The organism is Chitinophagales bacterium (assembly GCA_013816805.1).
Taxonomy (GTDB): domain Bacteria; phylum Bacteroidota; class Bacteroidia; order Chitinophagales; family UBA10324; genus MGR-bin340.
Map to the genome: position 1 here is coordinate 1 of JACDDS010000013.1, position 57,671 is coordinate 57,671.

41 protein-coding genes are annotated in these 57,671 nt (G+C 39.4%); 25 read left to right on the forward strand and 16 right to left on the reverse strand.

The features are described from left to right. The 3 genes from H0W62_11505 to H0W62_11515 form a co-directional block, all read left to right on the forward strand. Window positions 1-5,420: Ig-like domain-containing protein (locus H0W62_11505; GenBank protein MBA3649155.1), on the forward strand; the 5,420-nt coding region annotated here is incomplete at its 5' end. 193 nt (window positions 5,421-5,613) lie between these two features. After that, entirely contained in the window at window positions 5,614-9,666 is a 4,053-nt protein-coding gene (locus H0W62_11510) for a T9SS type A sorting domain-containing protein (protein ID MBA3649156.1), read from the forward strand. A 55-nt stretch (window positions 9,667-9,721) separates the two neighbouring features. Further along, on the forward strand, window positions 9,722-10,204 hold the full coding sequence (locus H0W62_11515) for a hypothetical protein (GenBank protein ID MBA3649157.1): 483 nt from the start codon (window positions 9,722-9,724) through the stop codon (window positions 10,202-10,204). Between the two features lie 16 nt (window positions 10,205-10,220). On the opposite strand, the gene H0W62_11520 is transcribed toward H0W62_11515, so the two are convergent. The 6 genes from H0W62_11520 to H0W62_11545 all read right to left on the reverse strand — a co-directional run bounded on the left by H0W62_11520 (window position 10,221) and on the right by H0W62_11545 (window position 13,947). After that, entirely contained in the window at window positions 10,221-11,180 is a 960-nt protein-coding gene (locus H0W62_11520; GenBank protein MBA3649158.1) for an acyl-CoA desaturase, read from the reverse strand. Between the two features lie 354 nt (window positions 11,181-11,534). Beyond that, window positions 11,535-11,765, reverse strand: a complete 231-nt coding sequence (locus H0W62_11525) for a hypothetical protein (GenBank protein MBA3649159.1) — start codon at window positions 11,763-11,765, stop codon at window positions 11,535-11,537. Between the two features lie 101 nt (window positions 11,766-11,866). Continuing rightward, complete coding sequence (locus H0W62_11530) at window positions 11,867-12,304, reverse strand: GNAT family N-acetyltransferase (protein MBA3649160.1); 438 nt, start codon at window positions 12,302-12,304, stop codon at window positions 11,867-11,869. A gap of 73 nt (window positions 12,305-12,377) precedes the next feature. Further along, window positions 12,378-12,920, reverse strand: coding sequence for a GNAT family N-acetyltransferase (locus H0W62_11535; protein MBA3649161.1), 543 nt, complete (start codon window positions 12,918-12,920; stop codon window positions 12,378-12,380). An 89-nt stretch (window positions 12,921-13,009) separates the two neighbouring features. Then, window positions 13,010-13,345 (reverse strand): hypothetical protein, encoded by a 336-nt coding sequence (locus H0W62_11540; GenBank protein ID MBA3649162.1) that lies wholly within the window; start codon window positions 13,343-13,345, stop codon window positions 13,010-13,012. Between the two features lie 44 nt (window positions 13,346-13,389). Next, window positions 13,390-13,947, reverse strand: a complete 558-nt coding sequence (locus H0W62_11545) for a methyltransferase (GenBank protein MBA3649163.1) — start codon at window positions 13,945-13,947, stop codon at window positions 13,390-13,392. Window positions 13,948-14,228: 281 nt separating this feature from the next. Here H0W62_11545 and H0W62_11550 point away from each other — a divergent pair, with 281 nt between their 5' ends. The 4 genes from H0W62_11550 to H0W62_11565 all read left to right on the forward strand — a co-directional run bounded on the left by H0W62_11550 (window position 14,229) and on the right by H0W62_11565 (window position 18,914). Further along, a complete protein-coding gene (locus H0W62_11550) occupies window positions 14,229-14,588 on the forward strand; it encodes a hypothetical protein (protein MBA3649164.1) in 360 nt (119 codons plus the stop codon). Between the two features lie 80 nt (window positions 14,589-14,668). Beyond that, complete coding sequence (locus H0W62_11555; GenBank protein ID MBA3649165.1) at window positions 14,669-15,937, forward strand: NAD(P)/FAD-dependent oxidoreductase; 1,269 nt, start codon at window positions 14,669-14,671, stop codon at window positions 15,935-15,937. A gap of 174 nt (window positions 15,938-16,111) precedes the next feature. Continuing rightward, on the forward strand, window positions 16,112-18,613 hold the full coding sequence (locus tag H0W62_11560; protein MBA3649166.1) for a T9SS type A sorting domain-containing protein: 2,502 nt from the start codon (window positions 16,112-16,114) through the stop codon (window positions 18,611-18,613). Between the two features lie 37 nt (window positions 18,614-18,650). Next, complete coding sequence (locus H0W62_11565; GenBank protein MBA3649167.1) at window positions 18,651-18,914, forward strand: hypothetical protein; 264 nt, start codon at window positions 18,651-18,653, stop codon at window positions 18,912-18,914. Between the two features lie 190 nt (window positions 18,915-19,104). Here H0W62_11565 and H0W62_11570 read toward each other — a convergent pair whose 3' ends face one another. Then, window positions 19,105-21,291, reverse strand: a complete 2,187-nt coding sequence (locus H0W62_11570) for a fibronectin type III domain-containing protein (protein MBA3649168.1) — start codon at window positions 21,289-21,291, stop codon at window positions 19,105-19,107. A gap of 120 nt (window positions 21,292-21,411) precedes the next feature. Here H0W62_11570 and H0W62_11575 point away from each other — a divergent pair, with 120 nt between their 5' ends. From H0W62_11575 to H0W62_11590, 4 genes are all read left to right on the forward strand, one after another. Further along, window positions 21,412-24,459 carry a hypothetical protein gene (locus tag H0W62_11575; protein MBA3649169.1) on the forward strand — a complete coding sequence of 1,016 codons (3,048 nt, stop codon included), beginning with the start codon at window positions 21,412-21,414 and terminating at the stop codon, window positions 24,457-24,459. 82 nt (window positions 24,460-24,541) lie between these two features. Next, window positions 24,542-25,603, forward strand: coding sequence for a sodium:proton exchanger (locus H0W62_11580; GenBank protein ID MBA3649170.1), 1,062 nt, complete (start codon window positions 24,542-24,544; stop codon window positions 25,601-25,603). 147 nt (window positions 25,604-25,750) lie between these two features. Continuing rightward, window positions 25,751-26,437, forward strand: a complete 687-nt coding sequence (locus H0W62_11585; GenBank protein ID MBA3649171.1) for a response regulator transcription factor — start codon at window positions 25,751-25,753, stop codon at window positions 26,435-26,437. Between the two features lie 207 nt (window positions 26,438-26,644). After that, the gene (locus H0W62_11590) at window positions 26,645-27,739 is read left to right on the forward strand and encodes a T9SS type A sorting domain-containing protein (protein MBA3649172.1); all 1,095 of its coding nucleotides are present in this window, start codon (window positions 26,645-26,647) and stop codon (window positions 27,737-27,739) included. Between the two features lie 54 nt (window positions 27,740-27,793). Here the strand turns inward: H0W62_11590 and H0W62_11595 are convergent, their stop codons facing one another. Continuing rightward, complete coding sequence (locus H0W62_11595) at window positions 27,794-28,375, reverse strand: hypothetical protein (protein ID MBA3649173.1); 582 nt, start codon at window positions 28,373-28,375, stop codon at window positions 27,794-27,796. A 39-nt stretch (window positions 28,376-28,414) separates the two neighbouring features. Here H0W62_11595 and H0W62_11600 point away from each other — a divergent pair, with 39 nt between their 5' ends. After that, a complete protein-coding gene (locus H0W62_11600) occupies window positions 28,415-29,590 on the forward strand; it encodes a class I SAM-dependent rRNA methyltransferase (GenBank protein MBA3649174.1) in 1,176 nt (391 codons plus the stop codon). A gap of 224 nt (window positions 29,591-29,814) precedes the next feature. On the opposite strand, the gene H0W62_11605 is transcribed toward H0W62_11600, so the two are convergent. The 3 genes from H0W62_11605 to H0W62_11615 all read right to left on the reverse strand — a co-directional run bounded on the left by H0W62_11605 (window position 29,815) and on the right by H0W62_11615 (window position 34,847). Continuing rightward, entirely contained in the window at window positions 29,815-30,798 is a 984-nt protein-coding gene (locus H0W62_11605; GenBank protein MBA3649175.1) for a polyprenyl synthetase family protein, read from the reverse strand. A 75-nt stretch (window positions 30,799-30,873) separates the two neighbouring features. Continuing rightward, window positions 30,874-33,018: a ribonuclease R gene (gene rnr / locus H0W62_11610; GenBank protein ID MBA3649176.1), complete on the reverse strand. Its 2,145-nt coding sequence runs from the start codon at window positions 33,016-33,018 to the stop codon at window positions 30,874-30,876. Window positions 33,019-33,050: 32 nt separating this feature from the next. After that, window positions 33,051-34,847 carry an ABC transporter ATP-binding protein gene (locus H0W62_11615; protein MBA3649177.1) on the reverse strand — a complete coding sequence of 599 codons (1,797 nt, stop codon included), beginning with the start codon at window positions 34,845-34,847 and terminating at the stop codon, window positions 33,051-33,053. A gap of 220 nt (window positions 34,848-35,067) precedes the next feature. Here H0W62_11615 and H0W62_11620 point away from each other — a divergent pair, with 220 nt between their 5' ends. Next, window positions 35,068-36,012, forward strand: coding sequence for a hypothetical protein (locus H0W62_11620; GenBank protein ID MBA3649178.1), 945 nt, complete (start codon window positions 35,068-35,070; stop codon window positions 36,010-36,012). A gap of 87 nt (window positions 36,013-36,099) precedes the next feature. Here H0W62_11620 and H0W62_11625 read toward each other — a convergent pair whose 3' ends face one another. From H0W62_11625 to H0W62_11635, 3 genes are all read right to left on the reverse strand, one after another. Continuing rightward, on the reverse strand, window positions 36,100-39,480 hold the full coding sequence (locus H0W62_11625; GenBank protein MBA3649179.1) for a hypothetical protein: 3,381 nt from the start codon (window positions 39,478-39,480) through the stop codon (window positions 36,100-36,102). A gap of 258 nt (window positions 39,481-39,738) precedes the next feature. Beyond that, entirely contained in the window at window positions 39,739-40,440 is a 702-nt protein-coding gene (locus H0W62_11630; GenBank protein MBA3649180.1) for a response regulator transcription factor, read from the reverse strand. Then, the gene (locus H0W62_11635; protein MBA3649181.1) at window positions 40,409-42,016 is read right to left on the reverse strand and encodes a HAMP domain-containing histidine kinase; all 1,608 of its coding nucleotides are present in this window, start codon (window positions 42,014-42,016) and stop codon (window positions 40,409-40,411) included. Before H0W62_11635 ends, H0W62_11630 begins: the two co-directional genes overlap by 32 nt. A 162-nt stretch (window positions 42,017-42,178) precedes the next feature. Here H0W62_11635 and H0W62_11640 point away from each other — a divergent pair, with 162 nt between their 5' ends. The 3 genes from H0W62_11640 to H0W62_11650 are packed head-to-tail and all read left to right on the forward strand — an operon-like array spanning window position 42,179 to window position 43,484. Beyond that, complete coding sequence (locus tag H0W62_11640) at window positions 42,179-42,958, forward strand: phosphatase PAP2 family protein (GenBank protein MBA3649182.1); 780 nt, start codon at window positions 42,179-42,181, stop codon at window positions 42,956-42,958. Between the two features lie 4 nt (window positions 42,959-42,962). Beyond that, entirely contained in the window at window positions 42,963-43,109 is a 147-nt protein-coding gene (locus H0W62_11645; protein MBA3649183.1) for a hypothetical protein, read from the forward strand. 39 nt (window positions 43,110-43,148) lie between these two features. Next, window positions 43,149-43,484 (forward strand): MmcQ/YjbR family DNA-binding protein, encoded by a 336-nt coding sequence (locus H0W62_11650; protein ID MBA3649184.1) that lies wholly within the window; start codon window positions 43,149-43,151, stop codon window positions 43,482-43,484. A 148-nt stretch (window positions 43,485-43,632) separates the two neighbouring features. Here H0W62_11650 and H0W62_11655 read toward each other — a convergent pair whose 3' ends face one another. After that, entirely contained in the window at window positions 43,633-44,448 is an 816-nt protein-coding gene (locus H0W62_11655; protein ID MBA3649185.1) for a protease, read from the reverse strand. 234 nt (window positions 44,449-44,682) lie between these two features. On the opposite strand from H0W62_11655, the gene H0W62_11660 reads away from it, so the two are divergent. The 8 genes from H0W62_11660 (at window position 44,683) to H0W62_11695 (ending at window position 52,512) form a co-directional block, all read left to right on the forward strand. After that, window positions 44,683-47,286 carry a S8 family peptidase gene (locus H0W62_11660; protein MBA3649186.1) on the forward strand — a complete coding sequence of 868 codons (2,604 nt, stop codon included), beginning with the start codon at window positions 44,683-44,685 and terminating at the stop codon, window positions 47,284-47,286. Window positions 47,287-47,647: 361 nt separating this feature from the next. Further along, window positions 47,648-47,914 (forward strand): hypothetical protein, encoded by a 267-nt coding sequence (locus H0W62_11665; GenBank protein ID MBA3649187.1) that lies wholly within the window; start codon window positions 47,648-47,650, stop codon window positions 47,912-47,914. A gap of 92 nt (window positions 47,915-48,006) precedes the next feature. After that, entirely contained in the window at window positions 48,007-48,702 is a 696-nt protein-coding gene (locus H0W62_11670) for a CADD family putative folate metabolism protein (protein MBA3649188.1), read from the forward strand. 380 nt (window positions 48,703-49,082) lie between these two features. Then, window positions 49,083-49,583 carry a VOC family protein gene (locus H0W62_11675; GenBank protein ID MBA3649189.1) on the forward strand — a complete coding sequence of 167 codons (501 nt, stop codon included), beginning with the start codon at window positions 49,083-49,085 and terminating at the stop codon, window positions 49,581-49,583. Between the two features lie 89 nt (window positions 49,584-49,672). After that, window positions 49,673-49,933 carry a hypothetical protein gene (locus H0W62_11680; GenBank protein MBA3649190.1) on the forward strand — a complete coding sequence of 87 codons (261 nt, stop codon included), beginning with the start codon at window positions 49,673-49,675 and terminating at the stop codon, window positions 49,931-49,933. Window positions 49,934-50,328: 395 nt separating this feature from the next. Then, the gene (locus H0W62_11685; protein MBA3649191.1) at window positions 50,329-50,748 is read left to right on the forward strand and encodes an SRPBCC family protein; all 420 of its coding nucleotides are present in this window, start codon (window positions 50,329-50,331) and stop codon (window positions 50,746-50,748) included. 4 nt (window positions 50,749-50,752) lie between these two features. Next, window positions 50,753-51,205: a MarR family transcriptional regulator gene (locus tag H0W62_11690; protein ID MBA3649192.1), complete on the forward strand. Its 453-nt coding sequence runs from the start codon at window positions 50,753-50,755 to the stop codon at window positions 51,203-51,205. A gap of 326 nt (window positions 51,206-51,531) precedes the next feature. Continuing rightward, window positions 51,532-52,512, forward strand: a complete 981-nt coding sequence (locus H0W62_11695) for an alpha/beta hydrolase (GenBank protein MBA3649193.1) — start codon at window positions 51,532-51,534, stop codon at window positions 52,510-52,512. Window positions 52,513-52,573: 61 nt separating this feature from the next. On the opposite strand, the gene clpB is transcribed toward H0W62_11695, so the two are convergent. Next, window positions 52,574-55,192, reverse strand: a complete 2,619-nt coding sequence (gene clpB / locus H0W62_11700; protein MBA3649194.1) for an ATP-dependent chaperone ClpB — start codon at window positions 55,190-55,192, stop codon at window positions 52,574-52,576. Between the two features lie 269 nt (window positions 55,193-55,461). Between clpB and H0W62_11705 the strand changes: the two genes are divergently transcribed. After that, entirely contained in the window at window positions 55,462-57,663 is a 2,202-nt protein-coding gene (locus H0W62_11705) for a helix-turn-helix domain-containing protein (GenBank protein MBA3649195.1), read from the forward strand. Window positions 57,664-57,671 lie beyond the last annotated feature (8 nt).

The window sequence follows — 57,671 nt, forward strand, 5'->3', positions numbered from 1 at the left end:
TTAACCCGAGTGCCAATGCAGGTACGATCAGTGGTGCCTCTTCAGTATGTGTGGGAACAACGACTACCTTAACCAGTAACGGGGACGGCGGCGGGACATGGACCAGTGACAACACTGCCGTGGCTACTGTAGATGCAAACGGTGTAGTAATCGGAGTGGCTGCAGGAAACGCTACAATAACCTATAGTGTAACCAATACGTGCGGAACAGCTTCTGCAACAAAATCAGTAACCGTTAATCCGAATGCAAATGCAGGTACCATCAGCGGTCCCGGATCAGTCTGTACCGGATCAACAACCACCTTAACCAGTAGCGGTGATGCCGGCGGAACATGGACCAGTAACAATACTTCTGCAGCTACTGTGGATGCAAACGGTGTGGTAACCGGAGTAACTGCCGGAACTGCTACCATTACCTATAGCGTAACCAATACCTGCGGAACGGCTACAGCGACCAAGTCTGTAAATGTTAAACCGAATGCTAATGCAGGGACTGTGAATGGAATTACTCCACTTTGCCCCGGCCAGATAACCCAATATAGTAGTAATGGTGATGCCGGTGGAAGCTGGACCAGCAGCAACAGCAATGTGGCTACCGTAGAAGCAAATGGAATGGTAACAGGGGTAGGATCAGGCAGTGCAATTATTACCTACAGCGTAACCAATTCCTGCGGAACGGTCACTGCAACACAATCCGTAACGGTTAACCCAAGTGCTTATGCAGGAACCATAAGCGGAAAATCATCAATATGTGAAGGTGATACTATTACGCTGTCATCTACTGGCGATGCAGGTGGGACATGGAGCAGCGACAATACCAGTGTGGCTAAAGTAAAGGCAAACACCGGAGTGGTAACAGGAGTAAATCCAGGCAGTGCTACCATTTCATATAATGTAACCAATTCCTGCGGAACGGCCACTGCTACTGAGGCAGTAACCGTTTCCCCAAATGCCAATGCAGGTACCATCAGCGGTGCTTCTTCTGTTTGCCTTGGAACAACGATCGCCTTAATCAGCAGCGGTGATGCAGGCGGAACATGGACCAGTAGCAATACCTCTACAGCTACTGTGGATGCAAACGGTGTAGTAACCGGGGTAACTGCCGGAACTGCCACCATTACCTATAGCGTTACCAATACATGCGGAACAGCTTCTGCAACGAAATCAGTAACCGTTAATCCGAGTGCCAATGCAGGCACGATCAGCGGTGCAGGATCAGTTTGCCCTGGAACAACGACTACCTTAACCAGCAGCGGTGATGCCGGCGGAACCTGGAGCAGCGATAATATAGCTGTTGCAACGGTAGATGCGAACGGCATAGTGACCGGTATAAGTGGTGGTAACGCTACCATTAGCTATAGTGTAAGTAGCAGCTGTGGAACAGCGAGCGCTACCGAATCAGTAACGGTATTCCCCAATGCCAATGCAGGCACCATCAGTGGCGCCGGATCAGTATGTGCCGGAACAACAACCGCGTTAAGCAGCAGCGGTGATGCAGGCGGAACCTGGACAAGTAGTAATACAAATACAGCTACGGTGGATGCAAATGGAGTTGTGACTGGTGTAAATGCAGGCAATGCAACCATCACTTATAGCGTGACCAATTCCTGCGGAACGGCAACTGCGACCAAGTCGGTAACCGTTAAACCAAATGCCAATGCAGGTACTATCAGCGGGGCTTCTTCAGTTTGTACCGGAACTACTACCACACTTACCAGCAATGGAGATGGCGGAGGAACCTGGAGCAGTGACAACACAGCCGTGGCTACGGTAGATGCAAACGGCGTGGTAACCGGTGTGAGTTCAGGTAGCACAACGATTACCTATAGCGTCACCAATATGTGCGGAACGGCAAGTGCAACAAAGCCGGTCAATGTTGGCGCAACTGTGAACTATTATGCTGATTCCGATGTGGATGGCTTTGGAGATCCAAATGTTTCTCAGAATTCCTGTACGCAACCTGCAGGATATGTTACAGACAATACAGACTGTAACGATAACGATGCATCTGTGCACGCTCCCCAAATCTTCTATGTAGATAATGACCTGGATGGATTTGGATCTACCACTTCTGCACTTATCTGTTCTAATACACCAACAGCTGGTTATTCTGCGAATAACAGCGATTGTAATGATAATGATGCTTCCATTCATGCACCTCAATCCTACTATACGGACTCTGACTTAGATGGATTTGGATCAACCACAGTAGCTTTTGCCTGTGCTTCCACTCCACCATCAGGTTATTCCACTAATAATACGGATTGCAACGATAATGACGCTTCCGTCAGTTCGTCTCTGTCTTATTACCTCGATAGTGACCTGGATGGTTTTGGTGCCGGATCTGTAGTGATGCTTTGCGCTTCAACTGCACCGACAGGTTATTCTAAAAAGAATACAGATTGTAATGATAATGATGCCAGCGTCCATACGCAACAATCATTCTATGTAGATAATGACCTGGATACCTATGGTTCAACAACAAGTGCTTTGGTGTGTGCATCTGCGCCTCCATCCGGTTATTCCTCTAACAATACTGATTGTAACGATAATGATGGATCGGTAAATGCTCCCCAGCAGTATTATGTAGATACTGACCATGACGGTTATGGATCTACTACTACAGCAATGGTTTGTGCTTCTACTCCTCCAACCGGTTATTCATCAGATAATACAGACTGTAACGATGCCAATGCCAGTACACATCCAAATGCTCCTGAGCAATGTAATGGTATCGATGACAACTGTAATGGACAAGTCGATGAGAATGTGACTACCATTACTTTTTATCAGGATTTAGATAATGATGGATATGGAAATATAAATGTGACTTCTATCTCCTGTTTACAACCTGCTGGTTACGTACTGGATAACACTGATTGTAATGATAATGACGCAACCGTTCATAGCCCACAGACTTATTATGCAGATAATGATCAGGACGGATACGGTGCAGGGTTTGCTTCATCGTTGTGCTTTTCCACAGCACCTTCGGGCTATTCCACAAACAATACCGATTGCGACGATAATAATGCAACAGTTAATGCAACGCAATCTTACTACGTAGACATGGATCTGGATGGATTTGGATCTACTACTTCAGCGTTTCAATGTGCATCATCCCCGCCAGTTGGCTATTCCAATGATAATACTGACTGTAATGATAATGACGCTTCGGTACATACCGCACAGCCCTACTATACGGATACAGATCAGGATACTTATGGAGCAGGTTCGGTAGTTTCGCTATGCTCCTCAACGGCACCGACAGGTTATTCAACTAATAATACAGATTGTAATGACAATGATGTGTCCGTACATACACAGCAATCTTATTTCGTGGATGCAGATCTGGATGGTTTTGGTTCAACGAATACCTCACTTGTCTGTGCTTCTGCTCCTCCTTCCGGCTACTCCAATGATAATACGGATTGTGATGATGCGGATGCTTCCAGGCATTCAGGTTTCCCATTCTATGCTGACACGGACGGTGATGGTTACGGAACTGGATCTCCGCTAACTGTTTGTGCAGCAAACGGCACTACACCTCCTAATGGTTATTCAAATAACAATACGGATTGTAATCCGGGCGACAATACGAAATGGCAGAGCGCTTCCTTGTTCATTGATGCCGATGGTGATGGATATGATGCTGGCAGCTCCACAGTTTGTTACGGAGCAACCGTTCCAGCAGGATATTCCGCTACCACTTCGGGAACTGACTGTAACGATGCAGACAATACCAAATGGCAAAGTGCATCCCTGTATATTGATGCAGATGCTGACGGTTATGATGGAGGAAGCTCTACAGTCTGTTACGGAGCAACCATTCCTTCGGGATATTCTGCCACCACTGCGGGATCAGACTGTAATGACAATAATGCAACAGTGCATACCTCGCAGCCGTACTATGTAGATAACGACCACGATAGTTATGGTGCCGGCCCTCTTGTAATGCTCTGTGCTTCTTCGGCACCTTCAGGATATTCCGCTCTCAATACGGATTGTGATGATTCGCGCTCTGATGCTTATCCCGGAGCACCTGAACAGTGCAACGGTCTGGATGACAATTGTAACGGACAGGTTGATGATGGAGTAACAGTAATCACTTTTTATGTTGATGCCGATCAGGATGGCTTTGGCTCTTCAACAGATCCAGGCATTTCATCATGCAGCAATCCTGGAGGGTATTCCACCAATAATACAGATTGTAATGATGCAGATGCAAATGAATATCCCGGACAAACCTGGTACACAGATGCCGATAATGACGGGTACGGGTCTGGTTCCACAACCGTTCAGTGTTCACGTCCTGTAAATGGACACATAGCCGGCGAGCTAATAAGTACTTCCGGTGACTGTAACGATGGAGTTTCGGCAGTGAACCCCGGCGCAACGGAGGTCTGCAATGGTATTGACGATAATTGCAACAGCCAGGTGGACGAGGGATGCTCTTCGTTTATTTACTACAGGGATGCAGACAATGATACTTACGGTGATCCTGGTAATTCAATCACCAGTAATAATTCTACGCCGCCTTCCGGATATGTAGCAAATAGCGGAGATTGCAATGATTCTAATGCCGCTATAAACCCCGGAGCTACGGATGTATGCAATGGAATTGATGATAACTGCAACGGCCAGGTTGATGAAAATGCAATTGTTGCTACCGTGAACCCGACCAGTGTTACCTTCTGCAATGGTCAAAGCGCAGTGCTTACTGCAAACAGTGGTGCAGGACTTACGTATCAATGGTACAAAGGTCAGAATCCATTGGGCGGACAAACCAATGCTACCCTTACGATCACAAAGCATGGTAATTATTATGTGACAGAATCTAATGGTATCTGCACAGCTACATCAGCAACTGTAGTGGCAGTTAGAAACCCGGTGCATGCCGCGCAGATAACTGTGATCGGAAGTCTTGATATCTGCTCTTCCGGAAAAGTAACATTACGCGCCAGCGGTGGAACTTCTTTGACCTATCAATGGCTGAAAGGCTCAGTACCCATTTCAGGTGCAACCAAGCGTAACCTCACCGTTACTGCAACCGGTACCTATTCGGTAGTGGTTACTAATGAATACGGATGTCCGAACACTTCGGCACCAGTTACCGTAACTTCATGCAGAGAGCAGGATAGCCCAGTACCGCTCACTTCAAGTTCATTAAGCATCTACCCAAATCCAACGGATGGACACTTTATCATTGATCTTGAACTGAATGATAAACTGGATGGAGAGGTATTAGTGGAAATATTTAATGCGCTCGGTCAAATCATTTATGCTGATAAAGTGGGTATGACGGATGGCTCCTTAAAACAGGAGGTGAAACTGGATGGTGCAAACCCTGCAGGAATGTATTTTGTAAGAGTAATAGCAGATGACAAATTGTACAACGGACAGATCATCTATCAGAAATAGATTTTAGACGGGTAATGAAAAAGCTCCCGGTTCACGGGAGCTTTTTCATTTATCCTCACCTTTGTTCCATCTTACTCCTGAGTTACTTTTTTTGCCAGTATGTGCCCTTATTGAAACTGAATAAAGAAAAAAATTTTTTATTTCGAATATATATTTACATATTTATTATCCATTCCAAAAATAATCCACCGCCATGAGCACCTTTTACAATTTTATGCTAAGCCACTGTTTAAAAAAGGCAAAGCGCACCGTTCTCATCGGAATTTCTTTTATTTCGACTCTGTCTATCGTTAACGCTCAGCCCTGTTTGTACGGAACGCCTCAGGTTACCTGTAACCTCGCAGCACCAACAAAAGAAGGCAGCAGCATCACCTGCAATATTGTAACCTCGGGTAATATTTTCAGGGTGAACGGAATGGTGGCTGGCGCTACTTATAGAGTTTCCAATTGCGGAAGCGGCTTTGACACCCAGATATCAATATTTCCAAAAGGCGGAGGCACTTCCCAGGCGTATAATGATGACAATGGCATCGCTTGTTCGGGTACTGCAGCGTCAATGGATTTCGTGCCGGTAATCACCGGAACGTACGACCTAAAGCTTACTAAATGGAATTGCCTTACGGATGGAATACCCGGAGCTCTTACGGTAACTCTGGAGCCACCTGCAAATCCCTGTAACGATGTGGTTAAAATACCGGACTGTGGCATTTCCACAGGTCTAACGATCTTAAGCGGAAATGGCATTTACGATATACCCGTTACCACTTGCGGATTCAGCACGCCGGGTAAAGAAAATATTTTTTCATTTACTGCGGCCACTACGGGAAATTATTCCTTAGATGTTAATTCCATTGAATCGGATGGAGGATATATTGATTTCATGTACAAAGATGCCGCCATCGGTTGTAATGAAAGTGGCTGGTATTGCATCGGAGACCTCAACACTCCTGGAAATGTGGGTACTATCTCTATGACCGGGGGGACAAAATATTATATTTTACTGGATCCTGAATTTACTGCAGGAGCTACCTGCTCATTCACGATCAGCTGCTCCGCTTCAAAATTTGACCCATGCTCTGATATAGGTTTCATTTCTTCCTGCAATGAAATGGTTACAGCAACCATACCGGAAGGAACAGGTATCTATAATACCACGTCTGCCTCTTGCTCAGCTGCGACACCGGGAAAGGAGCAAATATTCTCCTTTAGTCCTGCTGTATCCGGCAATTATTCGATTAATACATCTGGTGTTTCAGGCGGATATTTCGATTTTTTATATAAGGAGGCAACGGTATGCTCTGACAGCAACTGGATCTGCATTGGAGCAACAGATACTGCAGGAAGATTCGGTCCTCTGACTATGATTGCAAATACAATTTATTACATCCTTCTTGACCCTGAGTTTACCTCTGGCGGATCGTGCACATTCAGCATTCCCTGTTTGGGTCAGACGGTAATCAATGATAATGTCTGCAATCCTATTATGCTGCAGGAAGGAAATAACGGGCCTTATTCAAACGAAGGAGCCTCCGTAGAATTAAACGAACCAGCTCCTCCGGACAGTGGCTGTAATGTTCTTACCGGGTGGTGCGATTCCGTTTTGGAGCATACCATATGGTTCACCTTTACAGCGCCTTCATCGGGAAGGATAAGTCTTTCATCTGCTGGATTCGACACCCAACTGGCTATCTGGCAAGCCGGCGATTGCAGTGATTTCTCCTCATTTTCATTAATCGCTGCAAATGATAATGACAGCCTATCAGGAAATTCGCTTCTTAATCCGGTGAATTGCCTGGTGCCCGGGCGTGAATACTATGTTCAATTGGATGGCAAAAATGGGGATACCGGTGATGCGATTATTGGGCTTCAGTATCTGAATTCACCTGATGCAGGCTTTTCCGGACTTTTACCGGCATATTGCAGCATTGATTCTCCTTCCTTATTAGTGCCTGTAACTCCCGGAGGTATATTCAGTGGGCCAGGTATTGAAAATAATTTATTCAAACCAGCTCTTGCAAGTGCCGGAATCGATACTATCACGTACTCACTTAATTCCTGCTATAGTTCTTTTCAAACAACGCTCCTTAACGTTGCAGGAATTTGGTATAAAGACAATGATAATGATGGATATGGAAATCCGTCTATTTTCACTGAGTCATGCAACCGGCCTTTGAATTTTGTTTCCAATGATTCAGATTGCAATGATAATAACGGTGCAGTACACCCCGGAGCTATTGATAGCTGTACGAATAACATAGACGATAACTGTGATGGTGTTACCGATAACGGATCCCAATTCACTTTTTATTCTGATGCCGATCAGGACGGCTATGGAAACAGTAGTGATACCATTCATTCCTGTGTGCCTTCACCTGGTTATGTAAATGTGGCCGGCGACTGCGATGATGGTAATCCAGAAATAAATCCAGCTGCTCTGGAAGCGTGTAATGGTATTGACGATAACTGCAATGGCGAAACCGACGAGGGGATAACTCTTGTATTTTATGCAGATTCGGATGGGGACGGGTATGGAAAGGGTACCTCATCAATACAGGGATGTATTGCACCCGAAGGATATGTGAGCGACAGCACGGATTGCAATGACAATGATTCAACAGCACATGCATTACAATTTTTTTATGCTGACCGTGATCATGATGGATTTGGAGGTGGCATAGGTCTCTCTGCATGTAAAGGAACTGCACCTACGGGTTTTACCACAGTGAATGGTGATTGCAACGACCGTTACAAAACGATTAATCCAAATGCTTTAGAACTCTGTAATGGAATTGATGATAACTGCAATGGAATTATAGACGACAGCAGTCAGAAAACATATTATATAGATAAAGACAGCGATCAGTTCGGAGATCCCGATTCATCGATTCTTAGCTGCACGCCACAATCAGGTTATGCTGAGGTGGCAGGTGATTGTAATGATGGTGATGCTGGCATTAATCCTGATGCCGCTGAAACCTGCAATGGCATTGATGATAACTGCAATGGAACTATTGATGACAACAGTCAAAAGGTTTATTACCAGGATATGGATAGCGATAGCTACGGAAATTCTGATTCATCATTTTTTGGCTGCACACCTCCGGCGGGTTATACTGAAGCATCAGGTGATTGCAATGACAACAACCCTGAAATGAACCCCGGAGTATCTGAAACATGCAATGGTTTGGACGATAACTGTAACGGAATTACCGATGACAATGCGCTAAGTGCAACCATCACAGCACTTGGGCCTACCGATTTTTGCGCCCAGGGCTCGGTTGTCTTAAAGGCATCCCCTGCTGACTCCAGCTATACTTATTTATGGATCAGGGACAGTGTTATTCTTTCTTCGCATACCCGCGATTCTACCACAGCTAAACGTTCCGGAATGTATTCCGTAATTATCTCTGACAGTAACTGTACCGATACGTCCGGCATTATTACAGTAAATGAGATTCCAAAACCGGTGGTGTCCATTATGCCCTCCGGAACCCTTACGATCTGCCCAGGTATACCGGTTACATTAAGTGCTCTGACAGATGAAGCAGTAGCGTATCAGTGGAAAAAAGGAGGTACCGATATTGCCGGAGCTATTGATAGTGTTTATATCGTTCCTGAAGATAGTACCGGTAAATTTAAAGTGAGTATAACCACTTCAGAAGGATGCCACAATTCCAGCGACTTCACGATTATCAGTCGGCTTGAAGGTCCTAAAAAAGCCGAGATTACTGTATTAAACGGTGGAAACCTCGATCTTTGCAGTGGTAATGTTCGCCTTCAATCTAATGGAAGCAGCAGCCTTGTGTATCAATGGTATAAGAACGATATTTTGCTTGCAGGCGCAACGGGGAGGAGTCTTTATCCTAAAAAACCGGGAGATTATAAAGTGCAGGTGACTTTAAAATCCGACAGCTGCAGCAGGTTTTCAGCGCCGGTTACGGTTACTTCTTCGTGCAGGCTTTCTGATGGTATAGATGATAATATTTTAGGCTTAAGTATATTTCCCAACCCTGCTGATAATAAATTCACTATCAATCTACGCGAGCAAGGTGCTACTGACAGACCTGCAATCATGCAGATGATTAACACGCTTGGGCAGGTGATTTACACCAGGACAGAAATGATTGTAAAAGGTAAATTAATCACTGAAATAAACTTAGAACCTACATTATCTTCCAATACTTACCTTGTTAAGATAATCACGGCTGAAAAGGTGTATACAGAGCAATTAATAATTCAGCATTAATAAGGTTCAAACAATGTTTTGTAAATTCATATCAATTTATAAATCAGCTTAATCAATGAAACAGTTTCTAATTTTTGTTCTTGTAGCATGGAGCGGCAGCGTTGCAGCACAATCCGGCGCGGTAATAAGCAAAGTTCGTTTTTGCGGTACCGAGTATGCAGTTCCTGCAGGCTGCACTGCCCAATCAGAATATGAGGTACGGTGCAGTTCTTATGCCATTCAATGGATACCTACCTTGGAAAAAGCTTCTGTTTCTTTATCTGAAAAGCTGATTGCGAATACGGAGCAGCAGCAGGATCCATCCAAACGTTCCCTATACGAAAAAAAGCAGGTGAAAGTGCTTCTGGCAAATCAACCTGCTACTGCATGTTACCGGATAAATTATATGGGTCGGGATGGTAAGATGACCCATAAGCTAATAGCTTATGGCATTGTTTCCGGGCAATCAGTATGTGTGATACTTAGTTCTGAAAATGAATTAGATACTAATTCTGACATTCCCTCCTTCGCGGGAAAAATTATTCAATTTGTAACTTAAACACCGGATCGCCGAATCAAGGTCTTGCACCCAGCTGTTTCAATACCCGGTAATGTGATTGTATCGCCCCGATAAAAGTAGGATGATAATTATACGGAATCTCATAGGTTTCTGCTGTTTGCTGAACAATTTTACTAATAGCAGGATAATGGATACTGCAAATCCTTGGAAAAAGGTGGTGCTCTATCTGGAAGTTTAGTCCGCCTACATACCAATTTATTATTTTGTTCTTCATAGCAAAATTGCTCGTAGTCTTCATCTGGTGAACAGCCCAGGTGTCTTTAATCTCTTCAGTGTCGTGATGATGATGCTCTGTGCCTTCTACCGTATGAGCCAGTTGAAATACAACCCCAAGTATTATTCCGGCAGTCATGTGCATGGTTAAAAAACCTATTAAAAACTGCCACCAGGTTACGTCAAGAACAAGCAAAGGAATTACAATCATATAGGCATAACAAATCACTTTAAAAATGATAAGCAACACAATTTCAGAAGAAGGATGCTTCTTATTTGTATATGGGCCTATTTTCTTCTGCATTAATTTTTTGAAATCCTTTAACAGAACCCAAAAAATAGTTGCAAATCCATATGCAAGAAATCCAATTATATGCTGAATGCGATGAATGGGTCTATGACGGGCGTGCTTCGAAAGGCGAATAAATGGTGCCACCTCGAGATCTTCATCTATTTCATAAATGTTGGTGTAGGTATGATGGATAATATTGTGTGTAATGCTCCACACATAACGATTTCCGCCAATTAAGTTCATCACCAGTCCTAAGACATAATTTACGTTTTTGTTCTTTGAATAGGCACCATGAACAGCATCATGCGCAACTGAAAATCCAAGACCTGCGAGGCCCATTCCCATCACAAGGCACAATGCCCACATTCCCAGAAGAGGCAATTTCCCGGAAATGATTAAGCCATAGGCTCCAAATGTTACGAGTAATAATATAACGGTTTTAAAAACCATTGCTGCATTGGCATTTTCAGACAAATTACGTTCTGCAAAATACCGGCTTACCCTAAGCTTTAGCTCCTGGTGAAAATTACCAGTAGTTTTTTCTTTACTGAAATAAATTTTAGCAGTTGTCAAGTAAGTATGATGTGGTATTTAAGCTTGTTAAATTTCAATAATGTAATATAATATAAGCGTATTCGCAATATACAATAAAACCCGGATCTAAGCTGGAGTATGTATAAACACCTTTTAATCAAAAAGGTTACAACTTTTAACCCAGGATTCTAACTGTCTACCATTGAAGTCGATATCTGCATGATGAGCAAACAACGTCTTTTACAGTGTTTATTGTCCTGAACGTTGCCATTACTGCCCTAATTGATAGCGGGAAATTTTAGTAATGGAATCTAACATTAATCTTCGCCTGGAATAATCCTTTTCCTTTCTGAAATCCGAAAATAATCTCCATGACATTGCTACTGTATTGTCATCTAAATTCCAGATGCCTTCTTCTGTACCTCTATCTAAAACAGGCGAATACCATACTTCAAACTTCATCAAATCTCCATGGTGAATAAAAAAGACGGTTAGTTTCAATGTTATAATACCTCAATAACAAGATAGTTTTTTGCTTTGTTAATTTTAAAGATTATCGTTAATGATAGTTTATAAATCATGTTCAAATCATTATTATACCTTCACCGGTTTTTCCATTTAGCTGAACTCATCTCGAATTTTATTTCTACCTTTCCATAGTTACCAACTGCATCCCAACCACTTATCCGGTAAAAGAGTTCAGCCCTGGATCCCGGAGCAGTGCTTAGCCATACATTCTGATCAGTGTGACTAAAATACCAATCCAGCATCAGTTCTTGCAACCTTTTTCCAATTCCCAATTTTTCAAATTCCGGAAGCACAAACAGGGCCCAGATATTATGGTTAACCAGGTCCACTATTGAAAAGCCAGCGATAGTATTATTTACTTCGCAAAGCCAGCCTTTCCCACGGCTAGTCAAATAATCCTTATAATCCTTTTCCTTTATTAAACCGGGGTCAGACAATACATTTTCATGGACAGACAGCCTCACCAACATAAGGTGCTTTATGTCTTCAATCTGAGCTTCCCTGAATATCATTAATTCTTCGGAGTTATCAATCCTGATGGCGACTGCAGCCACAAATGCAATGTAAAGGTGTCAAAAACTAAATTTAATGATCGGACGACCGAAGTGAATAGTAAATAGTTTCCTGATGCATCTCAGATCCATCCTCCCCCTTAAGAACGCGTGTAAACTTTTTTCTTTCCAGTACTTGAATTGATTTAACATTGTCCGGATGGAGCACAGCATCTATCATCTCAAGCTGCATCTCTTTAAACCCATATGCTATAACGCTGCCCATAGATTCCTGCATGAGTCCCTTGCCCTGAAATTCGGGATGCAGTACATAACCAATTTCAGCTTTAGAATCTTCTAAAGATAAATTCCATAAACAAATTGTGCCGATTAACCTGCCGTTATTTTTTAAAGTGATTCCCCAGTAAATACATTCATTATTTGCAATTCCATTATTTATTTTAACGATAAATCTTATAGCATCTTCCAAATTATTTGCCTTTGCTATATCCAGATATTTTAAAATTCTTTCATCAGAACGAAGGACCAGAATTGCATGCTGATCACTCCCTTTAAGTTTTCTTAAGAGCAGTCTTTCGGAAGTAATCACTGGAAACGGTTCAAAATTCAGCTTCACTAGCTATATCCTAAATTGAAATTGTAGATTACTATTTATTGAATCCGGTTGTACCTATAACCAAACATGATAGTAAATGCCATCAAGGATTAATCAGCCTTTGACAATCTGCCCTTTAACTGAAAGGGAGTATAAAAAGTTATATCGTCATTTCTCCTGTTGAAGTAATACAGGGAAGCATCTTGTTCATTACGGTGAAGTACATACTCATCATCCGAAAGATAAGACAGCAGGGCCTCATAATTAAGATTGTAAACGATATCTGCATTTGCCCCTGATTCATCAACAGCAACCCTGTCCTTTAATTTTTTTCCGCTCTTAACTGCAAAAATTCTTACTTTCTTTTTACGCCCTTTATTTTTTTCATTTTCCTGAAGTGTTTTTTCTATCTTCTTAAACTCTAGGGTATTTCTTCTGATAAGCATAAAAGCGATCTTATAGAAAAGACTTTGTTTAAGTTAACTAAGGCTTATTTAGTGCAGATGTAGATAAAAGCCGGGGGCATATTTATAGCAGCAAAATTTGTTTTTACATCCTTAAAAAGGTTTTTAAGCTTTCGCTGGCTCATTAATGAGTATTGAAACTGAATGAATAGCCCTCCATCTTTCAGCATCTGATGGGCACTTAAAATAATATTTTCACTTACTGTCTTAGGAAGCCGGATGAGAGGCACTGATGAAATTATATAATCTGCCTTATCAATACCTTCTTCATGCAGGGTTTCAGTAAGAAGATCCGCAGAACGGTTATATATTGTAATGTCCTTTCTATCTCCGATTGTTGCTTTTAAATACTTAAAGAAATCCGGGTTAACCTCAAAAATAATCAGCCTGGTTTCCGGATTTTTTCTGCGAATAATTTCTTTTGTAATAATTCCATTTCCAGGACCGAATTCGACAATAATTCCGGCGGATTTGAAATTTACTTTTGCCAGCATTTTTCTAACCAGTGAGCGGGAACTCGGCAGTATAGCCCCAATTGTTGTTTCTCGTTTTAAAACCTCAGATACAAAATCAATTCTCTTCACAATTCAATTTTACACCCTGAATAATTATTGTTTTAAACGCAGTGTTTTGTATTTATAGGGTTTTCAAAGATAACCCACTTTCGGTATTTAGAATTATCTTTTATGAACACCATTATGTTACTTTCGGATCACCGCAGATTGTACAGTACCAGTTGTTAAAGTGATTGGTATTCAAAATTCAGGGCGTGTTTAATAAAGTAAATGTTTGCATTCCAAATACAGACTGACATCCGTAACTTACCCGTGGTTATATTTATTCGAAATCATTTAATCATGTGATCATGCTTTTTGAACATAAGTCAGAACCATTATTACCGCTCAATCAGTACTACTTCCGCGTTATACATTATCTCTTTTATTCTATTTGCCTGATTTCAGGTTCCCTGCTGATTGGAATATCAGGATACCATTTTTTGGGTCAGTTACCCTGGCTTGATTCTTTTGTAAATGCTTCTATGATACTGGGAGGCATGGGACCGGTAGACCCTATCAGAAGCGCTCCCGAAAAATGGTTTGCAGGTTTTTATGCGCTCTACAGCGGCATGGCTTTTCTATCCACTTTTGCAGTCTTTCTTGCACCTGTGCTACATCGCTTCATGCACCGCCACCATTTGGAAGCTAAAGGGGGAAGTGATGCATAAAGAAGTGATCTTTGTAGCGACTGGTAACTTCAGAATGCGATTATTGAAATATTACGCTTGATGCGCTATGACTTATTATTATGACGGATAAAAAAAGAATAATTATTGTCGGTGGAGGTTTTGCAGGATTAACCCTTGCAAAAAAATTAAATAATACGGTGTATGAAATACTATTGATTGATAAAGTAAATTATCACCAGTTCCAGCCCTTATTTTACCAGGTTACCACAGCGGCAATTGATCCTTCCAATGTCTCATTTCCTCTGCGCAGTATCTTTCATGATTCAAAAAATGTACGTATACGCCTTGCCGAGGTACAGCAAATTATTCCTGCTGAAAACAAAATAAAAACAACAATTGGCGATTTCACTTATGATTACCTGGTAGCTGCCACTGGTGCAGATACCAATTTTTTCGGGAATAAAGTGATGGAGGAAAAAACCTACCCGATGAAATCTACTGTAGAGGCGCTTTACCTCAGGTACCGTATTTTAAAAAATTTTGAAGATGCACTCACAGCACCTGCGGAAGAATTGGAAGGATTAATGACTTACGTTATTGTAGGCGGTGGACCTACGGGAGTTGAGCTTTGCGGCGCCATAGCTGAAATGAGAAAAGCAGTGCTGCCGAAGGATTATCCTGATCTGGATTTTAAGAATATGAAAATAATCTTGCTGGAGGGTTCTCCAAAACTGTTAGGTTCCATGTCAGAACAGTCCTCAGAAAAAGCAGAGCAATACCTGACAAAAATGGGAGTTCACGTATCGACAAGCACACGTGTAAAGGAATATGATGGAAAACTGATTTCATTGGAAAATGGAAACTCCATTAGAACAGATACGGTGATCTGGGCTGCAGGAATCCGGGGAAATGTATTGGAAGGAATAAATCCACAAATAGTAGTACGCGGTAACCGCATTACGGTAGACCGGTGTAACAAAGTGGAAGGCTATTTAAATATTTTTGCATTAGGTGATCTGGCCTATATGGTCACTCCAAAGTATCCTAATGGTCATCCACAGGTGGCAAATGTGGCAATTAACCAGGCGAAATGCCTCGCAGATAATCTTAAAAAGTCATTGAAAAATAAACCATGGTTGCCATTTGAATATAAGGATAAAGGCTCCATGGCCACAGTAGGCAAAAGAAAGGCTGTGGTTGACCTGTCATTTATTAAATTCCAGGGTTTATTCGCATGGTTTGTTTGGATGGGATTACATCTATTGCTGCTTATGGGAATGCGAAACAAAATATTTGTATTCATCGAATGGATCAACGCCTATTTCACTAATGACTCCACGCTCCGATTAATATTCAGGCCACTGGCTAATAAAAAGTACCAGCAATAATTCAGCTGCAGCTAATCCTTCAATTAAATAGTGATCGTATAACACCTGAATTTTGTCGTACAAATTATCTCACCTATTTTTTTATAAAAATTATATTTTAAAGTTGATATTCTTATTTTTAAAAATTATGCTTTTTGTATATAAAAAAGTACATTCCAACATTAAACGCCTGTTATGAAAAGACTGTATTATTCCTTTTTAGCCTATCTATTTTTTTTCTCAGGCATAAGTATTTATGCTCAGTCTACTACGCCTCTCATTAAATGGCAGGAATGTATTGGCGGATCACTAAACGATGAAGCACGTAATATGAAATGTACTCCCGATGGCGGGTTCATTGTTACAGGATATACAGAATCGGATGACGGTGATGTTACTTCGAACTTTGGCAAGGCCGATTATTGGGTAGTTAAATGTGATAATAAAGCGAAGCTGCAGTGGCAACAAAATTATGGCGGTAGTCTTAAAGATTGGGCTCGCTATATAGATTTTACCGTTGATAATGGTTTTGCAGTAATCGGCAACTCTGAATCAAAAGATATAGAAGTTACAAACAACCATGGCGCCGATGATTTCTGGATGATGAAATTAGACAGCAACGGAAACCTGCAGTTTGAAAAATCCCTTGGAGGTTCCGGGCAGGATTTTGGATATAGTATTCATCAGACACAAGATAGCGGCTCTATCATTTTCGGAGGTACTGAATCCACTAATGGCCAAGTGACGGAAAACTACGGGGATGTTGACTATTGGGCCGTAAAGCTCAATGTGAGCGGAGACCTGATTTGGGAAAAAGCATATGGCGGCAGCATGCATGAAGAGGGAAGCTCACTTAGTATTACCAGTAATGGCGGATATATTATTTCAGGATATTCTAATTCTACAGATGGGGATGTATCCGGTAACCATGGCAGCTACGATGTGTGGATCGTGAAAACTGATGCAGCCGGAAAAATTGATTGGAGTAAGTGCTACGGAGGCTCGCTTGATGATGGTGCGCGGGATATAGAACCCACCCCTGACGGTGGGTATGTTATTGCCGGTTATGCTTCATCTTCAGATGGAGATGTGACCAAAAATCAGGGAGGTAAAGACCTGTGGATTATAAAAATTGATGCAAGAGGAGAAATTATCTGGCAAAAAACTTATGGAGGATCAGCAAGCGATTATGCCTATTCAGTGAAATTAGATGCGGATGAAGATTTTTTAATTGCCGGGTACACTTTTTCTTCTGATGGAGACATTTCTGTAAATTATGGTGGAGCAGATGTTTGGGTGCTTAAAATCGATAAAGAAAATGGTAACATTATATGGCAGAAAACAATGGGTGGCAGCGGAGATGACACCGGACGTTCCTTATCGCAAAATACTTCCGGTGATTACATACTGGCAGGTATCACCGGGTCAAATAATCATGATGTTTTAGGACTGCATGGAAAAAATGATGCATGGGTGGTAAATCTGTGCATCCCCAATACATTTTATCTGGATGCAGATGGTGATGGTTATGGAACTCCCTCTGACACTCAAATGGTATGCACTAACGATCTACCTGCAGGATATGTCGCCAACCATACAGATTGCAATGATAAAAAAGCAGGTATACATCCCGGCGCAGAGGAAACCTGTAATTCAGTGGATGATGATTGTAATGGGAAGGTCGACGATGGAGTAATTGATGCGGTGGTTACGGCAGAAGGACCTACCCGGTTTTGTCGCCCTGATTCGGTTAAGCTGGTGGCCTCACTGGATAAGCAGAAATATAGCTACCAATGGTTAAAAGACGGAAGTATATTACAGGGTGCTACAACAACAGTTTACTTCGCAGATAAAAGCGGAAGCTATGCAATTTCTATATCAGAAAATGGTTGCTCTGCCACTTCCAACACGGTGGAAGTAACCGCGAATTCAATTCCGGTTGCGACTCTTTCTCCATCAGAAAAAATAAAAGTGTGCCCTGGCATTAAAGTAACGTTTACTGCAACGGAAGATCCTGGATACCTCTATCAATGGTATAAAAATGATAAAGCAATTTCCGGTGCAACTCGTTCAATGTACACAACAAATAAAGAGGAAGAAGGATCTTATTCTGTGATTGTCACCAATAAAAATTTATGCAGTGCTGAATCACCGGCAACTGTATTAAACCGTTATGCGGATCCCGATGCTATCATTTCGCCGCAGGGAGATCTGGATATTTGCATCACCGGTAACGTACTATTGAAGGCGAATGCAGGATCAGGCTTTCGCTACCAGTGGATAAAGAATGGAGATGATATAGCAGGTGCAACAAAGAAAAGCTATACCGCAAAAAAGACAGGAATTTATGAAGTGTCGGTTACGAATTCTAATGATTGTACAAATACGTCTTCTCCAGTAACTGTTTATTCCTCCTGTAAAATTGAGCAGCAGGAAAATTTAATCCCTCAGATCTCCATATTTCCAAACCCAAATAACGGATCATTTATAGTTGCTGCAAAACAAATCGCATCACCGTATTCCGATATAAAAATTATAAATGTGTTAGGAAAAGCAATTTTTAATGAACATGTGGTGATAATAAATAATGAGATTAACAAGGCAATTAACTTGCCACCAGTCGCAAGCGGGTTTTATCTTATAGAGTTAAATACCGGAAATCAGGTAATCACACAAATCTTCCTGGTAAAAAGATAGTCCCTTCGTGCTTCTTTTAAAAGAACCGCGTAAGCAGATGCCCGATAAGTTAATTTTATTTTATTACCGCGGACCTGCTACCAGTAGTCTTTCGTACAAAAAATTTAAAGCAGAAGATTATCTCGACTATAGCTGGAACGGCTATTTATGGAACGTTTATAGTTCCGCAGGTTGTGGGGTTGAAAAGAATCAGCTGGCACCTGCAGCAATATGGATAATAATACTTCAGGTCAAACATCTGAAAATTTGGCTCAGCAAACTGTTACCGTTGGATATGGGGCTTACCTGTATTTTGATCTGACACAAAATAATGTGAATAATTATCTCTCTGCAGTTTCTACTGTATTATACAATGACAGAATGCGACTTGAAAATGGTTGTTTTCAAAGCTGGATTTTTAATAGAGACATTGAATAAAGGTTTATGGTTGTTGATCTGTTTTAAAAAAAAGTCCCGCTGTTTTGCAACGGGACTTTGGCCTGATAACAATTTTATTTATTAATAATCACCTTAGTCTGACTAATTATTTTTGACTTGTTATTTATAATCCGAAGGAAATACAGCCCTGATCCAAAGCTACTAGCGCTTATTATTTTACCGTTAAGTAAAGAAGCATCAACCTCACCGGAGGACCAAACCATTTTTCCAACTACATTGTATAAAACAGCTGTTACATTACTTTCCGCAGCAGGGTTAAATTCAATTCTGAAACTGTTGGCAGCGGGGTTAGGAACCGTAATTAACTGTAATTCGGCATACACATTTTCATTAGCTCCACGGGACTGATTAATTGCAAAGGAGGATGATGTTGTAAATACTACACTATCCGTATAGGGGCTTGTAGCATTAATTCCATTTGCAGAATCTATTGCAGCCACTTCCCAGTCATATGTTGTTGAAGGAGTAAGATTTTTTAAAGTATAGCTGCCTACATTACCTGTTGTTTTTTTCTTCGTCCATTTTGTGGTTCCATGTACCCGATATTGCACTGAGTAATAATCAGAGCATGACACTGTAGTCCAGTTCAGCTTTGCTTTTGCAGATTGAATATTTGTTGTGGATGGGTTGGTAGGTATCGGCATCATATCAACCGTTTTGCTTGTGCCAATAACTCCGCCGCTATTTGCTGTTGCATAATAGGATCCATCGGGAAGGTTTTTAAAGGTGGCACTCTTGTCTGTAACAATAACGCTTCCGTAAGGTAAACCGAAGCGGTACAGTTGCACCGTATATGGTGAAATCCCGTTAGTAACTTTAAACGATATAGAATTTTTGGATGAGCAGCTTGCCAGCGTATCGTAAGATGTTACGGTAATCTTAGGTATTTCCAATTTTAAAACCCAGCTGTCATATCCGCCATTGCTTGTTACACCAGTAAGTGTGCCTGAATTAGAGGATTGCGAAAACCCTCCGATAATATAACCACCATCGTCACTTTGATTAACAGTAAAGAATTCATCATCATCACTTCCACCCAGCAGTTGCTGCCATTGAGTACTGCCATTGGCATTTAGCTTAATAAGCCATCCATCAAAAATACCATTATTGATAATACCTGTTAGGGTTCCTGAATTAGTGGACCTTGAATAACCCGCCAGTATATAACCTCCGTCAGACGTTTGGAGACAGGAATAGAAATAATCATCATTGCTGCCACCCAATAATTTTTGCCAGGTTGTGTTACCAATACCATCAAGTTTTATAACCCATCCATCATAACCGCCGTTATTGGTTAAACCTGTAAGTGTGCCGGAGTTGGAAGAAGAGCGAGAAGCAAGCGATGCTATATAACCACCGTCAGCAGTTTGTTGTATGGAATTTAAGTAATCTGTATTATCCCCGCCCAATAATTTTTGCCATACTGTATTGCCCGACGCATCTAACTTTATAACCCATCCATCTTCGGCGCCATGGTTTGTTAAACCGGTAAGTGTTCCGGTATTGGAAGTGGAATTAGTATAACCGGTTATAATGTATCCGCCGTCGATAGTTTGCTGACAGAGACGGAGGGCATCAACGTTATCGCCGCCAAGCAGCTTTTGCCATGTAGTACTTCCACTGCTGGTAAGCTTAATTACCCATCCATCAAAAGGACCTCCATGATTAGTAATACCGGTAAGCGTTCCAGTGTTGGAAGATTCAGATTGGCCTGCTACAAGATAGCTTCCATCCACTGCCTGAGTAACGCCGTATAAATAATCATTGTTGACACCACCAAACAGTTTTTGCCAAGTGGTATTTCCATTTCCATCAAGCTTAACAACCCAACCATCCATTCCTCCGTTATTAGTAATACCGGTAAGGGTCCCTGAATTAGAAGAATTAGTATAGCCTTCTGCAATATAGCCACCATCTGCAGTCTGTTTTATTCCCCAGAATTCATCATCACCGGATCCTCCAAGCAGTTTTTGCCATTGAGTATTGCCATTGGCATCCAGTTTTCTTACCCACCCGTCAATTCCACCATTGTTTGTAATGCCAATTAAGGTTCCTGAATTAGATGAAGAAGAATAACCAGCTGTAATATAGCCTTCATCCGAAGTTTGCTGAATATTAAAGCCATAGCCATAATCGCTATTAATGCCGCCTTGCAATGTTTGCCATTGTGTTAAGGGTTGCGCTGTAACAATGAGGCTGTACATTAAAAGAACAAAAGCGAGTGTAAGAAACTTTTTCATAAAGTATAGTTTTAATTTGTATGGACGAGATTAAATTCAGTTTGTAAAATTTCACTATTGCCATGCAGCAAACAATACTTAATTTGTATTAGTGAATTTCATTTTTAATTTTCTCGTTTAATGTGCTTTTCGAAAAAAATAATACTACTGACAGGAATTTTTTTTTCGCAATATTTTGTATCAGCCCAGAATACGGGGATACTGTCATTTAAAAGATGCCCTGTAAAAACACTTAATTACGAGCAAGGTCTTCTTAACAATGGCACTACCAATATTATTACTGATGCATTAGGTTTTACATGGATATCTACGCGAACCGGAATGCAACGCTACAATGGATATATTTTTGAAAAGATAAAGCCGGTTGTTGGCAAAGACACTATCACCATCAATTATCCGGTGTTTTTTTTCAAATTGAAAAATGGTAATATCTGGATTAGTTATAAACAAGGTGTTTTAGCATTTGATCCGCAAAAAAATTGTTTTAAAAAAATTATATCTCTTCAAAACACTGATAACTTAAACTTTACTCTGGTTCCTTTAAAACAAACCACAGCAGGAATTTGGTGCATGCAGCAGAAAAAGGGCTTCGTTATTTATAATATGAGCGGAGCAGCAATCAGAACTTTTTCTGAAAGGAATATTGCATCTATTGACGCCATTCTTCATCAACAGGAAATTTTGATTAATTCAAATATTGCAACCAACAACAATTTTATATTTTATTCCGCTGGCAAAAACCGGATCTTAAAAATAAACACTCAAACACGTCAATACAATTACATTAATTATACAGAAAATATTCTGCGAATAGCCTGTACCGAAAATAACTTGTATATAATTTCAAACCCCGGACTATCGTGCATGAATATTGAGCAGGAAAAAATCACGAAGAAGATTTCGATTGCCAAATTGATCAATGAAAATATAACGTACACTTCACTTGTTTGCAATAATAAAGATCAATTATTAATAAGCTTTAACAGGCATCTGTATGAGTTTGATACTGCTTTAAATTATCAAAAGGAATTTACAAGTCTTAACGGAGATCCAGTTGTTCCGGTTGGATTTATACGGATTATTTATGCTGATAAATTCAAACGAATATGGCTATTAACCAATGATGATATTAAGCGCATTCAAAACGTTGATATTCCCTTTGAGCATTTTATTTATTCAACTGAAAAAAACAATTTTATAAGAAGCCTTTATTACGATGAACAGCAGCATGTGTTGTTAGCAGGGCTTTACAACAGCGGCATTCAATTGTACGATACCCTTGGAAATGCTTTATGGCAAAAGCCTGTTGTTACCGAAAATGCAAAAGATATAAATGCAATTGAAAAATTAACCACTGAAAATTATCTGGTTGAAACTATTGGCAGAGGCTGGTACATTTTAAATACCAGGTTAAAACAAATCCAGCCATTTCCTTTGAATAATTTGCATAAGAATGAAGTAAATCTTCATGCTGTAAATTTTGTAAATAATCTTCAGCGTATTAATGATAGCACGATTTTTATTGCTACAAAATCAAATGTTTTGAGCTGTGTTTTTAAAAACCGATCAATTCAATCAGTTCAGCCTTTATTGCCAGGAAGTTATAATTCAACAAATGAAATAAATTGTTTTATTTATACAAAAAACAACGCTCTGTGGGTTGGTACTGTAAAAGGAATAATTTACGAACTTGATAAAAATGGTAAGCTAAAAATTTTGCATATCCCACAGAATTTTCAAATAAGAAGTTTTGCAGAGGATGCACACCACAATATTTGGATTGGAACTGACCAGGGGTTGTATGTTTACTCTTCTTCAGGTGAATTGAAAAAAAAATTTACAACAGAAACAGGTTTGCTGAATGATTGCATTTATGCATTGTTGCCTGTTGAAAACAAAGCCGCGGTTTTTGCAAGCAGCAATCTTGGCCTATCGTATATTTCTTTTAATGAGGGGATTAAAAATTATACAAAAGAATCAGGCTTGCAGGAAAATGAGTTTAATACAGGGTCTGCAATCAAAACATCGCATGGAAAATTTTATTTTGGCGGAGTGAACGGCATTACTGCATTTTACCCTTCTGCACTTTCACAAATACGGGACACACCTGTCTTAAATATTACAAAAATAGTAGTGAATGATTCATTGTATAATTCTTTGACAGGTGTATCGGGAGGAGATACGATTAACCTAAATTACTTTCAAAATCATGTACAGCTTGATTTTGCAGCGTTAGGGCTTTTTAACACAAATGAATATGAATATAAGTATCGCTTAAAAGAATTTGAAGATGGTTGGCAAACTACGAACCAGCCCACCGGTATAAAATATGTACTTCAGCCAGGAAAATATTTATTTGAAATTAATTGCAGACCGATACTTTCATCCCAAACTGTTTTCAGCAAAACAATCAACATTTTTATTTCGCCTCCATGGTGGCAAACATGGTGGTTCCGGCTGGCAGCAATTACCTTATCAATTGCAATTATTGTGTTCCTTGTTCAGCTGTATAATCGCTGGAAATATTTAAAAAAGATTCGAACATTGCAATTCCAACAAGGTATACAACAAGAGCGTGAGCGAATCAGCCGTGACTTGCATGATAACCTGGGTGCATATGCTGCAGCCATTGCATCCAATGTTTCCTCCATACAATTTTCACAAGATCGAAATGATGAACAGGTATTCTATCAGCTTAAAAATAACTCTCAGTCTATTATCAACCAGTTGAACGATACTATCTGGGCCTTGAATAAAGAAGAAATTACAATTACTGCAATCAGTGATAGGTTTAAAATATTCCTTCAAAAGATTCAGCCAAATTATCCCGATATACATATTGTAGTAGAAGAAGATGTTATAACCGATCTGATGCTTTCTCCGTCCAATGCATTGCATTTATTCAGAATAATGCAGGAAGGAGTTAACAATGCCATACGCCACAGCAATTGCTTAAATATCATTATAATGATAATTTGCGGCTCTTCATGGAAAGTGATTATTAAAGATGATGGAAAAGGATTTTTACATTTTAACGAAAAAGTAATAAGCGGAAATGGTTTAAAAAACATACAGCTAAGGGGTGAAAAGGCAGGCTGGAAAATAATTTGGGAAGACGCTTCTCCAAAAGGAACGCTATTAATGATAAGTAGCAATAATGATTCGTAACGGAGGTCAACGCACAATCATCAATATTAACGTGACGATAATATTTTTGCTGTAACCTCTTTACAGGGAATGAAACAATGAAATGAAAAAAAAAGAAAAAATTAAAATTTTTATTGCTGCAATTGTTACTTCAGTTGCAGGCGTATTGCATTACAGCCATGCAAATGCAGTGTTAGGGTTTATAATCACTGCAGCAGCCCTTGCAATGGTGGCAGTGATCGTTGGAGATGCTACCAGCCAGCTTGGAAAACGCCTGGGTCCCGGGGTCACTGGTATTTTACAATCTGCCCTTGGCAATCTGCCGGAATTATTTGTCTGCATTTTTGCGCTGAAAGCGGGGCTTGATAAAGTGGTGCAGGCTGCGTTAATCGGATCTATTCTTGGCAATTCCCTGTTAGTACTTGGGCTGGCTCTTCTTATTGGTGGTATTAAAAACGGAACCCAGCGTTTTATCTCCGAACCTCCTAAGATGATTGCTACCCTGATGATTCTGGCATTTGCTGCTCTTGCCATTCCCACATTAACCAAGATGTTGCACACTTCTGCAGAATCTCATATTAACCCGCTGGATACTTATGTGGCACTCGTTTTACTGGTCCTATTCGGGGCTAGTACCTATTTTTTTTTAAAGGGTGACCAGGCAGTGGTTTCAGCCGATCCGCAGCAAGATGCACATAGCTCTGCATGGTCACTTAGCTTAACAATTAGTGTATTGACAGCAGCCGGTGCCGCGGCTGCTTTTGTTTCCGATTGGTTTGTAGGTGCGCTTCATCCTGCCATGCAGACTTTGGGCATCAACGATACATTTGCCGGTCTTGTAATAGTAGCCTTAGCAGGTAATTCGATTGAAAACCTGGTTGGGATACAGCTCGCGTACCGGAATAAATCCGATTATGCAGTAAGTGTTATTATGAATAGTTCACTCCAAATAGCTCTTGGGTTATTCCCATTACTTGTATTACTTTCTTTTTTTCTGGGGGGTGCCATTTTATCTTTTGTACTGCCTCCTCTCCTTCTTGCTTGTCTGGCGCTGGCAGTAATTGTAAATGCATTTATCGTTTTTGATGGTGAATCCATCTGGCTTGAGGGCCTGGCTCTTGTAGGATTATACTGCCTGATTGCCGCAGCATTTTGGTGGGGATAGTAATTTCTTAGATTAATTAAGAATACACAGCTTCATAAGCTTTTAGAAAATTCCATACAACTTTAATATAAATGCTGAATTGAAAACTCTTACACTACTATAAATTAATTATTGTGTATTATATATCTATGAGTAACCTTTGCAGCTATGCTTAAAAATCCGGTTACACGTATTGCTTTGGTGGAAGATAATGCGGTTAACAGAAATACTTTTCAGCAAAAAGCACAACAAAATGCAGATTGGAAAATCGTTTTTGTTGCCACAAATGGTGAAGAGTGCCTGGAAGAATTAAAGGGCGCGCCGCTTCATATTTTACCTGAGGTGATCTTTATGGATTTGGAAATGCCGGGCCTGAACGGTATTCAAACTATTGCTTCAGGCAAAACACTATATCCGCAAATTCATTTTATTGTTTTGACTGTTTTTGATGACGATGAAAAAATTTTTGAAGCTATTAAGGCAGGTGCTTCAGGTTACCTGTTAAAGCATGAAAATGCTTCTTCTTTAATGGATGCTGTGAAAAATGTTCTTGAATCGGGAGGTGCTCCAATGAGCCCGGCCATTGCGCGAAAAGCCCTGCAAATGCTGAGTAAATCTTCACAAAGAAAAAATTACAAAGAATCTTTTTCAATCCCGGAAACAATCAGTGAAAGGGAAAAAGAGATTTTGCAGTATACAGTTAGTGGCCTGGATGCAAAACGCACTGCCGATATTTTAAAAATAAGTGTATTTACAGTCCGCAAGCATATAGCAAATATTTATGAGAAACTGCATGTGCAGTCAAAAGCGCAGGTTATTAGTCTCGCTCACAATAACCGGTGGTTTAATGTATAATTAATAGACTGGTCTGTCTGGATAATTATCAATTAAAAACCATTGATCTATTAACTTTATTTCCCGTTCAGCGGTGCATTTTACCGATTCATCGTTTACAATTCCCGTTCATCTAAATTGTGTTCTGCAAAATTTTTTTAGCTATAGAAACCTTTACTTTTGACGCCAAGATCTATTCCTAATCCCCCTAAAAAAATTATATCTCTCATGAAAACAATTTACAAAAGAATTTTAAAAATCAGCTCCACAGTTGTGCTGCTGTTCCTGTTCGCACTTGCTTCTAAAGCAACAATACAAATAGTTACCGTTCAGAATTTTTCTTTCTCACCCAGCAGCTTTACTGTTAATCTCGGTGATACCGTTAAGTGGGTATGGGTTGATGGCGGTCATACTACCACCTCTACTTCTATTCCTGCTGGTGCCACGTCATGGGATAGTCAAATCAATTCCGGAAATACTACCTTCAAATACGTTCCGTCCGTAGTAGGTACTTACAATTACCATTGTGCCATCCATCCTACTACTATGATAGGGAGCTTTTCGGTAGTGTGTGCCACACCGGATATTTCAATATCTGCTGATGGACCTAAAACTTTTTGCTCAGGCGGATCAGTTACCCTATCTCAAAGTGCTGGTGGTAATTTTACAAGCTATCAATGGCAGAATAACGGATCCAATATTGCCGGGGCAACCAATAATTCCTTGACGGTAACTAAAAAAGGTGACTACACATTAGTGGTAACCAACAGTTGCGGTGCTCAAAACACTTCTAATTCTATTAACGTTACAGTCAATAAATTACCAAAGGCTGATGTTACTCCTTCCGGACCAATAACTATCTGCCCTCCACAAACAGTTACGCTTTCCGTTACCACTACATCAGGAGCTACTTATCAGTGGTATAAAAACAACAATCCGATTGCAGGGGCTACAAATCCAACCTTAGATGTAAGTAAGGCTGGCAACTATACAGTAACCGTAATAAAAACGTCTACCGGATGCAGCAAAACTTCTAAAAAGGTAGTCGTTTCATCAGCATGTAAGGATGAATCTGTTAATCCTTTAACAGAGACTATTGGATATCCAAATCCTACCTCAGATTTCATGAACCTTAATATCCAATCATTGGATCATCCTGATGTGATTAACGTTTACGATCTTAGCGGAAAATTAATTACCTCTTACCAGGTGATAAATACTGAAATTAAAGTGGGTGAAAACCTGCTGCCGGGTATTTATCTTGTTAAAATTGAGAAGAATAATACAGTGCTGCAAACGGTTAAGCTGGTTAAGACGAAATAAAAAAATATATTTTTTCCATGGAAGGCGCATGTAAGTGCGCCTTTTATATAATCATCATCTCTTCGTACTAAATGAGAGCAATGTTCTTGTAGAAAAATTTTGCGACCCTGAATAGCAATCTTCTGTTCTTTCCCGAAGAATACCTATATACTTTGCAATAATGGTGTACCCGTCGCACCTGTCTGAAATTTTATAACATCCTTCTGATTTCCATTTCATTTCAGGACATTCAATTTTTGATATGGTTTTTTGTACCACAACGTCTCCTCCCTGCACATAATTGAATGTGGTGGCATCATTTGTAAGAAAAAAAACGGGTGACGAAAACCTTGCACGATTGCGCTGAGTGCCTACCTGGTATATGGTGTCATGCTGTATATACCATTCTTTTCCGTCGCTGAATTTAAATACCTTTTTTCCTTCCCACGTTTCTTCACTCACAATTTTTAACGTGTCGTGCCGGATTTGCAACTGTCCTTCCTGTACCACAGAATCCAGATATACCCAGAAATTCCCCACAGCGAGGGGCATTATCGGATTGGAGGTTTGTGAACCTGCAACCTGGTTACAGGTATTTTTTTCACTTACTATTGAAGTGATTATAAACATGCTCAGATATAGCAGGGTAATTCTCATGAAATTTAATTTGCTTTGTGAAATTCTATCTAAAAGTAAATGGACTTAAAAAAGGCTGTTTTAAACAAAGGAAAGCATTTACGCATTATCAATGGTCATCCCTGGATTTATGCAAATGAGATAGCCTCGCTTAGCGCAACACCTGAACCTGGAGAAATAGTAGATGTGGTCGACATCAAAAACCATTTCATCGGAAGAGGTTTTTATAATGAAAAATCACAAATAACCATTCGGCTTTTGACGAGAAATCAAAATGAACAGATTGATGAAGCGTTTTTTCGCCGGAAAATAAAAAGCTGTATTGCATACAGAAAGCAATTAGGTTACAATGAAAATTTTCGACTGGTTTTTGGAGAAGGCGATTTTATTCCGGCTCTTGTTATCGATAAGTTCGGGCCTTACTTTGTACTGCAGGCACTGGCTTTAGGAATTGACAAATGGAAAGAGGTAATAGCTAAGATTATAAAAGAAGAATTTCCGGTTCAGGGTATTTATGAACGTAATGATGTACCAGTTAGAAAACTGGAAGGATTGGAGGAACAAAAAGGATTTCTCTCAGAAACCTTTAACACTAAAATTGAGATAACCGAGAACGGTGTCAGGCTTATGATGGATATTGAAAACGGTCAAAAGACCGGATTTTTCCTCGATCAAAAAGACAACCGGGAAGCATTGAAATATATTTCCGGTGGCGCAGAGGTGCTGGATTGTTTTTGTTATACAGGATCATTTTCGCTTTTTGCCTTAAAATTTGGGGCTCATAAAGTTATTGGCTTAGATGCCTCAGAAAGCGCCATAAGCCAGGCCAGGGAAAATGCTTTGCTGAATAATTTCAGCAATTGTGAATTTAAAGTTGCGAATGCATTCGACCAGTTACCACTGTGGGTTAAAGAACACAAAATTTTTGATGTTGTGATACTTGACCCCCCAGCTTTTACAAAAAACCGCTCAGGTATAGAATCAGCAATACGGGGATATAAAGAGATTAATCTGCGTGCGATGAGACTGATCCGCAGCGGAGGATTTTTGGTTACTTTTTCCTGTTCTCATTTCATAGACCCTTCCATGTTTTTTGAATTAGTCTCACAGGCGGCGGCAGATGCAGGAAAAACAATTCGTCAGGTTAGCTACCTTTCTCAGTCTAAAGATCACCCGATAGTGTGGAATATTGATGAGACAAATTATTTAAAGGGATTTGTTTTACAGATACTCTAACCTGAAAACATTACAGCTTACATATCAAAGAGCTGACAGCAGATGTGTGGGGCAAGCATCAATAAAGATCGAGACGTACGAAGTTTTGCAAATGGTATTTACTTTGTAGAGGTTACAGATTCAGACAAAGAGACGAAAGGGAAATTAGTTATTGCACGATAAGAATGTATTGATTGCAGGAACCAGCAAGTTTACCCTTCCAGTCGTTTTGAATCTTTAATGGATTACTTATCCCTGCGGATAAGATCATGCGCTAAACCATTCAAATATTTTTTTTCATTGTCACCAATATTCACAAATTGTAAATGCTGAAGTGCCGCTTCAAAGTGGTTCTGCATTTTTTTTTCTGTAGTTTTTTCTATGTTGAGATCATAAAAAATGCTCAATACCGCTTTTATTTTTTCTTCTGAATTCCTCTGTTGTTCACTATACAACTGTAATAAACTTTGCCTCGTATGCTCATCAGCAATGTTAAGCGACTCTACAAACAAAAAAGTTTTTTTATTTTGAATGATGTCTCCTCCTTTTTGTTTTCCCACTTTCTGCGTCTCGCCAAAACTATCCAGCCAGTCATCTCTCAATTGAAAAGCAATACCTAATTCCAACCCAAAATTATAGAGATGATCAGCATCTGCAAGCAAAGCATTTCCAATAATGGCTCCCAGCTTTAAAGAACTGGCGAGCAGGGTAGCTGTTTTTAATTTAATCATCCTCAAATATTCTTCAGCTTTTATAACCTGCGCAGATTCGAAATTCATATCCATTTGCTGCCCTTCACAAACCTTGATTGCACATTCGTTGAACAAAGAAATTACCAGTGCAAGCTGCGAACTGTTTACGTTGACCAGGTACCGATAAGCATATACCAGCATAGCATCGCCTGAAAGGAGTGCACTCGTTTCAGTGTATTTTTGATGAACCGTAGAATGTCCCCTTCTCAGAGGTGCACGATCCATAATATCATCATGTATTAAGGTGAAATTGTGAAATAATTCAATGGCAATTGCCTGCGAAATGGCTTCTTCAGCAGCCTTTCCAAAAAGTTCACAAGCCATAAGTAACATGATGGGCCTGATTCTTTTGCCCGTGAGTTGAAGTATGTAATTGAACGGATCATATAGTTCTTTGGGATAACCCGAAAAGCTCTGCTTATTTAATGAGCTATTGAATAAAGCTTCGAGCTCTGCTACAGTCCTTCTGTTTATCACTTATTGTACCCTTAAGGTTTCTGTTGAAACATGGATTAATTCACAGGATAATCCATAGAATAAAATCTATAATTTTTAGTCATCTGCAAATGCAAAATCTATTGTTCGCTTACTTAAATTAGTACCAATTAAACGGACATTCACTTTGTCGCCCAGCTGAAATTTTTTACCGGTGCGCATACCTTTGATGCAGTGCTTTTTTTGATCGTATACAAAGAAATCACTGTGAATTGATTCCAGCCGTATCAGCCCTTCGCAAAAAGAGTCTTCCGTTAATACAAAAATTCCCCAATCTGTTACGCCGGAAATGATACCGGCGAAAACTTCCCCTGTATGGCTTTCCATAAACTCAACCTGTTTCAGCTTTACAGAAGTGCGCTCTGCCTCAGCCGCACCACGTTCCATTTCCGAGGAATGGTTGCATCGCTGTTCTAAGTTATGCTCAGCAACCTTATCACCGCTCAGAACTTTTTCAAGTATACGGTGCGCCATCATATCAGGGTAGCGGCGAATTGGGGATGTAAAGTGGGTGTAGTAATCGAAAGCCAAACCATAGTGACCAATGTTCTTTGTGGAATAAATTGCCTTTGCCATGGTACGGATTGCAAGTGATTCCAGCATGTACTGCTCAGGCTTACCGTGAAGCTTTACCATCATTTTATTGATGGAATGAGCTATATGCCTGGGAGTTGTAAAGTTTAGCTTATACCCGAATAACATAGCGAACTCAGCAAAATCCTTTAACTTCTCATCATCAGGCAAATCGTGAATCCGGTAAACAAACGGTATTTCCCGGCCTTTCCGCAGACCAATAAATTCTGCCACTTTCCTGTTTGCAAGCAGCATAAATTCTTCTATCAGTAAATGGGTATCTTTTCTTTCCTTAACAAAAACTTCAACCGGGCGTGCCTGATCGTCGAGGCGAAACTTCACTTCTACCGTATCGAAATTTATAGCACCATTTTTAAATCTTCGCTGGCGAAGCTGTTTGGCAATTGTATTTAAAATCTTTAATGGCTCACTTAAAAGATCTCTTTTGCCTTCCAAAATTTCATGTGCGCCTTCATAGCTGAATCGCCGGTTTGAATGAATAATGGTCTTTCCCATCCATTGGTCCTTAACCTCTCCGTTTTCATCCATTACTACTACAACGGAAAAACAAAGCTTATCAGCCTCTGGTGAGAGTGAGCATACACCGTTCGATAATTTTTCAGGAAGCATGGGAACACAACGGTCTACCAGGTAAACGGAGGTAGTACGAAGCGCTGCTTCCTTCTCTAACTGCGTGTTGGGTTTTATATAGTGGGTAACATCGGCAATGTGTATTCCTATTTCAAACATACCATCATTCAGTATTCTGAATGAAAGGGCATCGTCAAAATCTTTTGCATCTTCAGGATCAATAGTAAAGGTGGTTACATCTCTGAAATCCCTGCGATTAGCAATTTCTTCGGGGTCTATTTCAATTTTGAGATCCTGCGATTCATGCAATACCTCTTTAGGAAATTCTAAACGAAATCCGCTTTCAAGTAAAATCGCCTGCATTTCCGTTTCATTTGCGCCGACCTTACCTAATACCTTTACCACCTCTGCCGTTGGGTGCGGCATGTGATCCTGCCAATCTATCATTTTCACTACTACTTTGTCACCGATGTTCGCATTTCCTAATTTATCCGGGGGTATTAAAAAATTTACATCGATCTTTTTATCAGGAATAAACAAGTGCTGCCTGTTTATAGATTGAATAACTCCTATAAAAGTATCGGTGGCTCTTTTTGTTATTTTCAGAACCTTTCCTTCGGGTCCCTTCTTCCTTCTGCGCGTGATCATCACCCTTACGCTATCACCATCCAGGGCTGTTTTCTGGTTACGGCGATCTATCCATATATCTTTTTCACTATCAGGTGAAATCACATATGCATGTCCGCTCGATATCATGTCAATCACACCTTCCATAATATCTTCCCTGTATTCATTTTCAGATTCTCCATTTTCCTTTAGTTCGCGGGCAACATATTGAAATTGAGTTCCACGCGGCTGAAGAAATCCTTCTTCCAACAGCTGCTGCACGGCTGCATGCAGCTCATCTTTATCAAAGCGTTTAAACTTCTTTTTTAATTGCTTAAATGAAAAAAATTTACCAGGCTCCTGCAATAAGTAATCTGCAATGGCATTCTGTGCAGTGGATACTTTTGAACTATTATTTTTATTTGAAGACATACTTTTTACTTCTTAAAGCGCTTGCATAAATTTTAATTATCCATTGACTTATTTCTGAATGCTGCCTTTTCCCTGATACCAGCTAAATCTCCCTTTGGAATAGCATTGATTAATGTACGTGTATATTCACTTGCGGGATGAAAATATACCTCATCTGCCTTTCCTTCTTCAATAATTTTGCCGCCTTTCATTACCAAAATTCTGTCACTCATAAATTTTACAACTGAAAGGTCGTGTGAAATAAAAATATAGGTAAAATTAAATTCTTCCCGAAGATGAATCAATAAATTCAACACCTGGGCCTGGATAGAAACATCGAGCGCCGAAACTGATTCATCACAAACAATAAATTTCGGATTTAATGCAAGGGCCCTCGCAATACAAATGCGCTGCCGTTGACCACCTGAAAATTCATGTGGAAAACGATTAAAAAAGTCTGAATGCAGGTTCACTTTATCCATTAAATCCAATGCCCGCTCCCTGCATTCTTTACCACTGTTATATAACCTATGTACTATCATAGGCTCCATAATAGCATAACCTGCAGTTAAACGCGGATTAAGAGAGGAATAGGGATCCTGAAAGATAACCTGCAGATGCCTCCGAATATTACGCATTGCAGTATTATTTAACTGCACCAAATTACTTCCCTCAAACATTACCGTACCCGTGGTTGGTTTAATCAGCTGCAGTATGGAAAGCCCCAGTGTAGTCTTTCCGGATCCTGATTCACCAACCAGGCCAAGGGTTTCGCCGGGAAAAACATTAAAGGAAACGTCATCCACGGCTTTTATTTCTTTGGTTGCTTTTCCAAAAAGATTTCTTCGAACAGGAAAATGAGTTCTGATATTTATAACTGATAGAATTGGCTGCTTTAATTGAAGGTGTTGCAAACGATGCTCTGTTTCTTCATAGGATATTTCGTTTTTGTTAAAAGAATCATTTACTGAAAGCGGTATTTCTCTCACCTGCCCTGACTCTGTTTCCTCCATAAAATCATTAATCACCGGAAGTCTCCGCAACCTCTTTTGGAGAGGCGGCCTGCATGCAATCAATCCTTTAGTATAGGGATGCCGGGGCTCTGAAAAAATCTTCTCAACATTACCCTCTTCAACAATTTTCCCTTTATACATTACCACCACACGGTTTGCAATTTCCGCAACCACTCCAAGATCATGAGTAATAAAAAGCATGCTCATATTATTTTCTGTACGTAATTGATCCATCAATTCCAGTATACGGGCCTGAACGGTAACATCGAGTGCGGTGGTAGGTTCATCGGCGATGAGTATAGAAGGATTGCAGCTCATAGCCATTGCAATCATAACACGCTGCTTTTGACCCCCGCTTAGCTGATGGGGGTAGGAGTTAAAAATCCGCCCAGGATCATCAAACTTAACCTTTTTAAAAAGACCAAATGTCATTTCTTTAGCCTCCTGCTTATCCTTTTTTAGATGCAAAAGAATTGTTTCAGCTACCTGTTTCCCACAGGTTAACAATGGATTAAGAGAAGTCATTGGTTCCTGGAAAATCATGGCGATTTCCTTTCCCCGGTATTTCCGCATATCCTTTTCAGGAAGCGATAGTAAGTCAATGGGCGCGTGATCCTTTGCTTTAAATAAAATTTCGCCTCCTGTAATTTTGCCGGGGGAAGCTAACAGCTGCAGAATAGAAAGCGCAGTCACCGATTTACCTGAACCGGACTCTCCTACTATTCCAACAGTTTCGCCGGTATTCAGCGAGAAACTAATGTTGTTTACAGCAATAGTATGATCTGAATAAGTAGTAAAATGTGTTTGAAGGTTTCGAACGCTTAATATTTGTTCAATATGCAAAGTTTATTTTTCGGGATAAAAATAATGTATACTAAGTAAACTGTAATTTCATTAAAGTTCCATTTAAATACAATGATGCTAATGAATACAAGCATACAATTCCAAATTTATATTGCAGAGAATAGCACCTTATTACAAATTAACTTATTATTATTTTTTGATTTTTCGGTATCATATTTGCCAAAGCAAAACTTTCTAAACTAAATTAAGCACCATGGATGACTCACGCTTAAATCAACCTGACCCAGGGAAGCAGAATAACCGGATTATACTATTATGGGTACTCGTAGCTTTGCTGATTGGTATTAATATTTTTATGTATGTAAAGTTTGCTAAGAAAAGCACCGAAACTCAGCAGCTTACTGAAGAAGTGAACTCGGATAGTATTCGAATTGCTGATCTTGATACAAAATATAATGAATCACTGGTGAGCATTGAATCATACAGGGGTCAGAATGCAAAGCTGGATAGCATGATTTCAGTAAAGGAAAAACAATTAGTGAGCTATAAAGCTAACATTGATCAGCTTAAACGAAGCATGCGGATTAGTGCAGCAGATTATAAAAAACAACTGGATCAATTACAAGGAGTACAGACGGATCTGGAAGCACAGGTTCAGCAATTAAAAGATCAGAATCAATTACTTATTACTAAAAATGATTCTTTAGGCAGATCGCTGGCAGGGCAAATTTCTACTAATTCACAATTGTCAACTACAAACCAGGCTCTTTCAAAAAAGGTTTCCATTGCTTCTCTGTTAAAACCTACTTCTATTTCTGCTGAAGGTATACGCATGAAATCCAATGGAAAAGAAGACGAAACGAATAATGCTAAGAAGGTTGAAAAAATTAAAGTATGTTTTAGTGTTCCTGAAAGCCAGGTTGCAGATGCCGGGCAAAAAACGTTTATGATTAGAATTATAAGCCCAGAAGGAGTAACTCTCGCAGTTCAAAGCGCTGGTTCCGGAACTTTTAAAATGGCTGATACTGATGAAGAGCGGCAGTACTCAACTTCTACTACCATGGAGTATGATCAAACTGCAAAAAGTAATGTTTGCACTTATTGGCAACAAACCACTCCTTTTGCAAAAGGCTCTTACACAGCTGAAATTTACCAGGATGGTTACCTGGTGGGAAATACCAAAATGCAATTAAAATAAGTCTGAATTCTAAATAAAAGGCGCGACAAACCATTGTTGCGCCTTTTTATTTTGATCAATTAGTCCAATCATATATTTTCTGTACCATTAGAATATTGCTCTCACCTGTGCATTCCCGGTATTAATAAATTTCCCTACTCCTGTCTTTCTGCCCTGATAGCTTAATGAAAGTTCAATGAATGAAGATATCTTCCTGTCGAAGGTTACATTCACTACATAATTTTTACCGGGTTGTAATCCTTCAAGCATTGCATACTGAACAGGTGTATTGGATGGTCCATGATATTCGATATTGGAAAAAGTACCTTCTACGTCAATAACACTTTTTGATAGCACATTATATTTAACTCCTAAGGAAAAATTGTTATTATCAGACCGTTCTCCATTTTCTCCACCAATATTTTTACTTTTTTGAAATCCGTAAGTCAGTGATAACCTGAAAATATTACTGGGCTGATAAATTATCTGGGGAGTAGCGAGATATTCCTGTATGGCATAATCACTTTGAGAAAAGAGCTCTATCACATATCCTTTTTTAATGGCATCAGACTTTCCGATAAATGAAAATTTCCTGCTCAAATTCCACCGTAGCCTGATACCATAATCCTGCAGGGAACGTATTTCTATACCATTAGTAAGTAAAGTTTTAGAATAATTATTTGTGTATGTAAAGTCTAACCCGTATTTAGGATTACCCCTGTTAAAATAAAGAAATCCCGATAACAATGAACCTGTAGAGACAAGAAGGCTATCAGCAACCCGCAAAATAACCGGGTTAAATTGAGAGCCGAAATTTCCCGGCAATGTTTTTTTATTTAGCTGCAGTGTCAGTAAGGCAGAGAAGCGACTGAGAAATTGTTCTAATCCTTTCGGCTCTTTCCACAATGAGGCTGGATTAATGGAAAGGGATTCATTAAAAATATTTGAATAAACCTCGATATAAATATTAGTGGGAATAGAAATCCGTATATAGTTCGCATCATTTTGAAAAGTGGCTATCTCAAACTCATTGATTTGCTGTATGCCATCCTGATTATAATCAATCCAAATGTAGAGGCCTTGGCCATCCGGAACTTTTGTGTAAACATATTCTGTTTTTTGTTGCTGTGCGGACCCTAACTCATACAATGTATTTGATGTAATGAATCCCTTTTTAGCCTGTAAGTCATAGGTTAGCCTTCCCAAAATTGACTGATCTGGTTTTTGTTGTGTTATTAAAGTATCTGCAATTTTTAATTTCCTGTAGGTAATGTTTAGCCTTAGTATGCTGTTTGGGTTACTAAGGAATTCAGCTCCAACATTAGCTGTATTGCCAATAGTAGCTTTACCAAAACCTTTCACCTGTGGTGTATAATCTACTCTGGAACCATAATCTGCCCTCCACCTAATCTTGTTAGAATCACTGCTGTGGACATAAAACCTGCCTTCATTCCAGTAAAAACTCGAGAATAAAAGTGTATCTGCAGCACGCGAAGAAATCCGGTTGTTCTCCTGTTGACCATGTACACCCACTGTAATGCCATGTAATGATTTCAAACTTTGTGATAAATCTATGGTGGGCCTGAAAAAGTGTGTTTGCAGCTGGCTGGTTCTGGAGGTAAGATAACTGGCAAAAATCAATGCAGTAAATCCGTGTGTTGTAAAGCTGGAGTTAACCGAATTATTAAACCCCATATAAGCTGACTGCCGGTTAAAGAGAGAAAAGGCATACTGCACGTTCGCAATTTTTGACCGCTGAAGATTTGCATTCAACAATGCATAATGCTCATTGGTGTTAATGGTATCAATACCAATATTCCAATCCCTTTCAAATTCAACAGTGCGATAACGCTCAATCGGATTAAAATTTATCCCTTTAAACTCATAAGTGGCATTTACAAAAAGCTCCGTATGGTTTAATTTATTGATATCAATTTGCTGATGATATCCCAAATGTGAAGCCACTCCTGTATTATTATTATTGCTAACAACAGAAAAGGTATTCAGATCATGATTTGAAAAAGCACCTTCCCAGGTAAATTGCGTTTTTTCATTTAGTGAATAGTTAGTGCCGATAGTGACAAGTTGCGTTTTCTGTGGCGGAATAAGCGGAATTACCGGTTCATAATTTCCCTGCACAATACCGTTTAACGGCTGTACCCAATGGTACACCCTGCCGTTAGCCAGGTTAGAGGATAGAATATAATTACCATGTCCGGATCCTACATAAGAAAAGTTTAAGGCATATTTAGCACTATCCGGATTTGTTGAATAAACATAAATACGGTAATTAAGCGAATCGATCTTTTTATATAGAATCCTATCAGCGGTAAATGCCACACTATCCACGCTGGGTATATACGCTGCAGTCAGATTATCTCCAGCCTGTGATAAAATGATCTTGTCTGAATCCGTTAGTTCCTGTGAAAGCGGTTGATTTTTTGCATCCTGCTCAGAGTAAAAATTAAATTTTACATTCCATTTTTTATCCTGAAATTCCTGATTTATGTAAGCAATAGACCGGAAATAATTTTTATCGGAATATTGAAATTCAACCGAAATACGTTTATCCTTTGTGATTAACCTTGTGGGTGTGAATGAGATTTCTCCCGAATTATAATCTATAATATAGTCCGCATCGGCGCCCCGGTGAACCAGCACTCCATCGATAAATACGCGTTCTGTACCGGCAAGAATTATGATATATGTTTCTCCATTTACACCGGTTAAACGATAAGGACCTTGATTGCCCTCCTGACCTAAAAATTCGTTACGGGCATATTTACCTTTTGAAACGGCAATACTAGCCGCTGTTTTTAAATTCCAATCTCCCGTTTTATATGCAGTATTTAGATCAGCACCCTGCAATTTCTTATAGAAATTCATAAAGTAGCTTTCAGGTCGCGGCAATTCATAATCGCCTACAATAAGTGAAGAGCGGTTTTTTTTCAATTGAATAAATATCTTGTCGAAATCCTGGATCTGCTGTGTGTTTCCATCCGGCTGAATGGGAATATTATTGTCGGACAAAGCGCCAAGAACTTCCACATCGCCCGCTAGTTTTCCCTGCAGTTGAAGATTAAAATTTGAATTTACCACTACATCCTGATTATTGCCGAAAGATATTCCACGGGAGAAACTTCCGTTATAATCCATAGTGCCCAAATCTAATTTATCACCACCGAGCTCTGCTGCAGAATAGATGATAGGTAACCGGGCAAGACTGTCTCGTTTATTAAATTGGTTGAAGTCTTTATGAAATCTGTTAATAGTGAAGTTATATGGAAAGGCTTTATACGAAATGGTGATGGTATCGGTCTTCGGTTTAGTTTTCCATATTAACAGCTGATTAGAATAATTAATCAAATAGCTGGTTGATGGAATGGTATCCTGCGTAAGCTTTATCATCACAACAACAGAGCCTGGAAAAAAAGTGATTGAATCGATCTTTATAGTATCCGTATTGACATAAAACGTTTTAGACCGCAAATTTGAAAATTGCTGAGCTATCACACTTGTAGAAGAGAAAATGAATACAGACAGTACAGTATGTAAGAAAAAATTCCTCAACGGTGTGTTAATGGAGTGAAACCCAATGTCAATACCACCTTACCAGCGGAAAGAATAAAGTTAAATTACTAATTGCAGCCTGACAGTAACGATATATATGAGGAGAAATTATAGCACAATTATCTGTTTAGTCTGCCGGGTTGCTATTTAGGGATTATGCTTTTGCTTACTTAAAATTTAATTGTTATTCACCATTAAACGATAGCCGTTTCCATGAATATTTACAATTTCAACCCGGGAATCCTGCTTTAAATACTTTCGAAGCTTTACAATATAAACATCCATGCTTCGCGCTGTAAAGAAATTGTCTTCATCCCAAATCATCCGAAGCGCTTCCTGCCTGGGAACTACATCATTAATATGCACGCATAAAAGCCGAAGCAACTCTGCTTCTTTAGGGGATAGTTTTTGTTCAATGTCGTTTTGCTTTAAACACCGTATTTTATAATTAAAAAAGTACGATCCGACTACGAATTCTGTTGGCAGGTCTTCAGGTTCCTGAACCTTATGCTTTCGCTTTAAGATTGCACGTATTTTATAGAGCAATACCTCAGAATCAAAGGGCTTTGTTATGTAATCATCAGCACCAATGCGGTAACCCTCCACTACATCCGCTTTTAATGTTTTGGCTGTAAGAAATATAAATGGAATTTCAGGAGTGCTTCTCCTGATTTCCCGGGCCAGAGTAAATCCATCCATCTCAGGCATCATAACATCGAGCAGGCAAAGATCAAAGTCTCTTTTTCTGGATGTATTCAGGCCTGACATGCCATTATTACAAAGGGTCACATCGAAATTATGGAGCTCCAGGTAATCGCGTAAAACAGTTCCAAAATTAGGATCGTCTTCAGCTAATAGTATTCTCGATTTTTTCTCCATATTGAAATGTTTGCTGATGACCCACTGGTAAATAAATCTCAAAACGGCTTCCCTCACCAGGATTGCTGTCTACTTTTATATTCCCGTTATGTTTATCTATAATGGATTTTACATAGGAAAGGCCAAGACCAAACCCTTTCACGTTATGAATATTTCCGCTGGGCTCTCGAAAAAACTTTTCAAAAATTTTTCGCTGCGTCTCCGCATTCATACCCATTCCTCTATCTTCCACAGTTATAAGGATGCCATTCTTTTCATTTCGGCTTGTAATGGTAATTTCAGGCAGTTGTACCGAAAACTTATTTGCATTATCAAGCAGGTTAAAAATGACATTTGTTAAGTGCATCTCATCGGCAACAATGTTATAATCCTGTGCATTTAAATCGAGGATTATTCGTCCCTGGCGGTTTTCAACCTGCAGCCGCAATGCGTCCACCACGCCTCTGATCAGTTCATGAACATCCACTAATTGTTCATTCATATCAAAACTCTCTTTATCGAGCAAAGCCATCTGTAAAATATTCTCGACCTGAGAGTTCATACGCTTATTTTCCCTGCTGATGATTGCAGTGTAATGACGGATACGATCGTGATTTGCCAGCACCTTAGGATTGTTAATAGCGTCCACCGCTACGGAGATAGTCGCTATTGGTGTTTTAAACTCATGAGACATATTATTGATGAAATCTGTTTTGATTTCACTTAGCTTCTTCTGTTTTAAGATAACATAAATGGCAAAGCCAAAGGTCCCGATGATCAACAAAGAGAATATAATTGAAAGCATCAGCATCCACCACAGGGAGCGGATAAAATAGGGTCTTGTATCATTAAAGTGTATCAGCAATTGATCGTTACGCATTATTATATCGTTCGGAAATAAGTTTGCTCTGTAAGAAGTGTTTATCATTTCTGCCTGAAAAGAATCAGAAGCGATGGGCAGTATAATTCTGTTGTTTCTTCCCTGTACTACAGCAAATTGAAATGGCAGGTATATTCCTTTATCTGCAAGTTCCTGCTTAATTATCGGATAAAGCGAATCAATATTTACACGCTGCTCAATAGGCGTATTACCACTTGACCAATCAATCACTAATTGGTGAATTACATTATACAGCTGATCCGACTTTAATTTAATACGATTGTTTATTGAATCATTTATCTGCCGATCGTTTTTTCTAACAGGCGTCGCACCTGCAATTTCAGAATTTTCAAAATATTCATGGTTTGAACTGCTATCATTACCTGCACGCAGTTCTCCAAAAGTGGAATTAAGTAATAATCGTTCTTCATCCCGGAACAGAGACTTTTCCCCTGATTGATTGAACGGATCAACAGCAGAATCATTTACGATAACTTCGTTATAGCTGTTGTTTTTAGTACGCTGATTTATAAATGAAAGCGCTTCCCTCGTTTCAAGACGTTCTGCTACACGTGCTAAAACTTCCTTCACATCACGATGAAAATCCTCGCGTTTGCTCTTCCAGGCACTATTTATCCAAAGCGCCTGCAAAATGATAATACTGACGAGTGAGAAAGAAAGCAGAAAAATGATGCCTGAAATAAATCTCCTTTTCACTTTGTAAATTTAGCACTTCGATGCCGTACACTGTATATTTAACTTGTTTTTAACTAACACAGGGAACGCTGTTATCTTCAAATCTGAACGGAATTAATTATCCGTTACATCTTAAAAGATATTTATTTAATGGGCTGGAAATTTATTTAAAACAAATAAGTTATGAAGGGTAAATTTATTTTTCTCACGTTCGCTATACTTATACAAACAACTCTTTCTTTTTCTCAGAGTTCATCACCATTTTTCATAAGCGAAAAGCGGGATATTCCAATCAGCATAATGAGCGGAATTGTTTTTGGTTTGGGAACCTATTCCGACCTGCGCCACAAGAAGCATTGGATGACAGAGGCGGAATTTGAATCGCTGAACCGCCTTAAGGTTTGCGGAGATACATGCGCCTTATTAAGTGAATCAGTGCTTGCTGACAGGGTCAGTGACGGACTTTTATTTGGAAGCATACTTATGGCTTTAGAAATCGGCCTGCTTGCATTGCCATCTATAACTCACGATGAAACGGCTAGGGGAACAAATGCGGTTATGATCTTACAAACTTTCGCAATTAACCAGGGAGTAACCGATCTTTTTAAAAATTATTTATTGCATCCAAGGCCTTTCAGTTATTACCGCAGCCAATATCCTACCTATTCCGACATGATGGCGCAAAGCAATTTTGGCGACGCCAACCGTTCTTTTTTTTCAGGTCATACTTCTACAACTGCAGCTTTTTCATTCCTTACTGCGGATATGCTGAGTTCACAATCATCCAGGCAATCGGACAAAATTCTTATTTGGTCCGCAGGAATATTGGTCCCTGCAGTTACCGGCTATTTGCGGGTAAAGGCCAAAAAACATTTTCCTGTTGACGTAGTAGCGGGCTATGTTACCGGTGCGGCCATCGGGTTCGGTGTTGCAGAATTTCATAAAAAATCAATCCTGCACTAACGATATGCCGCAACCAGTTGTTGGTCCTGTCGTAGTTACTATCAGTAAAACAGATGCAGAAATGAAGTTTAAATTCAGAAAGAAGTATACGAACGGGGTGGATCAAAAACATCCAATAAAAAAGGCTGCTCTTGATTATGAAGCCCGATAGTGTATGGTGAAAAATAACCGAAGCAGCAAAACTCTTGAAATGATTGACACGGAAACATTCAGAGAAATTGCTCTTTCCTTTCCAGGAACGGAAGAAAAGCCTCATTTTGAACGGGCTGCCTTTAAAGTGATAAAAAGAAGAATATTTGCAACGCTGCATGAAGCAAGTGAAACAGCGAATATCGTATTATCAATAGATGACCAGCAAGTCTTCTGCACTTTCGGCAAAGATGCTGTTTATCCTGTTCCGAATAAATTCGGACTGCATGGCTGGACAACTTTTAACTTGAAGAAGGTATCCAGGGAACTGGTATCAGATGCTTTATATACGGCTTATAAGGAAGTCTTTAAAACTAAGCGGAAAAATAAAGGTTAAAAATATCAACAGTTACAGATATACATATGGCGTGCAATTCAAATAATGTAGATGCTACTTTGATAGACAAATCAGTTCGTTAAATACTTCTGTAAAATAAAAAGCCGCCTGTTGATCAGGCGGCTAAGAAAAAAGTACACAATAGTTGTTAGTACAAGTAATTTAAAGCAGTCTTATCATTTGAATTGAATGGACGGTTTTGATTTGAACTAATACAGGCAAGCATGAATGAACCGGCATCGGGACCAGATGGCGTGCCGGGGATAAGAATTGCTCCAACGTTGCTGGCTCCTTCGTTTGAATAAGCACCGCCACAGCTATAGCTGCGATCCATATAATCAGTATGACGGAAGCCAATACAATGCCCGATCTCATGAACGAGAATAGTAGCAATATAATTAGTAAATGTGGATGAACCATCACCACTTCCAAGAGACTGGGAATTTATCAATACCTGGCTATAAGGTGCTCCGGAACTGGTAGGAAAGCCGGAAGAAGCAAGATAACTACCATGGCCCTTTGAAATACTAATAGCAGCACCTGAAGTTACTTTTGTCATGGTTATGGTAAGATTTTCTGCATTGTACCGTCTTATGGCCTCATCCAGTGCAGGGCCATATGAGGAAGGAAGCTTTGAATCAATGCTGACCGTAATATTCCTCGGTAAACCAGTTACAAGATTGGTGGTTCGGTACTGCTCATTGTTTGCAATTCTTAACAACTGCTGATCAGGAGTACTGTTCAAAAGCTCTTCGGTTAAAACGATATCACCCTCTACTAAATACCCTTGTTCAACTATTTGAACATCATCAGTACCAAATCCAAGGTTGTGAATTTTGTTAAGTGTTTCCTGTGATATCCTGGTCTGCTGAACCTGTGATATTTGCTGTGAATCTTTTTGACAACCAATGAGCGTTAAGGAAGCCAGGGCTGCAACGGTTAGCATTTTAGTAAAAATTTTCATTAATCAATTGTTTTAAAAGGTTAGAAATTTGTGATTAGGCTATTTATTCTTCAACTAAGTAAACCCAAATCATTAAATTAAAAAAATTTATTTTACTTTGAATGTTGTGAAATTCAGGCAACTACCAGGAATAATTAATAGCTATTGGCTGCAGAATTCAATAGTTTTAATAATCAACCATAATAAACCCTACAGGACTTGTTAAAAATAGAAAGTAAAGCCAGCATTTTCATAATGCTTTTTATTTGCTGTTTTTTTTATAATGGTTATACCCAGTCGATCCCTGAAGCAGAAAAGGAAAAGCTTTCACCCCTGATAAATGAAAAGTTAACATCAGCTGACCCGGAAAAAAAAACGGTATTTATTATAGTTGCAAAGGATTCAGCAATGTTTTTAAATTTCCTTGCAATTAAAAGTTTACCCGTTAAAATTATCCGGCATTATGGTCCGGGCAATATTTTTTTGGTTAACGCAAAATGGAGTGACATAAAAAACAAGCTTCTAAATTCTGATCTGGTATCTTTTATAGATGAAGTTAGAAAGCCTGAAGAAGAATTGGCAGTAAGTGGCTTTGACCTGGGAGTGAATAAAGTAAATGTTGTACACAATGAATTTCCCGAATATACGGGCGCCGGCGCTGTGGTTTCTGTAATGGAAAATAAAATGGACACCGCCGATATTGATTTCGAAGGACGGTTTCAATCCACATATTTATCCTCCCCAATTTATAGTTCGCACGCAAGCATTATGGCAACTATGATTGCCGGAGCCGGTAATACATTTTTTGAATCTAAAGGAGCTGCATTGGGATCTACAATAACATCTTCCAGCTTTGCAACATTATTGCCGGATGCGGATGCTGCGTACCAGGAATTTAATATCTCGGTGCAGAACCATTCATACGGTACTGGAATTGAAAATTTTTATGGCGCTGATGCAGCCGCTTATGATTTAAGTGCAATAAATAATTATGCTCTCATGCATATTTTCTCAGCGGGGAATTCAGGTACTTTAACTGACACAATTGGTAATTATCATGGAGTTACCAATTATGCAAATATTACCGGCAGCTTTAAAATGGCAAAGAACATTATTACTGTTGGGGCTACGGATTCTTTTGGCCTTGTTGTGCCATTAAGCTCAAAAGGCCCCGCGTATGATGGACGTGTAAAGCCTGAGCTTGTTGCTTTTGGTCAGGACGGTAGCTCCGGAGCCGCCGCTATAGTTTCAGGCACCGCATTATTATTGCAGCAAGCATATAAAGAAAATCACAGTGGGGCGCTTCCAGCTTCCGCATTGGTAAAAGCAGTTCTGATTAACAGTGCCAATGATGTGGAAACAAAAAATATAGATTATAAATCTGGTTATGGAAGCCTAAACAGTTATAAGGCTATGATAACATTACTGGCTGAAAATTATTTTAGTGGCAGCGCAGCCAACAAGGGATTGGTAAGTTATAGTCTTCATGTGCCCGAAAATACTGGACAACTTAAAATGACGTTGGTATGGAATGATCCGGCTGCTGCACCTAATGCTAGTAAAGCATTAATAAATGACCTGGATATGGAATTACAATTGCCTGAAGCTTCGCAAATCTGGGAGCCCTGGTTATTAAATACTTTTCCAAATCCCGATTCATTAGCATTATTGCCCTCCAGGGGAAGAGATAGCCTGAATAACGTAGAACAAATCACAATAGAAAATCCGAAAGCAGGAGATTATATAATTAATGTATCCGGGTTTAATGTTGCCACATCCCTTCAGCAATTTTTTGTTGCATTCCAAATGGATTCAGCATCTGAATTTAAATGGTATTATCCCGGCAGGCTCGATAACGTTTTTTCAGGTGACGCTAATATAATAAGATGGGAACCTGATTTTTTGGCGACCATGGGTGAGCTTTCATTTAGTAATGACGGCGTAATCTGGAAAGACATTAACGATTCTGTTGATCTTACCAGGGGATATCTTAAATGGTTGGTGCCCGATACTTTTTCTCGCGGTATACTCCGGATGAATATTAATGGCCAGTATTTCTACTCAGATACCTTTACAATATCGTTGCCACTCAGAACTTTTGTAGGATTTAATTGCACCGATTCTTTTATGTTTTACTGGAATAAAGTTCCGGGTATTTTAAATTACGAATGTTATCACCTTGGTAACAGATACATGGAACCTTTTGCTTTAACCAGGGATACAACCATAATATTGGATAAGGCAAACAACCCTTCTACCCATTATGCGGTAGCTCCTCTTTTAGAAAATAAAGTAGGCCTTAGAAGCTACGCTTTTGACTATAATACGCAAGGTGTGGCTTGTTACATTAAAACATTTTCTGCAGCCCTCATTGATGGCTCTTCCGTAGAAATTAATCTTTTGCTGGGAACCATATTGGAGATAGTTAAAATTACCTGGGAAAAATATACTCCTGCAGGATACCTGCCGCTCCAGGCAATAGTATCTCTCTCGGGCCTGGAATATTCTTACCTGGATGGAACACCAGGTCAGGGCGAGAATGTATACCGGGCAGCTATTGAATTAAGTAATGGACAAACGATTTATAGCCAACCTGAATCAGTTTACTATTTGAACAATAATGTCTACGTAATCTATCCCGACCCTGCACTTCGAAGCGGGACCATAAATATTATTTCCAGAGAGGTTAATGACGCTGTTGCAGAAATAATTAATTCAAGCGGGGAAATGATCATGCGGCTAAAACTCGATGATATCCTGGTTTCAATACCTACCGATAAACTCAACAATGGTTTATACATGATACACATTACGAATGGTAAAGCAAGCAATGAACTGCTGAAATTAGTGGTTTATTAAATATTAATTTCTATAAAATTCATTGCAGATGTTTCGTCCAAAACTTATGTTTTAATCAGGTCTGCTTATCCTATCTTGTAAATGAAGTCAATTAACTTTCAAAATAAGCAAGCTTAATTAGGTTGGCAGGATTAGCTTTACACCGATTCTATCGGACACTATTCAGCGCTAACAAGCTATGCTCTTATTTTAAAATTGGGAAGAGAGTTATCTATTGAAACACATGTAATCTCATCTTAAAGATCTTTTTCGCACGACAATTTATTCATTAATCTATATTAAAATTTTGTAATGTAAATGAGTGAATAATTATATTCTTTATCTTGTATAAATTTCTTAGCAATTATTAAGACTGTATAAAATGAAAAAAAAAAAATTTTTAATTCTGATAGCTGGTTTTGAAATTGCAGGTTATTCATGCAAAAAGCCTGATTTTTCTCAGTCCAATCCAACGGCTCCGCTCATCTCGTGCCCCGTTAAAGAATATAAAGACGGAAGATATTGGCAGACCATTATATGGTCTAATATTACTTGTGAGGAATGCAAGGCAAAAAGCGGAACCCATACAACGCATGACACACAATTTAATATTGACTATACTATCCGGGATTCATCATGGTGTGAATAAGGAGATAAGCCATGTGTGATTCAACTTTAACTAAAACAGCTATTTTGCTTGTCAATAGTTCTTACTTTTGTTTCTTAATCTAAATTTTTATTATGTTTTCCGAAATAAAATTCACAGAAAAAATAAATTCCATTATTGAAAGTAAAAGCCTTTTAGATCATCCGTTTTATCAAAAATGGAATGAAGGAACGCTTTCTAAAGAAATGCTTTGTGAATATGCTAAACAGTACTATCATTTTGTAAAACATTTTCCGCGTTTTGTAAGCGCAGTTCACTCCAATTGTGATGACATCGGCGCAAGGAAAATATTAATGGAAAACCTGGCCGATGAGGAAGGATTTAAAACAGGAACCGATAATCACCCTCAATTATGGATGAACTTTGCAGCCAGCTTAGGCCTCACGGCCGAAGAGGTGAAAGCAACTCAGCCCCTGAAAGAAACAGAACAACTGGTGCAGCAGATGTATGAGCTCACCTCATCATCTTTTTACATTACAGGGCTATCCGCTTTGTATGCCTATGAATTCCAGGTACCTGAAATTTCTAAAACCAAAATTAAGGGACTTAAGGACTTTTACGGAATAAATTCAGAGAAAGCTATTGAATTTTTTAGTGTTCATGAAGAAGCAGATGTGGTTCATTCAAGAGATGAAATTAATATTATCCTGAGGGAAACGAGAACAGAGGAAAGTCAAAATGCAGTATTGAATGGAGCTGAGAAATCAGCCACAGCTATGTGGGTTTTTCTTGATGGAATTTATAACAATTATTGCACTGCATCAGCCTGATGAATATAAACTAACATTTAGGAACAGATGTCCATCTAATTTATCTTGGGTTAACAGATTAGACCCATGCTCTTAAGCTTACATTGCTGGGCATATTTATTACCATGCATTTGTTGGGACGAAGCACTCCTGAATTCCGGCCTGCTGATGCCGTTCGCATTAAAAAGGAAGCAATGACAACACACCGAATATCTCAAGCTTCTTAGCAATAAATATTAGCTGAGTTTTGACAATAGATTTGTCGCATTCACCTCCCTATATTGACGCATTCGTACAGCTTAAAAACCTGATATTGATATCATCTTTGCATTATTCTATTAAAAAATAATAGGATGTCCAACTCTAAAACATTTATAACCTTAATTTCAAACAACAATTTTATGGCAACAATGCAAAAGATTACATTGAATCTATGGTTTGATAAACAAGCCGAAGAAGCAGTAAATTTTTACACTTCTGTTTTTAAGAATTCAAGCATTATCAGAACAACGCGGTATGGTAAAGAGGGATATGAGATTCATAAAATGCCTGAAGGAACAATCATGACCATTGAATTTGAGCTGGAAGGTCAAAAATTTATTGCACTGAATGGAGGCCCGGTATTCACATTTAATGAAGCAATATCTTTTATTGTGAATTGCGAGAACCAGGACGAAGTGGATTATTATTGGGATAAACTTTGTGAAGGCGGAGATAAAAAGGCGCAGCAGTGCGGCTGGCTGAAAGATAAATTCGGATTGTCATGGCAGGTCGCCCCTACCCTACTGCCCGAACTGCTTTCAGACAGCGATCATAAAAAATCGGAACGTGTTATGAAAGTAATGCTTCAAATGAAAAAACTGGACGTCCATGCACTCCGTCAGGCATATGAAGGAAACTGATAAATGAGAATCCTTCAAATTCGAATTCATTATTATGACTCCAATAGGTAAATAATCATCAGCATGTATGGATGTGTATGCTGTTGCGTATGGATAATCATCACCAAAGAAGCGCAACCATATTGATTTCCAGAAATAATATAGATAAAATTGAAACCATAAATAAACCGATTGCCGGAACAGGGGTAATTCACATAGCCCTTATAAAGGGTCTGGAAAGTCCCAATCTTGCTGTTTATCTAAAAGAACCTTCTACCATCACAAAGGCTTTTGGTATCAAAAAAGTTGGTAGCATCCTTTTAGTGAAAGTGGATAAAGTAAAAAATTTTATAGAAGCGTTTGAAAATTGAACCAGGAATTCGTAACAGCTCGTGGATTAGTCTTTCATTATGTAAAGATTGATAATCCATTTAAACACAAAAGCTGAAAAAGCTTTCAATCCTTTGTATCATTCTGATTGTTTTTCAGAAATCAAACTTGCTGCCCACACTTCATTATTTTCCTGTTACTACTATTTTATTTATTTCAGCCGAATGTCCGTTGCTGAGTTTGCAGAAATAGATTCGGGAGTTACTGTCGCAGCATTCCAGTTGACCTGGATAGTCTCCATTGGATACATTTCTTTTTAGCACGATATTATTTTCTTGAAACAGATAATTAAAATTTTATTATAAACTTGTATATTATATGTAGGATTAGTATATTTGCAATTACAATAATTAATTAGAATAAAAATAAAAAAAATATGTGGACTAAAACTCATTTTCTCGTTACTAAAGAGGCAACCAAGGAACAAATGTGGAAGCTATTTTCAGATGTCAATAACTGGCACCGGTGGGACTCCGGGATTGAATATGCAAAAATGGACGGCAAGTTTGAAAAAGGCAACCATTTCCTCCTGAAGCTTAAGGGTGGTCCTAAGGTAAATATTGAATTGGTAGAAACTATCGAGAACAGGAAGTTTGTTGACTTAACAAAATTTCCTCTTGCTAAAATGTACGGTGAGCATACCTTTGAAAATACTCCGGCTGGCTTGAAAATTACCACAACAATGAAGGTAAAAGGAATTCTAAGCTTCTTATGGGTTAAGCTTGTTGCCAGTGGCATTGCCAATGCATTGCCCGAAGAAATGCAACAGCAGGTAAAATTTGCAAGTCAACTTTAATTTGATGAAACACAATGTGGAAGCTTTCAGCTTTGAAAAAGCGGAAGACAGTACCGGTTTTTTACTTTGGCAGGTAACCAACCTTTGGCAACGGGAGATTAAAAAAGCGCTTGAGAAATTCGGATTAACTCATTCTCAGTTTGTTTTGCTTGCGAGCACATTCTGGCTTTCACAGCACCAGGCAGATGTAACCCAGATCAACCTTTCAGCCCACACTAAAATTGACCCGATGACTACCTCAAAAGTGTTGCGGACGCTACAGACCAAAGGACTGCTCCAACGAAAAGAGCACCATTCTGATACCAGGGCAAAAACTGTTGAGCTAACGGAGAATGGAAAGAAAATCACGCGTGAATCTGTTAAAACCGTTGAGAAATTTGACATGCTTTTTTTTTCACCCCTTGCTAATAAAATATCCGCGTTTAACAATAAATTGTCATTGTTATTGTCACAGTAGATAACAGATAACTGAAACAAATTTTTCCTTTAAGCGACGTATTAAAACAACCTTTTACTCTTTCTGTTGTTATACTTTAAAATTTCAACGTCCTACCTGCAATTGTTGAATCCTTTTTGTAAATCTATTTGTAAGTACTCACTTTAATTAATAACAACGATACCATGCGAGAAATCCAAAAAATAATTACAATCACCTTTACTTTTATCACTACACTATCCTTATTTTTTCAATCATGCAACAACATGAACAGCAGGAACAACACCGACAGTTCGTCTGTTGCTGTGGCTGATACATCTCCCAAAACATCCGGAGATTTAATGCCAATGAATCCCAAACCAGATTGGGGCAAAGGCATGACAGACCAAATGGCTGTAATAATTGAAAAATTAAAAAGCTTTAATGCTCCGCCTATCGTTACTTTATCTGCACAGGAAGCCCGGAAACAACCCTCACCTGCTGACGCTGCCATGGCGGTTATGAAAGAACATAATTTACCGGAGCCAGCTAATAATGTAGATACAATGGGTAAAGATATTCCGGTACCTGGCGGGCAGATTCATCTCCGTATTTATACCCCTAAAACAGGAAAGGATTCTTATCCTGTTGTTGTTTATTACCATGGCGGAGGCTGGGTAATTGCAGATCTGAATACCTACAATGCTTCTGCCCAGGGATTGGCAAACCAGGTAGAAGCGGTAGTAGTATCAGTAGCTTACAGACAAGCTCCTGAACATAAATTTCCGACAGCTCATAAAGACAGTTATGCCGCGTATGAATGGACATTAAAAAATGCAGCTTCTATAAAGGGGGATCCAAAAAGAATTGCCGTAGTAGGTGAAAGTGCAGGCGGTAATTTGGCGGCGGCTGTAAGTATGATGGCAAGGGATAAAAAAGTACAACTTCCTGTTTACGAAGTATTAGTATATCCTATTGCAAATTATGATTTTAATTCTCCTTCTTATCAGGAAAGTGACAGCACTAAACCCCTTAATACTGCAATGATGAAATGGTTTTGCGATAAATATTTAAATAGTCCTTCTGATGGTAAAAACCCAACCATTTCATTGGTAAATGCAAACCTTAAAGGTTTACCGTCCACCACGATTATAGCAGCACAATATGATCCATTACGAAGTGAAGGGGAAATGCTTGCCGATAACTTGAAAAAGGCAGGCGTTAATACTAATTATAAATTATACGCTGGAACAACCCATGAATTTTTCGGTATGGCAGCTGTAGTTCCAGAGGCTAAGGATGCGGAGGCTATGGCTGCCTCGGATTTGAAAAGCGCATTTAATAAATAGATAAGCTATACGGAACACAAAATATGTTCAAGTATACACTGAAAAAAAAAAGAAGGGAATGTTATACTTCTACTTCTTCTTTTTTCATATTTCCAAATTCAAACTCTCCATTCCTTCCTTTTGTCACCATAATTTCATTGTCGCTGCTCACATCACCAGCAAGAATTTTCTTAGATAACTCATTCACAATATCCTTTTGAATAACACGCTTAAGAGGACGCGCACCATATTGCGGATCGAAACCTTCGGCAGCAAGTTGCTGAACCACTTCTTCTGAAAACCCGATCCGGATATTATTTTTCATGAGCATGTTCTCTAAGTGCTTGAGCTGAACGCGCACGATCTCTCCGATTTCATCTTCCATCAATGGTGTAAAGAGAATGATGTCGTCAATACGGTTGAGAAATTCAGGCCGTACGGATCTTTTAAGTTGCTCCATAACCTCCAGCTTGGTAGTTTCCATAACCGCCATCTTAGTGTGTGCATTCACTCCTGCAAAATTTCTTTGAATGATCTCTGCACCGAAGTTTGACGTCATGATAATAATGGTATTTTTAAAATTCACTACACGTCCTTTATTATCCGTCAATCGTCCATCATCTAATACCTGCAATAAAATATTAAAAACATCCGGATGTGCTTTTTCAAATTCATCGAGCAGAATTACCGAGTACGGTTTCCTGCGAACGGCTTCTGTTAATTGCCCGCCTTCATCATAACCAACATAACCAGGAGGGGCACCAATCAGCCTTGAAACAGCATGCCGTTCCTGGTATTCACTCATGTCAATCCGCACCATTAAAGAATCATCATTGAACATTACTTCTGCCAATGCTTTAGCGAGTTCTGTTTTACCAACGCCGGTAGTCCCCAGGAAAATAAAAGAGCCTATCGGTTTTTTGGGATCGCTCAAGCCTGCACGGTTCCTGCGTATGGCATCACTCACCGCAGCAATTGCTTCCTCCTGACCGATAACACGTTTGTGTAATTCCTCTTCAAGGCGCAGCAGCTTTTCCCTCTCACTTTGCAGCATCCGGCTAACCGGAATGCCTGTCCACTTTGAAACTATTTCTGCAATATCTTCGGCATCGACCTCTTCTTTTAGCATGCGACTGCCTTTGTTCAGCTCATTCAGCTGCTCTTCAAATTGCTTCAGCTGCTGTTCGGCTTCGCGGATTTTTCCGTACCGCAATTCGGCAACCTTGCCATAGTCCCCTATCCTTTCAGCCTGCTCTGCCTGAAGCTTAAAATCTTCGATTGAAAGCTTTGTGTCCTGGACATTATCGGCGATGTCTTTTTCCTGTTGCCACTTCGCTTTTAATTCATTACGATCATCGGTCAGATTTGCGATTTCCTTATTGAGGTCATCGAGCTTCTTTTTGTCCTGTTCGCGTTTAATAGCTTCACGCTCAATCTCAAGCTGACGAATTTTCCTTTCTATCTCATCCAATTCTTCCGGTACGGAGTCTATCTGCAACCGCAGCTTTGCGGCTGCTTCATCAATAAGGTCAATAGCTTTATCAGGAAGAAAACGATCGCTGATGTACTTGGAAGATAGTTCGACAGCAGCTATGATCGCTTCATCTTTAATCCGAACCTTATGGTGCGTTTCATAACGCTCTTTTAATCCCCTGAGGATGGAAATTGCATCTTCTTCATTGGGTTCATCGATGATTACTTTTTGAAAACGGCGTTCAAGAGCTTTGTCTTTCTCGAAGAATTTCTGATATTCATTTAAGGTGGTAGCACCGATAGTCCGCAGTTCACCTCGTGCAAGTGCGGGCTTAAGGATATTGGCAGCATCCATAGCTCCTTCAGTTGCGCCGGCACCTACCAGGGTGTGAATTTCATCGATAAACAAAATGATCTGGCCATTACTTTCTGTTACTTCTTTGATTACAGCTTTTAACCGTTCCTCAAATTCTCCACGAAATTTTGCACCAGCCACCAAAGCACCTGTATCAAGCGCAAAAATGCTTTTCGTCTTCAGGTTTTCGGGAATGTCGCCGTTTACTATGCGGTGAGCGATGCCTTCCGCAATTGCTGTTTTACCAACGCCCGGTTCACCAACGAGGATGGGATTATTTTTTGTTCTGCGTGAAAGGATATGAAGCACACGCCGAATCTCTTCATCACGACCAATCACCGGATCTAACTTACCTCTTTGGGCAAGCTCATTAAGGTTACGTGCATATTTATTCAATGCGTTATAGGTTGATTCCGCATTCTGATCAGTTACCTTTCTTCCCTTTCGTAATTCAGCTATAGCAAGTTTTAATTCTTTCTCATTGACTCCGGCATCTTTTAAAATTTTGGACACCTGATCTGTTCCGCTCAGCAAAGCCAGCAGCAGATGCTCTACAGAAACAAACTCATCCTTAAATTCCTTTAAATACGATTGTGCCTTAAGCAGCACCTGGTTCGCATCATTAGATAAATACTGCTGCTGCGATCCGCTTACTTTAGGCAATTTTGAAAGCAATTCGCTGAGGCGGGTTTCCAGCGGGCCCGTGTTTACGCCGATTTTTTTTAATAGGAAGCCAACCACATTTTCATCAGCAAGCAGAAGTCCCTTTAATAAGTGAGACGTTTCGATCTGTGAACTTTGATTGGCGAAGGCTAGCTCCTGCGCTTTCTGAACAGCATCCTGACTTTTTATCGTGAAGTTGTTAAGGTTCATAAATTTAAATTGAGATTGTCAGCAAAAATCGGAATCAATACTGTTGTCAGATTAATTGCTTGCTTCAAAAATATTTCAGTGCACAATTGAGCATCAAGAATTTCACCAACTTAAATAGAAGGATTTTTCGTGACAATTTTACTCAGAATCAGAGAAAATGATGACGACGTTGCGGACTGATTAATTTATCTGGAAATTTTGGCGGTAAGTAACACAAAAACTATTTGAACTTAAAAGATAATCTTATCTTAATATTTCTATGACTGACCATGGTTCCTGATCCTGAAAATACAGGCTTTATACTCGCGGCTGACTTTATAAATAATACCTCACAATCACTCTTTCTTACCGGGAAAGCGGGGTCAGGAAAAACTACGTTCCTGCGTTTCATCAAAGAATATACTTCTAAAAATACAGTGGTAGTGGCTCCCACAGGAGTTGCCGCAATAAATGCAGGAGGTGTTACGATCCATTCTTTTTTTCAATTGCCACCAGGAAACTTTTTAATTGAATCTTCAGAACAGCAGCTTCCTGCAAATTTTTTTAACAGGAACACGCTTTTCAAAACTCTGCGGATCAGTAGAGAAAAACGCGAGTTGATAGAAGAGCTTGAATTACTTATTATCGACGAGATAAGCATGGTGCGCTGCGACTTGTTGGATGCAGTTGATACCGTGCTCAAGTCGGTTCGGAAGAAGCACGATCAGCCTTTCGGTGGCGTACAGCTTTTGTTTATAGGAGATCTTTTTCAATTACCACCGGTCATAAATGAGCGGGAATGGAGAATCTTAAGTAATACATATGAAGGGCCTTATTTTTTTCACTCACAAGTAATAAAACATAAGTTTCCCCTGTATATAGAATTAAAAAAAATCTACCGTCAAAAAGAAGAGGTATTTATCGGCTTATTAAACCGTGTTCGGAACAACAATATTTCAGAAGAAGATATTCAGCTATTAAACAGTCGGTACCGGAGCATTTTGAATCAGCATGAGCAGGAAAACTATATACTTCTCACCACTCATAATTATAAGGCTGACCAGGTAAACAATACACGATTGCATGCGCTGCAGGGAAAGATTTATGAATTTCCGGCAGAAGTGCAGGGCGAATTTGGTGATCACAATGCTCCTGCTGACAGGATACTTAGGCTCAAGCAAGGCGCTCAGGTAATGTTTATTAAAAATGATTCCGGTGAAGAAAGAAAGTACTACAATGGAAAGCTTGGAGTGATAAAATCCATTGCAGATGGAAAGATAACCGTGAGCTTTCCGGAAGAAGGTCGGGATCTTATCCTTCAACAGGAAACATGGAGAAATATCCGCTATAATTATGATAAAGAAAAAGACAGAATCGATGAAGAAGCACTTGGCACGTATAAGCAATATCCGATACGTCTCGCCTGGGCCGTTACCATTCATAAAAGCCAGGGACTCACTTTTGATAAAGTAATTATTGATGCTGGTGAATCCTTCGCACCAGGGCAGGTATATGTGGCATTGAGCCGTTGCACTACTCTGGAAGGAATTATTCTTTACTCAAAAATCAGGGACAGCAATATTTTAAATGATTTACGCATCCATGCATTCGCAAATGCTGAAAGCAGCCTTGAAGAATTGCAGCAACAGCTGAAATCTGAAAAAAATCAATACTGGTCAATGAGGCTCATTGATACCTTTGATTTTAAAAAAATACTTGAGGCTATTGCAGACTTTCGGTCATCTCTCGCTGGAAAAAAACTTCCTGACGAACAGGCAGCCATTTCACTTTGCAGTACATTAACTGCAAATGCTGGCCTTCAACAGGAAATTGCAATGAAGTTTAAGAACCAGCTTCATAAAATCCTTATTGAGGCAATGAAGAATAGTAACAATGAACCATTGAAAGACAGAACGGCAAAGGCCATCATCTATTTTTGCGATGCATGTTTAAAAGAACTATTGCAACCTATCGAACAATATTTGTTGTCATTAAAAGGAAAGCCAAAGGTCAGGAAACATACAAAGGATGTTAAAAATTTGTCCGACAGCATTCTTAAGGTAATGAGGCGAATGCAGCAAGCAAAATTTGGTGAAGTAGCTTTTGTAAGCTCATCTAATCAATTGCAGTCACAGTCTGAAAGAATATCAATTGCTGCAAAGCAGATTGGGATGAAAGCTGAAAAAGGAAGCAGTATCCGTGAGAGCCTTAAAATGTTTTTAGATGAAAAAAGTATCGAAGAAATTGCCCGAACACGAAACCTCACCATTGGTACTATAGAAAGTCATTTGGTTTCATGCATTAAAACGGGTGAATTGAATTTATTCCGGTTTTTAAAGGCAAATCGTATCGATGCCATTATGGATTTAGTGCAAAATGGAAAAGAACTCTCTCTATATAGTATTAAGCTGAAACTGCCTTCGGATTATTCCTTTAATGAAATACGCGCGGTGCTAAACCATATAGAATGGATGGAAAAAAACAAGTTGTAAAATTGCGT

Excerpts from the sequence above, each read along its gene's own strand:
- H0W62_11620 (MBA3649178.1), top strand. The coding sequence starts at position 35,068 with ATGGATGACTCACGCTTAAATCAACCTGACCCAGGGAAGCAGAATAAC.
- H0W62_11665 (MBA3649187.1), top strand. The coding sequence starts at position 47,648 with ATGAAAAAAAAAAAATTTTTAATTCTGATAGCTGGTTTTGAAATTGCA.
- H0W62_11680 (MBA3649190.1), top strand. The coding sequence starts at position 49,673 with ATGGATAATCATCACCAAAGAAGCGCAACCATATTGATTTCCAGAAAT.
- H0W62_11565 (MBA3649167.1), top strand. The coding sequence starts at position 18,651 with ATGCCCGATAAGTTAATTTTATTTTATTACCGCGGACCTGCTACCAGT.
- H0W62_11690 (MBA3649192.1), top strand. The coding sequence starts at position 50,753 with ATGAAACACAATGTGGAAGCTTTCAGCTTTGAAAAAGCGGAAGACAGT.
- H0W62_11655 (MBA3649185.1), bottom strand. The coding sequence starts at position 44,448 with ATGAAAATTTTTACTAAAATGCTAACCGTTGCAGCCCTGGCTTCCTTA.
- H0W62_11550 (MBA3649164.1), top strand. The coding sequence starts at position 14,229 with ATGCTTTTTGAACATAAGTCAGAACCATTATTACCGCTCAATCAGTAC.
- H0W62_11540 (MBA3649162.1), bottom strand. The coding sequence starts at position 13,345 with ATGCTTATCAGAAGAAATACCCTAGAGTTTAAGAAGATAGAAAAAACA.
- H0W62_11685 (MBA3649191.1), top strand. The coding sequence starts at position 50,329 with ATGTGGACTAAAACTCATTTTCTCGTTACTAAAGAGGCAACCAAGGAA.
- H0W62_11585 (MBA3649171.1), top strand. The coding sequence starts at position 25,751 with ATGCTTAAAAATCCGGTTACACGTATTGCTTTGGTGGAAGATAATGCG.
- H0W62_11590 (MBA3649172.1), top strand. The coding sequence starts at position 26,645 with ATGAAAACAATTTACAAAAGAATTTTAAAAATCAGCTCCACAGTTGTG.
- H0W62_11630 (MBA3649180.1), bottom strand. The coding sequence starts at position 40,440 with ATGGAGAAAAAATCGAGAATACTATTAGCTGAAGACGATCCTAATTTT.
- H0W62_11510 (MBA3649156.1), top strand. The coding sequence starts at position 5,614 with ATGAGCACCTTTTACAATTTTATGCTAAGCCACTGTTTAAAAAAGGCA.
- H0W62_11555 (MBA3649165.1), top strand. The coding sequence starts at position 14,669 with ATGACGGATAAAAAAAGAATAATTATTGTCGGTGGAGGTTTTGCAGGA.
- H0W62_11560 (MBA3649166.1), top strand. The coding sequence starts at position 16,112 with ATGAAAAGACTGTATTATTCCTTTTTAGCCTATCTATTTTTTTTCTCA.
- H0W62_11695 (MBA3649193.1), top strand. The coding sequence starts at position 51,532 with ATGAATCCCAAACCAGATTGGGGCAAAGGCATGACAGACCAAATGGCT.
- H0W62_11520 (MBA3649158.1), bottom strand. The coding sequence starts at position 11,180 with ATGGTTTTTAAAACCGTTATATTATTACTCGTAACATTTGGAGCCTAT.
- H0W62_11640 (MBA3649182.1), top strand. The coding sequence starts at position 42,179 with ATGAAGGGTAAATTTATTTTTCTCACGTTCGCTATACTTATACAAACA.
- H0W62_11600 (MBA3649174.1), top strand. The coding sequence starts at position 28,415 with ATGGACTTAAAAAAGGCTGTTTTAAACAAAGGAAAGCATTTACGCATT.
- H0W62_11530 (MBA3649160.1), bottom strand. The coding sequence starts at position 12,304 with ATGATATTCAGGGAAGCTCAGATTGAAGACATAAAGCACCTTATGTTG.
- H0W62_11570 (MBA3649168.1), bottom strand. The coding sequence starts at position 21,291 with ATGAAAAAGTTTCTTACACTCGCTTTTGTTCTTTTAATGTACAGCCTC.
- H0W62_11580 (MBA3649170.1), top strand. The coding sequence starts at position 24,542 with ATGAAAAAAAAAGAAAAAATTAAAATTTTTATTGCTGCAATTGTTACT.
- H0W62_11705 (MBA3649195.1), top strand. The coding sequence starts at position 55,462 with ATGGTTCCTGATCCTGAAAATACAGGCTTTATACTCGCGGCTGACTTT.
- H0W62_11595 (MBA3649173.1), bottom strand. The coding sequence starts at position 28,375 with ATGAGAATTACCCTGCTATATCTGAGCATGTTTATAATCACTTCAATA.
- clpB (MBA3649194.1), bottom strand. The coding sequence starts at position 55,192 with ATGAACCTTAACAACTTCACGATAAAAAGTCAGGATGCTGTTCAGAAA.
- H0W62_11650 (MBA3649184.1), top strand. The coding sequence starts at position 43,149 with ATGATTGACACGGAAACATTCAGAGAAATTGCTCTTTCCTTTCCAGGA.
- H0W62_11670 (MBA3649188.1), top strand. The coding sequence starts at position 48,007 with ATGTTTTCCGAAATAAAATTCACAGAAAAAATAAATTCCATTATTGAA.
- H0W62_11675 (MBA3649189.1), top strand. The coding sequence starts at position 49,083 with ATGGCAACAATGCAAAAGATTACATTGAATCTATGGTTTGATAAACAA.
- H0W62_11660 (MBA3649186.1), top strand. The coding sequence starts at position 44,683 with ATGCTTTTTATTTGCTGTTTTTTTTATAATGGTTATACCCAGTCGATC.
- rnr (MBA3649176.1), bottom strand. The coding sequence starts at position 33,018 with ATGTCTTCAAATAAAAATAATAGTTCAAAAGTATCCACTGCACAGAAT.
- H0W62_11515 (MBA3649157.1), top strand. The coding sequence starts at position 9,722 with ATGAAACAGTTTCTAATTTTTGTTCTTGTAGCATGGAGCGGCAGCGTT.
- H0W62_11645 (MBA3649183.1), top strand. The coding sequence starts at position 42,963 with ATGCCGCAACCAGTTGTTGGTCCTGTCGTAGTTACTATCAGTAAAACA.
- H0W62_11575 (MBA3649169.1), top strand. The coding sequence starts at position 21,412 with ATGTGCTTTTCGAAAAAAATAATACTACTGACAGGAATTTTTTTTTCG.